This is a genomic window from Kordia jejudonensis (assembly GCF_001005315.1).
Classification (GTDB): Bacteria; Bacteroidota; Bacteroidia; order Flavobacteriales; family Flavobacteriaceae; genus Kordia; species Kordia jejudonensis.
The window spans coordinates 1-57,671 of sequence record NZ_LBMG01000005.1 but is presented as its reverse complement, the minus strand read 5'-3'; the positions used below and the strand labels follow the sequence as shown (position 1 = coordinate 57,671).

The 57,671-nt window shown below is 33.4% G+C and carries 60 protein-coding genes and 1 pseudogene (1 of these 61 running past the window's edge); 24 read left to right on the top strand and 37 right to left on the bottom strand.

Annotated features, from left to right (window positions below):
- From AA089_RS03885 to AA089_RS03805, 18 genes are all read right to left on the bottom strand, one after another.
- On the bottom strand, positions 1-535 hold the 5' portion of the coding sequence (locus tag AA089_RS03885) for a WbqC family protein (protein WP_046755609.1). It extends 158 nt beyond the left edge of the window; the window shows 535 of its 693 coding nt (coding positions 1-535); it begins with the start codon at positions 533-535; its stop codon lies off the left edge, out of view.
- Between the two features lie 21 nt (positions 536-556).
- Positions 557-2,059 (bottom strand): HTTM domain-containing protein, encoded by a 1,503-nt coding sequence (locus tag AA089_RS03880; protein WP_046755608.1) that lies wholly within the window; start codon positions 2,057-2,059, stop codon positions 557-559.
- 3 nt (positions 2,060-2,062) lie between these two features.
- Positions 2,063-3,067: an N-acetylneuraminate synthase family protein gene (locus AA089_RS03875; protein WP_046755607.1), complete on the bottom strand. Its 1,005-nt coding sequence runs from the start codon at positions 3,065-3,067 to the stop codon at positions 2,063-2,065.
- 182 nt (positions 3,068-3,249) lie between these two features.
- Positions 3,250-4,458, bottom strand: coding sequence for a glycosyltransferase (locus AA089_RS03870; RefSeq protein ID WP_046755606.1), 1,209 nt, complete (start codon positions 4,456-4,458; stop codon positions 3,250-3,252).
- Positions 4,458-5,057 carry an HAD-IB family hydrolase gene (locus AA089_RS03865; protein ID WP_046755605.1) on the bottom strand — a complete coding sequence of 200 codons (600 nt, stop codon included), beginning with the start codon at positions 5,055-5,057 and terminating at the stop codon, positions 4,458-4,460. The genes AA089_RS03870 and AA089_RS03865 overlap by 1 nt, the downstream gene beginning before the upstream one ends.
- The gene (locus AA089_RS03860) at positions 5,050-6,651 is read right to left on the bottom strand and encodes a hypothetical protein (protein ID WP_046755604.1); all 1,602 of its coding nucleotides are present in this window, start codon (positions 6,649-6,651) and stop codon (positions 5,050-5,052) included. Before AA089_RS03860 ends, AA089_RS03865 begins: the two co-directional genes overlap by 8 nt.
- A 2-nt stretch (positions 6,652-6,653) precedes the next feature.
- The gene (locus AA089_RS03855) at positions 6,654-7,295 is read right to left on the bottom strand and encodes a class I SAM-dependent methyltransferase (RefSeq protein ID WP_046755603.1); all 642 of its coding nucleotides are present in this window, start codon (positions 7,293-7,295) and stop codon (positions 6,654-6,656) included.
- Positions 7,295-8,155: a UbiA prenyltransferase family protein gene (locus AA089_RS03850; protein ID WP_046755602.1), complete on the bottom strand. Its 861-nt coding sequence runs from the start codon at positions 8,153-8,155 to the stop codon at positions 7,295-7,297. Before AA089_RS03850 ends, AA089_RS03855 begins: the two co-directional genes overlap by 1 nt.
- A 31-nt stretch (positions 8,156-8,186) precedes the next feature.
- On the bottom strand, positions 8,187-9,341 hold the full coding sequence (locus AA089_RS03845; protein WP_046755601.1) for a glycosyltransferase: 1,155 nt from the start codon (positions 9,339-9,341) through the stop codon (positions 8,187-8,189).
- A gap of 58 nt (positions 9,342-9,399) precedes the next feature.
- Entirely contained in the window at positions 9,400-10,353 is a 954-nt protein-coding gene (locus AA089_RS03840) for a class I SAM-dependent methyltransferase (protein ID WP_053002184.1), read from the bottom strand.
- Positions 10,341-11,597 carry an ABC transporter ATP-binding protein gene (locus AA089_RS03835; RefSeq protein WP_046755600.1) on the bottom strand — a complete coding sequence of 419 codons (1,257 nt, stop codon included), beginning with the start codon at positions 11,595-11,597 and terminating at the stop codon, positions 10,341-10,343. Before AA089_RS03835 ends, AA089_RS03840 begins: the two co-directional genes overlap by 13 nt.
- Positions 11,597-12,487 (bottom strand): ABC transporter permease, encoded by an 891-nt coding sequence (locus tag AA089_RS03830; protein WP_156168892.1) that lies wholly within the window; start codon positions 12,485-12,487, stop codon positions 11,597-11,599. Before AA089_RS03830 ends, AA089_RS03835 begins: the two co-directional genes overlap by 1 nt.
- 19 nt (positions 12,488-12,506) lie before the next feature.
- A complete protein-coding gene (locus AA089_RS03825; protein WP_046755598.1) occupies positions 12,507-12,866 on the bottom strand; it encodes a hypothetical protein in 360 nt (119 codons plus the stop codon).
- 1 nt (position 12,867) lies between these two features.
- A complete protein-coding gene (locus AA089_RS25425; RefSeq protein ID WP_173427043.1) occupies positions 12,868-13,017 on the bottom strand; it encodes a DUF5989 family protein in 150 nt (49 codons plus the stop codon).
- Positions 13,018-13,021: 4 nt separating this feature from the next.
- Positions 13,022-14,131, bottom strand: a complete 1,110-nt coding sequence (locus AA089_RS03820) for an SGNH/GDSL hydrolase family protein (protein WP_156168891.1) — start codon at positions 14,129-14,131, stop codon at positions 13,022-13,024.
- 38 nt (positions 14,132-14,169) lie between these two features.
- Positions 14,170-16,029, bottom strand: coding sequence for a carbamoyltransferase family protein (locus tag AA089_RS03815; protein ID WP_046755596.1), 1,860 nt, complete (start codon positions 16,027-16,029; stop codon positions 14,170-14,172).
- A gap of 48 nt (positions 16,030-16,077) precedes the next feature.
- Positions 16,078-18,543, bottom strand: coding sequence for an exopolysaccharide transport family protein (locus tag AA089_RS03810; protein WP_046755595.1), 2,466 nt, complete (start codon positions 18,541-18,543; stop codon positions 16,078-16,080).
- Positions 18,544-18,549: 6 nt separating this feature from the next.
- The gene (locus AA089_RS03805; RefSeq protein WP_316936942.1) at positions 18,550-19,278 is read right to left on the bottom strand and encodes a polysaccharide biosynthesis/export family protein; all 729 of its coding nucleotides are present in this window, start codon (positions 19,276-19,278) and stop codon (positions 18,550-18,552) included.
- Positions 19,279-19,460: 182 nt separating this feature from the next.
- Between AA089_RS03805 and AA089_RS03800 the strand changes: the two are divergent.
- The 6 genes and pseudogenes from AA089_RS03800 (at position 19,461) to secA (ending at position 27,748) form a co-directional block, all read left to right on the top strand.
- Positions 19,461-21,326: pseudogene (locus AA089_RS03800) on the top strand (ABC-F family ATP-binding cassette domain-containing protein).
- 2 nt (positions 21,327-21,328) lie between these two features.
- On the top strand, positions 21,329-22,093 hold the full coding sequence (locus AA089_RS03795) for an O-methyltransferase (RefSeq protein ID WP_046755593.1): 765 nt from the start codon (positions 21,329-21,331) through the stop codon (positions 22,091-22,093).
- Between the two features lie 206 nt (positions 22,094-22,299).
- Positions 22,300-23,112 (top strand): class I SAM-dependent methyltransferase, encoded by an 813-nt coding sequence (locus tag AA089_RS03790; protein WP_046755592.1) that lies wholly within the window; start codon positions 22,300-22,302, stop codon positions 23,110-23,112.
- Positions 23,113-23,382: 270 nt separating this feature from the next.
- Complete coding sequence (locus AA089_RS03785; protein ID WP_046755591.1) at positions 23,383-23,958, top strand: cob(I)yrinic acid a,c-diamide adenosyltransferase; 576 nt, start codon at positions 23,383-23,385, stop codon at positions 23,956-23,958.
- A gap of 128 nt (positions 23,959-24,086) precedes the next feature.
- On the top strand, positions 24,087-24,308 hold the full coding sequence (locus AA089_RS03780; protein WP_046755590.1) for a DUF2795 domain-containing protein: 222 nt from the start codon (positions 24,087-24,089) through the stop codon (positions 24,306-24,308).
- Positions 24,309-24,379: 71 nt separating this feature from the next.
- The gene (secA, locus tag AA089_RS03775; RefSeq protein WP_046755589.1) at positions 24,380-27,748 is read left to right on the top strand and encodes a preprotein translocase subunit SecA; all 3,369 of its coding nucleotides are present in this window, start codon (positions 24,380-24,382) and stop codon (positions 27,746-27,748) included.
- A gap of 118 nt (positions 27,749-27,866) precedes the next feature.
- Here the strand turns inward: secA and AA089_RS03770 are convergent, their stop codons facing one another.
- Together AA089_RS03770 and AA089_RS03765 are read right to left on the bottom strand one after the other, a co-directional pair.
- The gene (locus tag AA089_RS03770) at positions 27,867-28,259 is read right to left on the bottom strand and encodes a hypothetical protein (RefSeq protein ID WP_046755588.1); all 393 of its coding nucleotides are present in this window, start codon (positions 28,257-28,259) and stop codon (positions 27,867-27,869) included.
- Entirely contained in the window at positions 28,243-28,827 is a 585-nt protein-coding gene (locus tag AA089_RS03765; protein WP_046755587.1) for an RNA polymerase sigma factor, read from the bottom strand. Before AA089_RS03765 ends, AA089_RS03770 begins: the two co-directional genes overlap by 17 nt.
- A gap of 386 nt (positions 28,828-29,213) precedes the next feature.
- Between AA089_RS03765 and AA089_RS03760 the strand changes: the two genes are divergently transcribed.
- The 11 genes from AA089_RS03760 to AA089_RS03705 all read left to right on the top strand — a co-directional run bounded on the left by AA089_RS03760 (position 29,214) and on the right by AA089_RS03705 (position 37,726).
- Positions 29,214-29,564, top strand: coding sequence for a DUF6249 domain-containing protein (locus tag AA089_RS03760; protein WP_046755700.1), 351 nt, complete (start codon positions 29,214-29,216; stop codon positions 29,562-29,564).
- A gap of 223 nt (positions 29,565-29,787) precedes the next feature.
- Positions 29,788-30,450, top strand: a complete 663-nt coding sequence (gene msrA / locus AA089_RS03755) for a peptide-methionine (S)-S-oxide reductase MsrA (RefSeq protein ID WP_046755586.1) — start codon at positions 29,788-29,790, stop codon at positions 30,448-30,450.
- Positions 30,451-30,619: 169 nt separating this feature from the next.
- Positions 30,620-31,651 carry a grasp-with-spasm system SPASM domain peptide maturase gene (gene gwsS, locus AA089_RS03750; RefSeq protein ID WP_046755585.1) on the top strand — a complete coding sequence of 344 codons (1,032 nt, stop codon included), beginning with the start codon at positions 30,620-30,622 and terminating at the stop codon, positions 31,649-31,651.
- Positions 31,652-31,724: 73 nt separating this feature from the next.
- Positions 31,725-31,940 (top strand): hypothetical protein, encoded by a 216-nt coding sequence (locus AA089_RS03745; protein ID WP_046755584.1) that lies wholly within the window; start codon positions 31,725-31,727, stop codon positions 31,938-31,940.
- Between the two features lie 38 nt (positions 31,941-31,978).
- A complete protein-coding gene (locus AA089_RS03740) occupies positions 31,979-32,194 on the top strand; it encodes a hypothetical protein (protein WP_046755583.1) in 216 nt (71 codons plus the stop codon).
- A gap of 61 nt (positions 32,195-32,255) precedes the next feature.
- Positions 32,256-33,278, top strand: a complete 1,023-nt coding sequence (gene gwsG, locus AA089_RS23445; RefSeq protein WP_053002183.1) for a grasp-with-spasm system ATP-grasp peptide maturase — start codon at positions 32,256-32,258, stop codon at positions 33,276-33,278.
- Position 33,279: 1 nt separating this feature from the next.
- Entirely contained in the window at positions 33,280-33,483 is a 204-nt protein-coding gene (locus tag AA089_RS03730) for a hypothetical protein (RefSeq protein ID WP_046755582.1), read from the top strand.
- Positions 33,484-33,750: 267 nt separating this feature from the next.
- Positions 33,751-34,680 carry a hypothetical protein gene (locus tag AA089_RS03725; RefSeq protein WP_082113192.1) on the top strand — a complete coding sequence of 310 codons (930 nt, stop codon included), beginning with the start codon at positions 33,751-33,753 and terminating at the stop codon, positions 34,678-34,680.
- A 216-nt stretch (positions 34,681-34,896) separates the two neighbouring features.
- Positions 34,897-35,604, top strand: coding sequence for a hypothetical protein (locus tag AA089_RS03720; RefSeq protein ID WP_046755580.1), 708 nt, complete (start codon positions 34,897-34,899; stop codon positions 35,602-35,604).
- 658 nt (positions 35,605-36,262) lie between these two features.
- Positions 36,263-37,030, top strand: a complete 768-nt coding sequence (locus AA089_RS03710) for a sensor histidine kinase (protein ID WP_046755578.1) — start codon at positions 36,263-36,265, stop codon at positions 37,028-37,030.
- Between the two features lie 54 nt (positions 37,031-37,084).
- Positions 37,085-37,726 carry a response regulator transcription factor gene (locus tag AA089_RS03705; protein ID WP_046755577.1) on the top strand — a complete coding sequence of 214 codons (642 nt, stop codon included), beginning with the start codon at positions 37,085-37,087 and terminating at the stop codon, positions 37,724-37,726.
- Positions 37,727-37,809: 83 nt separating this feature from the next.
- Here AA089_RS03705 and AA089_RS03700 read toward each other — a convergent pair whose 3' ends face one another.
- Genes AA089_RS03700 through AA089_RS03690 form a run of 3 tightly spaced genes read right to left on the bottom strand, consistent with a single transcriptional unit; the run spans position 37,810 to position 40,424 of the window.
- A complete protein-coding gene (locus tag AA089_RS03700) occupies positions 37,810-39,309 on the bottom strand; it encodes a hypothetical protein (RefSeq protein WP_046755576.1) in 1,500 nt (499 codons plus the stop codon).
- The gene (locus tag AA089_RS03695; protein ID WP_046755575.1) at positions 39,302-39,895 is read right to left on the bottom strand and encodes a hypothetical protein; all 594 of its coding nucleotides are present in this window, start codon (positions 39,893-39,895) and stop codon (positions 39,302-39,304) included. The genes AA089_RS03700 and AA089_RS03695 overlap by 8 nt, the downstream gene beginning before the upstream one ends.
- Entirely contained in the window at positions 39,879-40,424 is a 546-nt protein-coding gene (locus tag AA089_RS03690) for an RNA polymerase sigma factor (protein WP_046755574.1), read from the bottom strand. The genes AA089_RS03695 and AA089_RS03690 overlap by 17 nt, the downstream gene beginning before the upstream one ends.
- Before the next feature lie 287 nt (positions 40,425-40,711).
- On the opposite strand from AA089_RS03690, the gene AA089_RS03685 reads away from it, so the two are divergent.
- Positions 40,712-40,900: a hypothetical protein gene (locus AA089_RS03685; protein WP_046755573.1), complete on the top strand. Its 189-nt coding sequence runs from the start codon at positions 40,712-40,714 to the stop codon at positions 40,898-40,900.
- A gap of 97 nt (positions 40,901-40,997) precedes the next feature.
- A complete protein-coding gene (locus tag AA089_RS24540) occupies positions 40,998-41,150 on the top strand; it encodes a hypothetical protein (protein WP_156168890.1) in 153 nt (50 codons plus the stop codon).
- Positions 41,151-41,345: 195 nt separating this feature from the next.
- Here AA089_RS24540 and AA089_RS03680 read toward each other — a convergent pair whose 3' ends face one another.
- The 4 genes from AA089_RS03680 to AA089_RS03665 are packed head-to-tail and all read right to left on the bottom strand — an operon-like array spanning position 41,346 to position 44,766.
- Positions 41,346-42,536: a redoxin domain-containing protein gene (locus AA089_RS03680; RefSeq protein ID WP_082113188.1), complete on the bottom strand. Its 1,191-nt coding sequence runs from the start codon at positions 42,534-42,536 to the stop codon at positions 41,346-41,348.
- Positions 42,537-42,552: 16 nt separating this feature from the next.
- Complete coding sequence (locus AA089_RS03675; protein WP_046755571.1) at positions 42,553-43,716, bottom strand: hypothetical protein; 1,164 nt, start codon at positions 43,714-43,716, stop codon at positions 42,553-42,555.
- Positions 43,697-44,218, bottom strand: a complete 522-nt coding sequence (locus AA089_RS03670; RefSeq protein ID WP_046755570.1) for a hypothetical protein — start codon at positions 44,216-44,218, stop codon at positions 43,697-43,699. Before AA089_RS03670 ends, AA089_RS03675 begins: the two co-directional genes overlap by 20 nt.
- Positions 44,219-44,223: 5 nt before the next feature.
- The gene (locus AA089_RS03665) at positions 44,224-44,766 is read right to left on the bottom strand and encodes an RNA polymerase sigma factor (RefSeq protein ID WP_046755569.1); all 543 of its coding nucleotides are present in this window, start codon (positions 44,764-44,766) and stop codon (positions 44,224-44,226) included.
- A gap of 269 nt (positions 44,767-45,035) precedes the next feature.
- Between AA089_RS03665 and meaB the strand changes: the two genes are divergently transcribed.
- On the top strand, positions 45,036-46,121 hold the full coding sequence (gene meaB, locus AA089_RS03660) for a methylmalonyl Co-A mutase-associated GTPase MeaB (protein ID WP_046755568.1): 1,086 nt from the start codon (positions 45,036-45,038) through the stop codon (positions 46,119-46,121).
- A gap of 2 nt (positions 46,122-46,123) precedes the next feature.
- On the opposite strand, the gene AA089_RS03655 is transcribed toward meaB, so the two are convergent.
- The 6 genes from AA089_RS03655 to AA089_RS03635 all read right to left on the bottom strand — a co-directional run bounded on the left by AA089_RS03655 (position 46,124) and on the right by AA089_RS03635 (position 50,123).
- Positions 46,124-46,546, bottom strand: a complete 423-nt coding sequence (locus AA089_RS03655; RefSeq protein WP_046755567.1) for a hypothetical protein — start codon at positions 46,544-46,546, stop codon at positions 46,124-46,126.
- A 146-nt stretch (positions 46,547-46,692) separates the two neighbouring features.
- Positions 46,693-46,869: a hypothetical protein gene (locus AA089_RS24535; RefSeq protein ID WP_156168889.1), complete on the bottom strand. Its 177-nt coding sequence runs from the start codon at positions 46,867-46,869 to the stop codon at positions 46,693-46,695.
- 97 nt (positions 46,870-46,966) lie between these two features.
- A complete protein-coding gene (locus AA089_RS03650; protein ID WP_046755566.1) occupies positions 46,967-47,536 on the bottom strand; it encodes a phosphatase PAP2 family protein in 570 nt (189 codons plus the stop codon).
- An 84-nt stretch (positions 47,537-47,620) separates the two neighbouring features.
- Positions 47,621-48,490 (bottom strand): hypothetical protein, encoded by an 870-nt coding sequence (locus AA089_RS03645; RefSeq protein WP_162200406.1) that lies wholly within the window; start codon positions 48,488-48,490, stop codon positions 47,621-47,623.
- Positions 48,459-48,686 (bottom strand): hypothetical protein, encoded by a 228-nt coding sequence (locus AA089_RS03640; RefSeq protein ID WP_046755564.1) that lies wholly within the window; start codon positions 48,684-48,686, stop codon positions 48,459-48,461. Before AA089_RS03640 ends, AA089_RS03645 begins: the two co-directional genes overlap by 32 nt.
- 12 nt (positions 48,687-48,698) lie before the next feature.
- Positions 48,699-50,123, bottom strand: coding sequence for an MATE family efflux transporter (locus tag AA089_RS03635; protein WP_046755698.1), 1,425 nt, complete (start codon positions 50,121-50,123; stop codon positions 48,699-48,701).
- Between the two features lie 157 nt (positions 50,124-50,280).
- Between AA089_RS03635 and AA089_RS03630 the strand changes: the two genes are divergently transcribed.
- The 3 genes from AA089_RS03630 (at position 50,281) to AA089_RS03620 (ending at position 51,299) form a co-directional block, all read left to right on the top strand.
- Positions 50,281-50,526 (top strand): hypothetical protein, encoded by a 246-nt coding sequence (locus AA089_RS03630; RefSeq protein ID WP_046755563.1) that lies wholly within the window; start codon positions 50,281-50,283, stop codon positions 50,524-50,526.
- Positions 50,527-50,644: 118 nt separating this feature from the next.
- Complete coding sequence (locus AA089_RS03625) at positions 50,645-50,857, top strand: hypothetical protein (protein ID WP_046755562.1); 213 nt, start codon at positions 50,645-50,647, stop codon at positions 50,855-50,857.
- Positions 50,858-51,107: 250 nt separating this feature from the next.
- Positions 51,108-51,299, top strand: a complete 192-nt coding sequence (locus AA089_RS03620) for a hypothetical protein (RefSeq protein WP_046755561.1) — start codon at positions 51,108-51,110, stop codon at positions 51,297-51,299.
- An 84-nt stretch (positions 51,300-51,383) separates the two neighbouring features.
- Here the strand turns inward: AA089_RS03620 and AA089_RS03615 are convergent, their stop codons facing one another.
- Together AA089_RS03615 and AA089_RS03610 are read right to left on the bottom strand one after the other, a co-directional pair.
- Complete coding sequence (locus tag AA089_RS03615; RefSeq protein ID WP_046755560.1) at positions 51,384-51,593, bottom strand: hypothetical protein; 210 nt, start codon at positions 51,591-51,593, stop codon at positions 51,384-51,386.
- 93 nt (positions 51,594-51,686) lie between these two features.
- Positions 51,687-53,348 (bottom strand): helix-turn-helix domain-containing protein, encoded by a 1,662-nt coding sequence (locus tag AA089_RS03610; RefSeq protein ID WP_046755559.1) that lies wholly within the window; start codon positions 53,346-53,348, stop codon positions 51,687-51,689.
- A 174-nt stretch (positions 53,349-53,522) separates the two neighbouring features.
- Here AA089_RS03610 and AA089_RS03605 point away from each other — a divergent pair, with 174 nt between their 5' ends.
- Positions 53,523-56,147: a zinc-dependent metalloprotease gene (locus tag AA089_RS03605; protein ID WP_046755558.1), complete on the top strand. Its 2,625-nt coding sequence runs from the start codon at positions 53,523-53,525 to the stop codon at positions 56,145-56,147.
- 101 nt (positions 56,148-56,248) lie between these two features.
- Here the strand turns inward: AA089_RS03605 and AA089_RS24530 are convergent, their stop codons facing one another.
- Entirely contained in the window at positions 56,249-56,404 is a 156-nt protein-coding gene (locus AA089_RS24530) for a hypothetical protein (RefSeq protein ID WP_156168888.1), read from the bottom strand.
- Between the two features lie 118 nt (positions 56,405-56,522).
- Entirely contained in the window at positions 56,523-57,476 is a 954-nt protein-coding gene (locus AA089_RS03600) for a phosphoribosylaminoimidazolesuccinocarboxamide synthase (RefSeq protein ID WP_046755557.1), read from the bottom strand.
- Between the last annotated feature and the right edge of the window lie 195 nt (positions 57,477-57,671).

Below are 57,671 nucleotides of genomic sequence, written 5' to 3'. Positions count from 1 at the left end.
CAATTTCCATGTAGTTTTTAGCTTTAGGACCCGAAATATAGGTTGTTGCGTTTAATTTTTGACAAATTTCGATAAGTCGCTCATTTCGATTTCCTGAAAATTCCAGTTCACTACTTTTGATCAACTGTGTCTTGATACCTAGAATTGTATTAATCGCTTTGATAAAGGCACAATTGATGTTTGACAAATTTGTTTCTGAACTGTGTAAATATAAGTTTTCAAAGATGTCTTTATATGTTTCAAAGTAGGGCGTTTTGTTGTAATTCTGTACAATGGTTTTCCAATGTTTTTTTCGCCAAATAGTATTGGAGACTTCGGTTTCGTTGATTTTTTGACCAAATTTTCCGCTCATTTTCACAGGAATGGTCAACCATTGCGTTCCCGTTTGCGTTTTGATGATATTTCTATTACGCCAATCATTTTTTGTGTATTGCATTTCATCGTACATCACGAATATATCTGCACGATTAATCATGTCAAAATAGCCTTTCCAGGGAATGTAGTTTGATTGTATGATGGTGAGTTTTTTCGACATTACGCTTTGTAGATTCAGCTATTATAAAGATTCAACGTTTACGATGTTTGCTTCAAATTTTTTCGATTTCCAAATTACTTCGCCAGCGTCAATCCAAGGTTTTTTCTGTTGTTTGTGTAAAAAGTCTTTTTTCCATTCTCTTGGAGTTTCAACTTTTTTCACTTTTACTGTAAATCTGGCATCGTTTAAATCAACATTATTTTTATGTGCCCAAAAAGCGGTAAAATCTTTGATGCCATCGGTTAAATAATAGTTATTTACATTTGTTCCAACAACTCGAAACGTCCATTTTACCCAATTAGCGCCATATATGTAACTTTCGGGCATTCCATCTTCGTTTACAATTGGCAACCAAATTTCAGTACCATCTTTGGCAATGTATTGTACCGAAACAATGTGATTGTAATCATCAAAATGTGCGTCCATAAATACGCCGTGTTTTGTGATTCCAAAGGCAATTCTGGTTGCTACACCAGCTTTATCGGAAACTTTTCCAATAAAATTTCCAACAGTTGTTTGTTCAAAACCTGATTTTTCTGTGAATTGCTTTATCAACGGCGAACGATAGGTTGCATTGCATTGCATTAAACAAAGCGCTAACAATCCGTAAGAAATGTATTTTATCGTTTGTTTTTCATTCACTTCCGGAGTAACAACTTGATTTTCAACTACTTTTTTTCCTATTTTTTGTTCGAGATATTTCCAAAACGATACTGGAACAAGCAAGAGATAGATAGCAATGATTCCCAGTCCGAACCAAGGAATTGGAAATTCAATCAAGATTCCAAGATGCAACATAAATCCTATGATAAACATCGGAAGTCGCCATTTTTTTCTCCAAAATAAGAAGATGAATATGAATTCGAATAGTACGGTAAAATATCCTAAAAATAGGGCAAGCCATTTAATATTCATTAAAAAACTGTTGTCAGCGTGCGATATCATAGGCAAACTTGCTGGCAACCACATTCCGAGTCCATTCATCCAATTGTAAGAGGTGAGTTTGAAGAAAATAGAATCAAAATAGACAAAACCGACTCCAACCAATAAAGGTACGATGTAATGCAATTGACTTACTGTTTGATTTGGTTGATACGGTTCTCCTGTTTTTTGAGCAGCTCGTTTTTTTAAATAGTTATGTAAGGAATATTTGCGTTCCAACGGCATAAACATCATTAAAAATGTAATTCCCAAATAGGCATAAAACATGTGATATTCAAACGTATGGATTGTGCCCAAAAACACCAAGGTTAGTACATAGTTGAGAATACTTGCAATTTTAGTTTGGTAACCAATTATCATAAAAACCAATACTGCCATCCAAACGAGTAACCCCAATCCAAAGTTGATTTCGGCAACATGAATAAACGGTACCGCGTCAAATATGAGGTGTCGGAAGTAGAATAACTGGATAATTTCTCCCAACATGGTGAGTGAAAATAAAATTCGAAATAGTGATACTCCAGCGGCATCAATTTTTTTTGTGTAGCTTTTTGCTATTTTGCGTTGTAGGTATGCAAACATGAGTTAGGCAATATCATTTTTAGTTAAAAAATCCCATTGTTTCATTTCTTTTGTCAGCTTTTTTCCAATAACTGATTGAAATTCAGATGCAACAATTCCGTAGTTTTTTGGCTTTTTAGCTTCCAAGTCATTAAATGTTAACACGTGTCCTTTTGGCAAGTTTTTGTTAACTGCCAACGATTTTTCAAAGATTTGTTTTAAAGTCGCGAATGCTGAATTGTCATTTTTATCAATTGGATGCTGTAAGGCTTCATCAATGTTTCTGACAGCTTTGACCAATTGTGTTGTTTCTGGAAATGTCAGTGATGATTTTGCATCTGGACCAAACATTTCTTTGTCAAACACAACATGAAATTCCAAGATTTCGGCACCAAGTGTGGCAGCGGCAATTCCGGCTTCTATTGTTGATGAATGATCTGAGAATCCAACAGTAACCTGATATCTATCTTTTAGTTCTTGAATTACATTTAAGCCAAATTGTTTGGGTTTTGTGGGATACGACGTTGTGCATTGTAAGATGGAAAATTCACAGTTTTTTTCTTTGAGAAATGCTACGGTTGCGTCCAATTCGGCAAACGAACTCATTCCTGAAGATATGATGATGGGTTTTCCCGTGTTGGCAATTTTTTCAAGCAATAGAAAGTTATTGACTTCTCCTGAACCAACTTTGTAATGGGAAACACCAACTTCTTCTAACAAATCTACGGCCGCATTGCTGAACGGAGATGATATAAAATCTAACCCAACTTCATCACAATGTACTTTGATTTCTTTCCATTGTGTTAGTGAAAATTCCATGCGTTGCCAGTATTCGTAGCGTGTGGCATCTTGCTTGGAAAATTTAACTCTAAATGGTTCATGAATGCTACTTTCTGCGGCAGCGATATGTGTTTGAAACTTTATTGCATCAGCGCCCGTTTTTGCTACAGCATCAATGTACGCATGCGCCATTCCGAGACTTCCGTCGTGTGCTTGTGCAATTTCAGCTATGATGTAGGTTTGTTTCATGTTTTTGGGTTTGGGTTTTGGGTTTTGGTGTTGGGTTTTGGGTGTTTGGTTTTTTGTTTCGTCAGTTGAGTGAATTTGCCTAAGCAAATTTGTATCGAGAACTATTGTGCAAACAAAGCAAACAATCTCGACGGCGTTCATCGTGACATTATTTCAACATTTACCATCTGACATTTTAAATTCTATATCTCATTTAGAAACAATTTCAGTTTTTCGATCTGCGTGTTCGTTGTAAAATTTTCCAAGAACGTTTTTCGCGCATTATCGCCTGTAAATATCCGCTTTTCTGCATTGTTATACAAATCAATTATTTGTGTGGTCATGTGTTGCAAATCGTTACTTAAAATACAGTTTTCATCATGCATCAATTCTGGATAACAACTTGCCGCCGCTTTGGTACTCACCAATACTTGCGCATGATTGAAAACCAGCGGAATTCGCGTGCGTGTTCCCGTATTGTATTCCCATGGAATGATGTGAATATCGTAAGCTTTTAGTTCAGGTGCTAAGTTTTTCACAAAGCCCAAGCAATTAATTTGTGGATCTTCCAAACGCCGTTGCAACGAATCAGAAGCGTATTTTAAACTTCCAATAACGTTGAGTTTTACATGGGGAATTTGTTGTTTTATGGTTTCCCAACAAACTTCAAGAAAACGTTCCAAACCAATACGATTTGCCGTTGTTCCCATACCGCCCACGTGTACAATTGTGGGAACTTTTGCATCATTTTCTGTAATATCCGTTTTGGAATATGTTAATGGAATATACATCGATTTTGTAGCGCCAAATGCTTTTAATTCTTCCGTTTCTGTGAACGAACCCGAAACGCAGGCTTCAACTTTTTGTATGACGTCCATCTCTACACGCTTTTTTTGATAGAGATGAAATTTATATTTGAGTCCTTTTTGCTGTTTTCGTAGTTTCCCAAGTTTGTATTCCCAATCATGATGTGCATAAATTTTAGGAATATCAATTGATGTGTATGCCGCCAACAGTACTGACCATCGCCATTCTGCCCACATTAGATCAATTTGCTTTTGAGCACAATAGTTTTGTAGCAACACTTCATTTTGAGCGTTGATAAAGTGATATTCAAATTTTTCAGGATGAATTACCGCATTGAGAAGATGATTCATAGAAAGTTTTGGAACTTCATAAGCGACATGTAAAACTGCTGCCGAATTGTAAAATTCAGAGATTTCATCTACAAAATCTTGGTTGATGTTTTCCGAAATAACAGCTTTCGTATTGTCGTGATTCCAGTCCAGAAATAAAAGATGCACCGTAAATCCTGCTTTGTGTAACAACTCTAAATGACTGAAATATACAGACGCTCCGCCATTTGCGTTGGGGGAAATTTTAGTGTTATTTACAAGAAATAGTATGTTCATTATTTTTTTCTGAATGGTTTGTAATGCGATTCTGTTGCGATGGCTAACATTTCTTTGTCGCCTTCGCTGTTTCCAAAAGCGATAATTTCATCATAGTCCGCAAGATGTATTTCCTGTGTGATACGCTTCACTTTTTCAGCACCTTTACAGTTTTTACCCAAAAATTGCCCTGTAAATGTACCATTTTCATAGGCAAGTTGTGTTGCAATGAGTTTCATGTGCAATTCATCTGCAAATGTTTGCAACCAGAAGTCAATGGAAGCAGAAACCAAATACATCGTGGCGCCTTCTTTTCGTATACGATATAAATATTCCAATGCTTTTGGGCGAATGGTTCTGTATAAATATTCTTTGGTATATGCTTTTCCCAATGTGTCAATTTCCACTTTGGTTTTCCCCTTCAAAAATATGGAAATCAACGTTTCTTTGAGTTTTCCTTTATCGCGATCAGCTAAAATCGTTTTTAGAATAAGTAAACTATTTGACAGTAATAACCAACTTACTTTTCGAAAACCGTACATTTTCAAAAAGAAGTCTTTGAACGAATCTTTGTGCGTCAACGTTCCGTCATAATCAAATAAGTATAGCTTTTTACTCATGGAATTTTAGTTCGGTATTTTCAATAATGACAATGTTATTTATTTTCAACGGATTTTTAAATGTTTCCGCCTTTGCTTCTTCAAACTTAATTCCGTATTCTTTAAATAACACCTTGTTTCCCAAATAGTTATCAAAATCAACTTTGATAGGTTGCTGTTGTTTCGCTAATTGGTGTAAGGTGTTTTTTAGTTCATTTCCGTCTTTATATTTCAATCCGATACTAATTAGTACTGTAAACAACGTATTTACCAAAACCAATCCGAAAAGCACTTTTAGAAATGTTGCATGCGTTTTGTATCGCTTTAACGAAAAATATAGTAAAATTGGTGCAAGCCAAAAATACGGTGTATATCGCAGCCACCAACCTGCTTTGTTGAGTACCATTAAAAGTATGATGATTCCAAGCAACGCTTCATATTTTGAGAGCTTGAAGTTTCTTCCTATTCTCACTACACAAAACGCATAATAGAGTATTGAAATAAGCAAGATACCGCTCCACCAAACGCCGAAACTTCCTGTTCGTGGTGCGCCGTTTCGTGTTTTTTGCAATTCGTTTTGTGTAAATGTAAACGGAATTTTCACATACGAATCGCCTTTGTTTCCAATAGAAGCCAAATTGCTCAACACCAATTGATGTACGCGATTTTTACCTTGTACCAAAGCAGGTTCGTAGTCTTGAATGAAATTAATTTTATTTTTTCCCATTACAGGATATAAAGGATGTCCATTTTGCGAAAAATTTACCATGTACGGTCCTACTAAAAATGGAATTGCCAAGACGGATACTAGCAATGTTTGTTTTATGTGTGTTTGAAATGTTTCTTTCCGAAAGTAGATTCCGTCTACCAAAAAAATTCCGTACAAAAAACCTGCAAAAATGATACCTGTAAATTTGATATTGATCAACAGCATTAATCCTATAAACACTTCCCAACGATAGGTTTTTTGTTCTTTGCTCATGACGTAGGCAAAAAAAGTAATGATCGTTGTCGCATATAGAAATCCATCGATTAAATTGGTCATCAATTGTGTTAAAACTACTGGATTTAAAGCAATAATAGCTGAAATAAGAATTGTTTTTTGCAGCGATTCTTTGTTTCGAAAATAGTTAAAAACGTATAGAAAACTTAGTATTAAAAATAGACTATTGATAGCTTTGATGAATGTAATGTTGTGAAAAACACTGTACAAAACGGCTCCAATACTTTCGTAGGCTTTTGGATAATGTTGTACCCAAACATAGAGCGGATTTTCTTTGGAAAGTTGTTCATATATCGGATTCCAACCATTCGCCATTTGTATGGACATTTCCTGATGATACGATTGTCCGTCATAGGTTAAATCTAAATATAAGCTAGCGGTTCCAAATAGAAATAGCCAAAAAAGTACAAATATTCCGTTGAGTAAAATTGATTTTTTCGTCCAACCAATACAGCTATTCGCACTTGCCCAAGCTGCCAACAATATAAAAATACTTGCGTATATATTTAATGAAACTCCAAATAGAAAAATCATTGTGATGAATAGAAAAATGCTTCCTATAAAGAGGAAATTCAATCGTGCAAAATTTGATATGAATTGTTGTAAATTCATTGCTATTTTCTACAAATAATAGTATAATGCGGATATACAGCAATGGTTTTCTTTTCCACACTAAGAATGGTGAAACCGATTTTTTCCAAAATTTCTTTTGCTGCTTTACAGGAAAGTTCGCGTCCAATTTCCTGTGAAAATATCAAATCGTGCACTTTGTTGAAATATACCAACGGACTTGCCGCATCAATATCTTTTAACACAAAAGTAGTTCCGTCGGCAATACTGTCGTAAATATTTTCTAAAAACTGCGTTTGTACTTTTGGTGGCACGTGATGCAATACATCGTTTAGAAATACTTTGTTGTAATTTTTAATCGTTTCAGGAAACTGAACTCCGTCATATTTTACAAAGTTGTAGGTCGCGGTTGGCGCATGTTTTTCGAATAATGTGTTGGCATTTTTAACCAATTCGTCTTTGATTTCTATTCCACTAATGTTTTTCACATTTCTAAAATGATGAACCAAGAGCGCAAATTGTCCTGAGCCGCAACCAATATCAAAAAAGGCATCGTTTTCATCAAAATGACGTAATAATGATTCCATTGGGAAGATTAGCGGTCGAAATTTAATTTTCAATCGATCTACAAAAGATTCATCCTTTGCTTTGTCACTCAAATATGTTAAGTATTTATTCGATCCCATTAGAAATAAATTAAGAAGTAAAACGAACTTAGCCACATCAAAATAATGATCAAAATTAAATGATCTTTTAGGATGTATTTTACAGGCGATTCCGTGTTGTTATGTACAAATGTTTGTTGCAAATGGCGCAACATTGCCAATACGACAAAAATGGTCGTAATGTATATTTCATCAGTATCAAATCGTGATATGACGTCTTCATCAATCGTGTACATAATGTAGGTTACGATGCTAACGCCAAGCACTAAAATCATCGCACTGCTTAAGTATTGTTCGCTGTAATAAGCCAATACATTCCGTGTTTTGTTGGCGGTACTGTGCAATAATTCGCCTCTTCGTTTTGCAATGATAACATATAATGCCATGAAAAAAGTCAGCATGATAATCCATTTGGAAGCAACTACAGAAACGGCCAATCCTCCAATGATGATTCTGAACACAAAACCCAATGAAATGATAAATAATTCAATGATTGCAATGTGTTTTAGCCAAAAGGTGTATAAAATGTTTAGAATAAAGTACGCTAATGTTACATAAAAAACTTGCAACGGAACATATATGGAAGCAATTCCCAACGCAATGAGTAAGAATCCAATTAATACGTATGCTTGTGTTTTGGAAACTGCGCCACTTGCCAACGGACGATTTTTCTTTTCAGGATGAAGTTTGTCTTTTTCTACATCTTTCAAATCGTTGATAATGTATATCAAACTTGCTGTAAATGAAAAATATAGAAACACAAACGCTAATATTTTTAGGTTTGACATTTCTAATAAAACGCCGCCAAAGAAAGCCGTAAAAAAGATCAAAATGTTCTTTATCCAGTGCTTTATTCGTAAAAGATGTAGTAGCTGCATCATGGCGTTAAAGTTAGTAAAATATAGTTTGTAGCTATGCGTTTTTTAGGTTTTGTTCAATGATTGTGTACGCTTCCAATACTTTTTGTTGAATTTGCGCGTAGCTTAAGATCTTACGATATTTTTTGTTCGCTTCAAATGCTTCGGCAAGTAAACTTTCGTTTGTCAATGCGTTTGTGACAGCTTCGGTAATTTCTTGGCTGTTTTCTGCATCTTCTATCAACCAACCATTTTTTTTGTGTGAAATGTATTCTTCAGAAGCGTTTCCAGGATTTGTCTGTATCGGAAATGCGCCGTAAATCATCGCTTCCAACATGGTATTTGGAATGCCGTCAGTAACACTAATGCCGATGGCAATTTTGGCTTGACCAAATTTACGCAACAACGCATCATGCGATTCTTCAATACCGCGTGCGGTGTATGAAATGTGCAAATTGTATTCTTTTTGCAAACGAGTTATTTCGGCAATTACCGTTGGATGCGCCGCGTACACATGAATTTGATACTTTTGTACAAGTTCCAAATTGTTTTCCAATGCTTTTAATGCATGCAGAGCGCGTCCAGCCCAATGATGATAGCCTTTTACAAGAATTAGATTTCTATTTTCTAACGGTTCAATGTAATTTTCTTTGACCAAAAATCCGCCGCCGCCAGGAAAACTTCCCATTGCTTTCCCTTTGAAACCGTGTTGTGTAGCCAATGAAATATCACGAATGTTGTCTGTAAATAGAAAATCGGCATTTTTCAATACGTTTTGAATGCGTTTTAGATGAAAAGCTTCTTTTGAAAAATGATAGATATCGCTTCCCCATGTGGAACAAATCCAGTTGAAATTTATTTTTTCTCGAACTTGAATCAGCGGATAACTTTCCGATTGCAATTCCATTGAATGCACAACATCTGGCTGAATTTCTAAAATGAGTTCGTGTAATTTTTCTGCTGCGGTAATTTTTAAAAATGATTGTATTTTTTCGCTCAGCGAAGGAAAATGTTTTTTGATAAATGTTTCTCCTTTTATGAGTTTTATTTTACGTTTGCTCCAATTGGTCGTGTAGTTTGTCCATTGTAAATCTTCATGAATTGGACTATCGAGACAATCGAACATATAAATTTCATGTTCAGTATCTTTTAACTGATTGATCCATCTTGCGGAATGTATGTATTGCATTGCAACAAAAAGGATTTTCATGTGTTCGTAATTTATAGTTTTTTAAAAGTCGCACAGAGATTTTACACAACTCGCCGTGTTATTTTTTACGTAAGACTAAGATAACTGATTCGCCATAAACCAAGTCTTTCTTGGCAATATTCTTATGAAGACCGAGTTTTGCCACAAGTTTTCGCACCAATGTATCAACTTTTGACGCAATTGTATCATTGACCAAAATATGCTTTTTAGGACTGAATGTGTTTAAAATACGCTCAGTTATTGTGTTGGTTTTTAGATTTTTATATAATTTTTCTGTTACAGGTTCATGGTGAATTTCCACAACTTCAACATCAAATATTTGTTCAAAATTATGACACGTATCGTTGTACCAACGTGTAATGTGATGTGGCGGAAAATTGAGCACATGATTTTTATTATTCGTCAAAATTGAATTTGCAGCCGGAACTCCAATAATAAGCAAACCACCTTTTTTTAAGGCAGCCAAACTTGCGTTGATAAATGCATTCGGATTCGGCACATGTTCCAACACTTGAAAATTGCAAACTACGTCAAATTCTTCGGGATGCGTTGTTGCAAAATCTTCAATACTTTGATTGATCAATGTTACATTGCGCGTTGCGGCATCTTCAATAGCTTTGTTATTATATTCTAAACCAACATAGCTTGACACATTTAAAAGATTGGCAAAGTAACCACTTCCCGCGCCTATTTCAAGTACACTATCTGTATTTTTGATATGATTTTTTGCAAAGAAGAATTCATATCGATTTGCATTGTAATAAAATCCTTGTTTTTCTTGCAATAACTCGTAAAAGTCAGCACTTCCGTTACAAATTGGCGTAAAGAAATGAAGATTGCACGAGGTACATTTTACATAATCAATCGTGTTGTTTTCTTTAAATTCGTCAGAAATAGCAACGCCAAGTCGATTTTTATACAGCGCAGCAATAGCGTCGGTTTTCAGTTGCTGAACCGTTTCTACTGTTTCTTTGTTACACAGAATGCAAGCTGTATTTTTTAGTATTCCCATAGTGTTATTCCGAATGTTGAACCCCATTTTTTTGCGGGCGGTAATATGTGTTCGTGTTCCCAAAATACAGGAAACGTGATGGCATCTTCTATAATATCAATGTCAAATTTTCCATTCCCTACAAATAATGATAAGGAATACGACGCTGGCGCTAATGGCAGATTTTTAATGACAATAGCAATCGCATTTTTTCCACTTTTAGGATACAATTTTGTGCCGTATTGCATTGTATTAGAAGCCATTAACACTTGTCCTTTTTCGTTTTTGAATAAGTAGCCAATTGAAAATTCTTCGAGTGAAGTCAGATTGAGTTCCACATTTATTTTTAAATCTTGTCCAGAGATTACTTTGGAACTTCCGTCGCCAATAGTCACTTTCTGCATGATTTCTTGTCTGCCTTTTTTACGATTTTCGTGTGCTTTCAAGCTTTTTACATAGGTTTCTTCCGAACCTTGCAAATAGCGTTTGATGACTTCTTCCGTTTCACCATGCATAACCATCATTCCATTTTCCAACAGAATTGATTTTGTACAAAGATTTTGAATATTTGTCATATCGTGACTTACAAATAAAACCGTTCTGCCTTCGCCTTTGGCAATGTCTTGCATTTTTCCGATCGCTTTTTTCTGAAATTCTGCATCACCAACTGCCAACACTTCATCAACTACCAATATTTCAGGTTCTAAATGTGCGGCTACCGCAAATGCCAAACGAACTTTCATTCCTGACGAATAGCGTTTTACGGGCGTATTTACATAACGTTGCACACCTGCAAATTCGACAATTTCATCAAATTTTGTTTTTATTTCAGCTTTCGTCATTCCTAAAATGGCACCATTTAAGAAGATATTTTCTTTTCCTGTTAATTCTGGATGAAATCCTGTTCCGACTTCCAATAAAGAAGCTATTCTACCTCTTGAACGAATTGTTCCTGTTGTTGGTGTCGTTACTTTTGAAAGTAATTTTAATAAAGTAGATTTTCCTGCGCCGTTTTTACCAATGATGCCAAGGACTTCCCCTTTTTCCACGTTGAATGAAACTTCTTTTAACGCCCAAACGTACTTAGAATTTCCAACTGTAGTACGTGCATTTTTTTCGCCAATTTTCAGATACGGATCTTCTTTTCCACGAATTTTGTGCCACCAACGATTTAAGTCATGACTTATAGTTCCTGTACCGACAACACCCAAACGGTATTGCTTGGATAAATCTTTTATTTGTAAGATGATTTCTTTTTCCGCCATTATACAGTATCTATAAAATTACGCTCGGTTCTGTTGAATATAATGAGTCCGAAAAGAAATACGATGAACGAAATTCCCAACATTAGTAAAATGTTTAGGATAGAAAAGTCGTTTGTTGGATTTTCCATATATGCGCCTGAAAATACCATGTAGCGAAAGGATTCTATCACATGCGCTAATGGATTATATTCAACAATCCACGAAACATAACTTGGTAATTTTTCTTGTACAATTGCTATCGGATACATTACCGCAGAAACGTACATGAATAGTTGAATACCAAATTGTACTAAAAAGGTTAAATCGCGGTATTTGGTTACCATGGAGGAAATAATCATTCCTAAACCTAAGCCTAATAATCCCATGATAAAAATGATGACAGGCGTCCATAAAATGTACATAGAAACGGAACCAGCTTTGTCACTTAACGAAAAATAGACGTAAAACGCGATGAATATACAGATTTGTATACCGAGTTTTAAAAGATTTGAAACCGTAATTGATAACGGCATTATGACACGTGGAAAGTATACTTTTCCGAAAATGTTTTCATTTTTCTTAAACGTGTCGGATGTTGCTTTTAAGCATTCTGCAAAGTAATTCCAAATGGTAATTCCTGCCAAGTTGAACAAAAAAGCATTCACGGTTCCTGTGCTGATATCGGCAATTCCGTTGAACACAAGTGTAAAAATAACCGACGTTAACAAAGGTTGAATTAAATACCATAAAGGACCTAAAACCGTTTGTTTGTACAAGGTTACCACATCACGACGGACGAAAAGTAAGAGCAAATCACGGTAGCGCCAAATTTCTTTGAATTTAAAATCAAATAGACTGCTTTTGGGTGATATCTCAAATAACCATGTATTATTTTCTTGGGGCTTGTTCACGTTTATTGAGGTTTTCTGATTACCAAATGTTTTCTAAGTCTTTCTTGGAATAAGTATGATTTCGTTCTACAAATGTGGTATTGGAATCGTTTTTTAGTTGTAAGCTGTTTTTTGAAAATATTCGCGATAAAATTCCGAATGGCGTCAAAAAGATAAAAAATACAACTGATAAGATGATTTTCGTATTGATCCAACCTAACACCATAGCGATTTTCTCCCAAATCCAAACAATTAATCGTTCTAATGGTGGAAAAAATGACGCTACGCCAACGCCAACAGCAACATAGCGCAATTGGACACCGATAGTGGTAAAGATGTATGACAGGACTAAAAATCCTGTAACCATAACTAAGATTACCTTTGAATTACTTTCTTTCATTTTAAAATAATGTATAAATGAATGGTGCAATTGCCGATCCGCCACCTAATACTAAGATAACTCCGAGCAATAATAATACAATGATCATTGGCAAAAGCCAGAATTTTTTTCGTTCTTTTAAGAAGTTGAATATATCTTTCAAGAATTCCATATAATTATTTTTTTGTGTCTTTTATAAATTTCGCTAATTCGTCTCCCATTTTTTTACTTCCCGCAGGATTAAAATGGCAATCATCATACAAATAGGTACTTGTTTTTGGAATGATTGAATCCGTTTTAAAAACTGGAATGTTGAACTTTTCGCCTTCATTCACGGTAATCATATTGATGCTATCTACTTTTTGTTGCAGTTTTACTGCGTTGTATCGAACACCACCGCGAGACGTCATCCAATGCCAATTTTTCAAGACTTCTTCTTGCGTATCCCAAGTTACTACTTGCGTCGCAAATATAAGCTTTATATCATTAGTCTGACAAATACCAATAAGTGATTTTAGTTTATTTGCATAGTTGCCATAATCAACCGTAGGCAACTGATTTTCAATTGGTCGCGATTTCGTTTTGGCAACTTTTTTTGCATATTTTGATTGTATTTCGATGGTTTCCAAAGCTTCATCTTCACTTTTAAACGCATAATACAAACGTCGTGGAATTTGAAATTCATATAGAAAAACGCCCAACATGTTTGCAAAGCTGACTGGTTTTTCTTTTTCCTTGGTGACGTTAAATTTCAGCGGATTTTTGTCTAATAGTAAACGCGTCACATCATTAATTCCGCAAAAAACAATGACTTCATCAGGTTGTAAATGCACAATTCTATGCACCAACATTGAAACATGATCTTGAATGTTGTCGCCCGATTTTCCTGCATTGTACACTTTTACAATCTTATCTTGATAGTTTTCACGATTTAGATTTTCTTCCAAAACTTTCGTCCAAACATCCTCATCATCAATGTATAAACTTTCTGTGGAGCTTCCGCCAATGGCAAAAATTCGGTATTCTCCGTTTGGTTTCGGCATTTTTAAATCTGCTCCACGAAAACCGTAATTATTGATGGTAAAATCGGTTGTTTCTTTGTAGTTTTCAAATCCTAACAAACCATCTTCTGTTGAAAATTGCAATTGCATATCGCGGTCAAATTGCGATTCGATATACATGTTTCCAATGGTTGGAAAAAACATGTTTTTCTTGGCATTTTCATACGGATCTGGCACAGGAAAAAACCACAATATCCCTTCTACTATTACTAAAAGTACTAGCAAAATGATCAAATTATATTTTATTGTTTTCCACACAATAGTTAGTCTAATAAAAATTCTTCTTTCCAATCGTCCGGATCATTCCAACTTGGTTGTGCTGACTTTTTGTACACGTAGTTTCCGATGACTAAATAGTCCATTTCCGTTCGCATAAAACAACGATATGCATCATCTGGCGTGCATACAATCGGTTCGCCACGAACATTAAAACTCGTATTTACAACGACACCAACATTTGTGATTTTTTTGAATTCATTGATCAATTCCCAATATTCAGCATTGGTTTCTTTGTGTACTGTTTGAATTCGTCCTGAGAAATCAATATGCGTAATGGCTGGCAATGACGAACGTTCTACGTATAGTTTTTCACGAATTGGCAAATCATGATAATTGACAGGAACTTCATATGTTATTTTTGGATGAATTTTGTGCACCAATAACATATATGGTGAAATTCCTTCGTAGTCAAAAAACTCATTGACATCTTCCGCTAAGACAGAAGGTGCAAATGGTCGGAACGATTCTCTGTATTTTATTTTTAGATTTAATTTTTTCTGCATTTCAGGATTTCGTGCGTCTCCCAAAATACTTCTTCTTCCCAACGCGCGCGGTCCAAATTCCATACGACCTTGCATCCAACCAATGGCGTTTCCTTCGGAGATGTATTTGGCAACTTCTTTGGTTAATTCATCAAAATTGTCAAAATATGTTGCTTTTGCGTTGTATTTTCTATTGATGTTTTCAATGTCTAAATCTGAAAATTCAGGTCCTAAATACGAACCTTGCATGGCATCATTTGGCATTACTTCGCGTTCTTGTTCAAAGTAGAGATAGTTTGCCGTTAATGCAGCTCCTAAAGCGCCTCCAGCGTCTCCTGCGGCAGGTTGTATGAATATTTCTTTGAAGATGTTTTCGTTTTGAAGCTTTCCGTTCGCAACACAATTTAGTGCAACTCCGCCAGCCATGCACAAGTATTCTGCTCCTGTGATTTCTTTTGCATGTTTTGCCAGTTTGATGATAATTTCTTCGGTTACATCTTGAATTGCCAAGCCTAAATCGGAATGATGTTGTTCGTATTCTGACTCAGAGGTTCTTCTCGGGAAACCAAATAATTTCTCCCATTTATCATCGTACACCATGCGCAATCCTACGGCATAGTTAAAGTATTTTTGATCTAACCAAATGGAACCATCATCGTGTATTTTGATGAGTTTGGTTTTGATGATTTCTTTAAATTTTTGTACACGTTCCGAATTCGGATTTCCATACGGCGCCAATCCCATAAGTTTGTATTCTCCTGAGTTTACTTTGAATCCTAAGAAATAGGTAAATGCTGAATATAACAATCCGACAGAATGTGGAAATTGCAATTCTTTCAACATGGTGATGTTTTTTCCATCGCCAATACTGATGGAAGCAGTTGCCCACTCGCCTACACCATCTAATGTTAAGATAGCCGCTTTTTCATATGGAGAAGGATAAAAGGCACTTGACGCGTGTGATAAGTGATGTTCTGGAAATAGTAATTTTAGTTTTTTCTTATCAAATTTTTGAATTTCTTTTAATTCGTCTTTGATGAGTTTTTTTAGGAACATTTTTTCCTTTAACCAAACAGGAATTGCTGTAATGAACGATGCAACACCTTTTGGCGAAAAACCGTAATAGGTTTCCAATAATCGTTCAAACTTTAGTAATGGCTTGTCATAAAACACCACAGCGTCAAGTTCGTCAATACTTTTCCCTACATATTCCAAACAGTACTTTACAGCATTTGTTGGAAACGCAGGATCGTGTTTTTTTCGGGTAAAACGTTCTTCTTGCGCAGCAGCTACAATTTTTCCATCTTGGACAATTGCTGCGGCAGAATCGTGGTAAAATGCGGATATTCCTAATATCGTCATAATCGCTTTATATTGAAACACGACGAGCGCATTTCATTTTTGGGGATGTTAATTTTTATTTTTTCTAAAAAGATTTTTAAATCTTGATAGCATTGATGTGTTTTCGTCTTCATGGTAGCCATTTCCATAGTTTCCGTAACCGTAGCCATAACTGTAGCCATATCCATAGCCGTAACCATAACCGTATTTGTTTTTTTGGCGATAGGCGTTGAACACGAAACTGATATTTTTTACTTCTCCTTTTTTGTATTTATCGTTGATTACATTCAACATGGCTTTTTTAGAATAATCTTGTCGTACCATGTATATTGTTGCATCTGTATGATGAATTAAATCCAGCGCATCAGAAACCAATCCTAATGGTGGCGTATCTAAAATGATATAATCGTATCGCGTTTTTAATTCTGCGATAAATTCGTCCAATTGTTCACTTATTAAAAGCTCGGAAGGATTTGGCGGCACAGGTCCAGACGTTATAATATCTAAATTTTCATAGTTAGTCGTTTGAATAACTTCATCTAGATTTTTTTGTCCAATTAAATAGTTGACAACTCCTATTTCATTACTGATTCCGAAGTCTCCAAATATTTTCGGCTTTCGCAAATCCAAACCGACTAAGATGGTTTTTTTTCCTGTTAGTGAAAATACCGAAGCGATGTTAATAGAACAAAACGTTTTTCCTTCTCCACTGACCGAAGAAGTTATCATGACGGTTTTGGTTTTCTCTTTGTCTAAGTTTTTATAAATGTATTGCAAACTCGATCGAATGCCTCTGAATGATTCAGCAATAGCTGATTTAGGACTTTCAAAAACAACCAAGTCTGACTTGAGTTTATTTTTACTCACAATACCCAAAATAGGAATTTTAGACAAGTTTTTGATGTCTTCTGGCGTGCTGATATTATTGTCTAATAGTGTTACTAGAAACACAAATCCTAGCGGAAGTAACAAGCCAATAAATAGTGCAATGGTGTAATTTCTCCTTGTGTTTGGTAAAATTGGCGCCTGACCTAAATCTTTCGCACTATCAATTACCTTAACATCTGAAACGTTTGCAGCTTTTACGATGCCAGCTTCGTTTTTCTTTTCTAATAACATCGTATAAGAAGCTTCACTAATTTTGTAACTTCTTTCAATATTGAAAAGTTGTTGTTCTTCTTCAGGAAGTTTTCTGAATTCTGCGTTTGCTCTGGCAATTCTATTTTGCACATTTGAAATATCAATCGCAGTTGACGATCGTGCCGTTTTTACATTTTCAAGTAATACGCGTTTGGTAGCATCAATATCTTGATCAATTTCTTTGAAGAAGATTTCACTTTTAACGGTTTCACTCAATTTTGCACGACGAATTGACAAAGCGACAATTTTTGAAACATTGTTTACAATATTCGGATCGTCAATTCCTGAAGATGCTGGCGCTGGCAATGCTCTGAAATCTGTACTATTTCTTAGATAATCTTCCAGCAATTTGTAATATTCCAGCTTTAGCATGTAGCCGTTTTTTTCAATACTGTATTGATTGAGTTTTGTAAAAACTTCTTCTCCTTTTAGTGACGGATCAAATACTTTGTTGTCTTGCTTGTATTTTTTAAGTTTTTGTTCATCTTTTCGTAATGAATCTTCCACTCCAATGATCATTTTATCAATGAAATTCAGTGTATTGGTGGCAAATTGATTTTTTTCTTCCAGTTGCTTTTCGCGTAAAATTTCAGAAGTTACATTGAGGTAATCTGCCAAAATTGCTCTGTTTGGTCCTTGTAAACTCAACACCAACATGGAAGCGCCACGTACTTTTAAATTGACTCCAATAGAACGATATTTAGCTATTTCCGAATTTAAACTTGTAAGGTATATGTAGTATTCTTTGCCAATTTCAATTTGTGTATTGCTTCGTGGTGTAAGTGCAAATTTGAAGTAATTGGTTGTAGCTTCTTCATTTAACACAAAATTTTTGGAAAAAGTTTCTCCAGAAGGCGAAATATTGGCCGTTTTATTCAATTTGTAATTCAGTCCCACAAAATTTTCCGCGTTTGTAAAATCGATACTTGCGGTATATTGATCTGCGCTACTAAAAACAATTTTTATAGGCGTATTGATTATTTGATAGAAGTTTTCATCCAAGCTCGCAATAAAAGGTGCATTGGTATGAATGTCTTCCAAACGATATTCGCCTTGATCTTTATAATGAATGTACGATTGCAACACACGGACCACATTTTCGTTGTGCGCTCTAGATTTTAACGTTGTTTTGATGGTTTCCACCTTATCACTTGCGCCGCCCCAATTGAACGTAAGATTCATACTTGCAGAGAAAAACGGATTTTGTTCTTCTTTGATAGAAATTAGGCTTTCTACGCTGTAAATTCGTTCCAATCGTTTGTTATAAAAGTAGGTTGCTACAAGAGCAATTCCGATCGTAATCACAAACAAATACCAATAATTTAGCGCTCGGAATGCAAGTGCTTTGATATCAAAAGAATTTTGCGATTTTAATTCTTCAAATTCATCTTCCATAAGCTCTTATAAGTTTCTAGACAATACAATTACGCTGGTCACTAACGATAATACGGTCACAACTGCGGTAACAGATTGTATTAATGTGGTTCCAGTTCCTAACGATTTTTGTTTTAGCGGTTTAACATAAATCATATCGTTTGGCTGAATGTAATAATAGGGAGAATTAAATGCATCTACATTTGTTAAATCAATATGATGAATTTTTTGTCCTTGTGGATATTGGCGAATCACCAACACGTCTCGTCTGTTTCCTACATCACTAATATCTCCTGCACTTGCCAACGCTTCTATAATATTTACGCGTTCTTGGTACAATCTGTAAATTCCTGTACTACTGACTTCTCCTGTGACGGTAAATCGCAAACCTGCTAATTTGACTACAATAAAAATATCTGCGGCGGTTTTAAAATATTCTCCTAATAATTTTTCTTTGATGGTATCCTGAATTTCTTCAACGGCATAGCCCAACACATTGACTTCCCCAAGAATCGGAATTTCTATATTTCCATGCTTGCTCACTGTAAATCCGCTATAATACAAACCTTGCTCCGATTGTGTTACGGTACCATCTTCACTAGCAACCGGTTGAAACATGGCAACTAATTTCTGATCTGTAGATTTTATACTAATCGATAATAAGTCGCCAATTTGAACTCGGTATGGCTTATTATTGAGTTTTATAGATTGGTCAATAAGTGCTTCTTCGCTTCCTTTTTCACCAAAGTAGGTCATATCTTTGGTGGAAACGCAAGAAGTTAACAAAAGGAATACGGTTAGAATAGATATTGAGGCTTTCAAATTCATTAATAAACGCTGTTGTTTAATAGGCAAATATAAGTTTTACGCAGTAATAATAAAATTCTATGCAACATATCTGATCTTTTTATTTTTAATTTGTACAAAATATATATCTAGTGAATTACTTATCTGTTGAAAATATTACCAAGTCATTTGGAGAACGCGTCTTGTTTGATGATATTTCGTTCGGTATCAATAAAGATCAAAAAGTGGCTTTTATTGCCAAAAATGGTACTGGAAAAACGTCTTTGCTAAACATCATTACAGGAAATGCCGAAGCCGATAGCGGGCAAATTGTCATGCGAAAAGGCATTCACATGGCGTTTTTATCTCAAAATGAAAACTTAGATCCGAATTTGACGGTAGAAGAAACCATTTTTGCGTCAGATAATCCAATGTTAGCTATTATCCATGACTATGAAAAAGCACTCTTACATCCTGATGATACCGAAGCCTACCAAAAAGCCTTTGAAAAAATGGACGCGCACAATGCTTGGGATTTTGAAACACAATACACACAAATTTTGTACAAATTAAAGCTTGAAAATCTTGATCAGAAAGTAAGCAATTTGTCTGGTGGACAGAAAAAACGTCTTGGTTTGGCAACCGTATTGATCAACAGACCTGATTTGTTAATTTTGGATGAACCAACAAACCATTTGGATTTAGAAATGATTGAATGGTTGGAAGATTATTTCAAAAAGGAAAGTATTACACTTTTTATGGTCACACACGATCGGTACTTTTTGGAACGAGTTTGCAATGAAATTGTGGAGCTTGAAAATGGACAACTGTACAATTACAAAGGAAGTTATTCGTATTACTTAGAAAAGAAAGAAGCACGAATTTTGTCGGAGCAAGCTTCTGTTGAAAAAGCAAAAAATTTATACAAAAAAGAACTCGATTGGATGCGTCGTCAGCCCAAAGCACGCACGACCAAATCGAAATCGCGTATTGATGATTTTTACGATATTAAAGAACGTGCGCACAAACGTCGTAATGAGCACGAAATTCAGCTAGAAATCAATATGGAACGTATGGGAAGCAAAATTTTGGAGTTGCACAATATTTCCAAATCGTTTCAAGATAAAGTATTGCTGGATAAATTTGAATACGTTTTCAAAAAAGGCGAACGCATTGGTATTATTGGAAAAAACGGAACGGGAAAGTCTACATTTCTCAATATGATTACTGGAAATTTGAAACCTGATGCGGGAAAAGTAATTGTTGGTGAAACCATCAAATTTGGCTATTACACACAAAGTGGCATCAATCCGAAAGAAGGACAAAAAGTAATTGATATTATTAAAGAATATGGCGAATACATTCCACTGAAAAAAGGGCGTTTAATTTCTGCCGCGCAATTGCTAGAACGGTTTTTGTTTGACAGAAAACGACAATATGATTTTGTAGAGAAACTCTCTGGTGGCGAATTGAAACGCTTGTATTTATGTACTGTATTGATTCAAAATCCTAATTTCTTAATTCTCGATGAACCTACAAACGATCTGGATATTGTGACGCTCAATGTGTTGGAAAGTTTCCTGCTCGATTTCCCTGGTTGTTTATTAGTCGTTTCCCATGATCGGTATTTTATGGATAAAATTGTAGATCATTTGTTCATCTTTAGAGGAAATGGTGTTATTGAAGATTTTCCAGGAAACTACACCGATTTTAGAGTGTATGAAGATAGTGTGGTACCTGAATCTAAAAGTTCTTCTGAAAAGAAAGAAAAGAAATCGTGGCGACAAGATGATACCAATCAGAAATTGACGCACAACGAACAAAAGGAATACAAGCGACTTGAAAAGGACATTCAACGTTTGGAAGAAGCCAAATAATCCATAGAACAAGAATTTATTTCGGGAGCATTGTCGCAAGAGGAAATTCAAGAAAAATCATTGGAATTACAGAAAATCATCAACGAATCGGAAGAAAAAACAGAACGTTGGTTTGAGTTAGCGGCTAAAATGGAAGCATAACTATGTGGTATCAAATTGTTGCATATTTTAAATTCTTAGCAAAATCGACCAATGAACATGGCGTACATTCTCCGTTTGTGTATGATTTAGTTACGAAATGCTTTTACGATAAAAAACCGAAAGAAATTTATCAAACCCTTGCAAAATACAGAGCTGAATTGCTTCAAAACAACGAAGCCATTGAAGTAAAAGACTTTGGCGCGGGAAGCAGAGTATTTTCATCCAACAAAAGAAAAGTTGCTGCCATTGCTAAAAATGCGGGAATTACACCAAAAAGAGCCAAATTACTAGCGCGATTGGTCACCTATTTCGATGTAAAAAATGCGTTAGAACTTGGAACTTCACTAGGAATGGCAACGATTGCTATGAAAGAAGTAAATGATGTTTTTACTTTAGAAGGTTGTCCTGAAACGGCAGCGATTGCACAAAAACAGCTTAAAAAGTTTAACGCAGATCATGTAAAATTGTATGTGGATGAATTTTCAACTTCGATTCCTACACTAACCAAGCAACAATTTGATCTTGTTTATATTGACGGAAATCATCAAAAAGAAGCAACTATACTGTATTTTGAACAATTATTGGCAACTGCGCACAACGATTCGGTGTTTATATTTGACGATATTCATTGGAGTCAACAAATGACGGAAGCATGGGAATTTATTAAAAATCATCCTGAAGTTACGGTCACAATTGATACCTTTTTTTGGGGATTTGTTTTCTTTCGAAAAGAACAAGCAAAAGAACACTTTGTAATTAGAGTGTAAGTTTTAAAGTTATTTGGAATTTGTGAATTCGTTATTTTATGGATTTATCTAGTTTCATAATTCCTTCGATTCAAAACGAAACATCTACTCACATACCAAACTACCAACCTACTCACAAACGAACTACCTGTAAAAAATAGCAAATAAGGTATTAAAATCGTAATTTTATATTTACTTTGCAATTTCCCAATAAAAAACCCGAAAACGTGAGCAATCCACAATTAAACGAAGTTTTACAAACCAACAAAAAGCAGAAGGAATTTTACAATGTAAAAAAGAAAAATGCTGCTACAAAAGTTTGGTCTTTTATGCGGAACAAACTGCTGTCTGATTTCAGAAAAGAACTGGAAATCAGCGAGCAAGTGTATGAAAAACACAGAACTTGGTTGGGCGATTTGTCGGATAAAAAAGTGCTCGATTTGGGTTGCTATGCAGGAAATCACTTGAGTTTATATTTGGCAGAACACTCGAAAAGTTATTTGGGAATTGATTTAAGCGACAAAGCCATTGCACAATTAAACGAGCGTTTAAAAGATTTTCCAAATGCCAAAGCGGAAGCTGTTGATTTTTTATCGCCTGAATTTACGGAAACTGATTTCGATATTATTTACGCGTATGGTGTGTTGCATCACTTTGAAAGTTTGGATTTACTATTTGGCAAACTCAAAGAAAAACTTGCTCCGAATGGAAAAATAATCTCTTATGATCCGTTAAAAACAAGTTTACCACTGCGCATTATTCGTGGTATGTACCGACCTTTTCAGTCTGATGCCGATTGGGAATGGCCATTTTCAAAACAAACGGTACAACGTTTTCACGACGAATTTAATGTGGTGGAACGCAGAGCAATTTTAGGAAGTTCCAAATGGGCATTTTTCTTAAATCTCATTCCGATGAGCGCAGAAAAAAAATTGAACTATATTAAAAAATTGCATCAAAAAGATTGGGAACAATCGCAAACCAATGATCGTCAATTATATACATGTATGCATTTGACCATGCATATGCAAAAAAAATAATCGTACTATGTTACTTTGGACTTTTATAATCGTAATTGTAGTGTTTCCGTTGTTATTAATCAATAACAAACGAAACAAGAATAAGCTATACAATCGTAAAGGAAGAAATTTCAAAGAGAACTATTACGAAAAGAAAAAAGAAAGAAAAAATGATTAGCATTAAACTTCTTGTAGCGCTTAGTATTGGAGGTATTTTTGTATATCTGTCTAATAAAAAAACCAAAAAGCGATTGCAATATCATTTTGAAAAAAAGCTAGAAAAAGAAAACGATGAAAGTATATACTAAAACTGGAGATAAAGGAACTACTGCCCTATTTGGCGGTACGCGTGTTCCAAAACATCACATCCGAATTGACAGTTATGGAACGGTTGACGAGCTCAACTCATACATAGGCTTAATACGAGATCAAGAAATTAATCCGCATTATCAAAATGTCTTGATGGATATTCAAGACTTATTGTTTACGGTTGGTGCTGTGTTGGCAACTGATCCTGAAAAGGCAACTTTGAAAAACGGAAAAGATCGACTAAACATTCCTAGAATATCGGAAGATAATGTTCTAGCGTTGGAACGTGAAATGGATACCATGGATGCGGCGTTGCCACCAATGACACATTTTGTGTTACCTGGCGGACATCAAACTGTGTCATTCTGTCACATTGCCCGTTGTGTATGTCGTAGAGCAGAACGTTTAGCGTCAGCACTTTACGAATTAGAGCCTTTTGACGAACATACGTTAAAATACTTAAACCGACTTTCTGACTACCTTTTTGTGTTGGCACGAAAGTTGTCCCATGACTTACAAGCGAATGAAATAAAATGGATTCCGAAAAAGAATTCCTAACTACTTCATAATTAAGGAGATATACAATCCTTGAAAAACGTTCTTAAAAATAATGTGTAAATAATGATTTTTTTACTTGACTTTTTCATTTAAAAATTTATTTTTGCAAAAAATTAATATCTAAAAATATGTATTGGACATTAGAACTAGCGTCTCATTTAAGTGATGCACCTTGGCCCGCTACAAAAGATGAGTTGATTGACTATGCAATTAGAACAGGAGCTCCTTTAGAGGTTGTTGAAAACCTACAATCAATTGAAGATGAGGGAGATTCTTATGAATCTATCGAAGAAATTTGGCCAGACTACCCTACAGATGACGATTATCTGTGGAATGAAGATGAATATTAAAACAAGTTAAACAAGGAAAAAGTCTCAATTTCGAGGCTTTTTTTTGGTTTAATATAAAACCAAAATAAACCATGAGTTTTTTAAATTCAGTGTTGAAAATTTTTGTTGGAGACAAATCCAAGAAAGATATAAAAGGCTTACAGCCTATAATTGACAAAATAAAATCGTACGAACAACAACTTTCACAGTTGTCTATCGACGAACTTAGAGCGCGTACTATACACTTTAAATCGCAAATTGCGGAAGCGTGTAAAGAAAATAACGCCAAAATTGTTGCTTTACAACAAGAAGCTGAGTCTAACTCAGATATTGAACGTAAAGAAGATATCTATCAAGAAATAGATAAACTAAGAGACGAAGAGTACGAAATAACAGAAGGTATATTATTAGAAATATTACCAGAAGCGTTTGCCGTGGTGAAAGAAACCGCAAAACGTTTTACACACAATACAGAACTTACAGTTACGGCAACTCCGTATGACAGAGAACTTTCTGGACTTCATGATTATGTAACACTTGACGGCGATAAAGCAATTTGGCAAAATTCTTGGGATGCCGCTGGAAAACAAGTCACTTGGGACATGATTCACTATGACGTACAGTTAATTGGTGGAATTACAATGCATCAAGGTAAAATTGCCGAAATGCAAACGGGAGAAGGAAAAACATTGGTAGCAACACTTCCTGTATACTTAAATGCCTTAACTGGCAAAGGTGTACACTTGGTTACAGTGAATGATTATTTAGCAAAACGTGATAGCGCTTGGATGGCACCTATCTTCCAATTTCACGGCTTTACGATTGACTGTATAGATTATCATCAGCCAAACTCAGAAGCACGAAGAAAAGCATATGCTGCCGATATTACGTACGGAACAAATAATGAATTTGGTTTCGATTACTTACGTGATAACATGTCGCACTCACCAAACGATTTGGTACAACGTCCACACAACTACGCTATTGTAGATGAGGTCGATTCTGTATTAGTTGATGATGCGCGTACACCATTAATTATTTCGGGACCAATTCCGCAAGGAGACTTACATGAGTTTAACGAATTGAAACCGAAAGTAGCCGAATTGGTAAAAACGCAACGCCAATACCTAACGGGCGTTTTGGCAGAAGCTAAAAAACTTATCAAAGAAGGAGAAACTAAAGAAGGTGGATTCTTATTACTACGAGTTTTTAGAGGTTTGCCAAAAAACAAAGCATTAATCAAGTTTTTAAGTGAAGAAGGCGTAAAACAATTGCTCCAAAAAACTGAGAACTTTTACATGCAAGACAACAATCGCGAAATGCACAAAGTAGATGCAGAATTGCTTTTTGTGATTGAAGAAAAAAACAATCAAATTGATCTTACAGATAAAGGTATTGAATATTTATCTTCTGGAAGTAATGATAAAGATTTCTTCGTTATGCCAGATATTGGTGGAGAAATTGCCAAAATTGAAGCACAAGAATTAGAGAAAGAAAAAGAAGTTTCACTAAAAGAAGAATTATTTAGAGAATTCGGTATTAAAAGTGAACGTATTCACACCATGAGCCAATTGCTAAAAGCCTATACCCTATTTGAAAAGGATGTAGAATATGTAGTAATGGACAACAAAGTGAAAATTGTTGATGAGCAAACAGGTCGTATCATGGACGGACGCCGTTATTCTGACGGACTTCATCAAGCAATTGAAGCAAAAGAAAATGTAAAAATTGAAGATGCTACACAAACGTTTGCAACCGTAACTTTACAGAACTACTTTAGAATGTACCGTAAACTATCAGGAATGACGGGTACGGCAATTACGGAAGCGGGCGAATTATGGGAAATCTACAAATTAGATGTTGTTGAAATTCCAACAAATAGACCAATTGCACGTAAAGATAAAGAAGATTTAATCTACAAAACAAAGCGTGAAAAATACAACGCCATTATTGATGAAGTAACGGAATTATCAAAACAAGGAAGACCAGTATTGATTGGTACTACTTCTGTTGAAATTTCTGAATTATTAGGAAGAATGCTTTCTATCAGAAAAATTCCGCACAATGTATTAAACGCAAAATTACACCAACGAGAAGCTGACATTGTTGCCGAAGCAGGAATTCCTGGACAAGTTACCATTGCTACAAACATGGCAGGTCGTGGAACGGATATTAAGCTAAGTGATGAAGTTAAAGCGGCTGGTGGATTAGCAATTATTGGTACAGAACGTCACGATTCACGTCGTGTAGACAGACAGTTGCGTGGTCGTTCGGGTCGTCAAGGAGATCCGGGAAGTTCACAATTCTACGTTTCCTTAGAAGACAACTTGATGCGTTTATTTGGTTCTGAAAAAGTTGCCAAAATGATGGACAGAATGGGATTAAAAGATGGTGAAGTAATTCAGCATTCCATGATGACAAAATCTATAGAACGCGCACAGAAAAAAGTTGAAGAAAATAACTTCGGAATTCGTAAACGTCTATTAGAATATGATGATGTAATGAACGCACAACGTGAAGTTGTATACAAACGTCGTCGTCACGCTTTGCACGGAGAACGTCTAAAGGTTGATATTTCAAATATGGTATATGATACTACGGAAATCATCACACAGACCAACAGAGCTGCTAATGACTTTAAAAACTTTGAATTTGAGTTAATTCGCTACTTCGCTATTCCAAGTCCTATCTCGGAAGAGCAATTCATGAAAATGACCGAAGAGGAAATCATCGGAAAAGTATACACTGCGGCTTTTAAAAGCTACAATGAGAAAATGGAGAAAAACGCAGAAGCTGTGTATCCTGTGATCAAACAAGTATACGAAGATCCTGAAAGTAAATATGAATACATAGTTGTTAAATTTACAGATGGAAATGAAGTTAAAAATGTTGTTAGTAATTTAAAAGAAGCGTACGAATCAGAAGGAAAGCAATTAGTGGCCGATTTTGAGAAAAATATTTCATTGGCTATTATTGACGACGCTTGGAAAACACATTTGCGCAAAATGGACGAATTGAAGCAGTCAGTTCAGTTGGCAGTTCATGAGCAAAAAGATCCCTTATTAATTTACAAATTTGAAGCTTTCAAACTATTCAAAGAAGTAATTGATAAGGTAAATCGTGAAATTCTTTCTTTCCTATTCAAAGGAGAATTGGCAGATAACAATCCTGATCGTGTTCGTGAAGCTCGTGAGCAAAAACGTAAGAAAGAAAACTATAAAACGTCAAAAGAAGAAGTTTTAAACAGTGATGAAAAAGCGGCTGCACAGCGTCAAGCAATGCAACAACCGCAAGGACAACGTCCGCAAATAACGGAAACTATCGTTCGTGATAAGCCAAAAATTGGTCGTAACGAGCGTGTTACTATCAAAAATATCATGACTGGAGAAAACAAGACGGTAAAATACAAACAAGCAGAACCTCTAATTTCGCAAGGAAAATGGGTTATTATTGAAGATTAATTTTTAGCTGCTTATAAAAATTGAAACTCTCATGGAAACATGGGAGTTTTTTTGTGATTTAGATATTGAAAAACTATTTATACACTTAATAATTAGAAATGAAATGATATTATTAGGATTAATTCTTTAAACTTCTATAAAAATACTTTTTAATAAAGTTTATTTGAATAATTACGAATACCAATAAAAAGAAAAAGCAATATGCGTACGTAATAGGAATGTCTACGTTCATCTCATATTTTTCTATCATCAAGCTAGATAAATCCCAATCGCCTAGAATAGAAAAACCAAGTGAAAAACGTGTCAATACAAAAGTAAATACGGCAAATAATGAAGCGATAATCATCCAGCCAACCTTTGTAATTAGTGGGTTTTGTGCTTTTACCAGCGATTCTTCTTTGGAAACTTCTGCCATCACATTCGCTAAAAAATCGACAGAAGGCGACGACAATCCAGCATCCTGAATGACTTCCTTTGTAAACTGATCTAACTTTTTATTTTCTGCTTCCATGACTCAAATATATTGGTTCTACAACATTTTTTAAAATATGATAGAGCTTTTTTCGGCTCCGATGCAATTTAATCTTCACATTTTCATATGATATATGTACAATTTCGGTAATTTCTTTTAAGGATAATTCTTCAAAATAAAACAATGTTAACAACACACGTTCTTCTTCTGGTAGCTGTAACAAAGCCCTCTCAATAGTTTCTTTCTTTTCTTGCGCTTCCAAATAGCTCATTGCATCTTGCATGGTTCCAATAGAAGCTTCATGAATTTCATCAATATGTTCAGATAAAATGACTCGTTTTTTCTTCTTGATGTAATCCAAGCTTGTATTGTACACAATTCTGTACAACCATGTAGAAAATTTGGAAGTTCCTTTAAACGTACTCAATGATGTATACGCCTTTACGAAAGTATCTTGCGCAATTTCTTCCGCATCTTCCCTATTTCCAACCATGCGCAATGCAAGTGTAAACATCATATCCTTGTATTTTGTAACAAGAATAGCGTACGCATTCACATTTCCAGAGCGAACCTCTAGAATATAATCTTGGTCAGTTTTTTGAGTCATTTGTTGTTAAGACGATCACTTTTGCGAAATGGTTACAGGTTTTGTTAAATAAATTGTTCTTTTTTTGTTGTCAAGTTGTTTGGTTGTTTATGTGTTTATGTGTTTATGTGTTTATGTGTTTATGTGTTTATGTGTTTATGTGTTTATGTGTTTATGTGTTTATGTGAAATTAAATTTTATATATGCATTTTCAAATCAAAGAATCAACGAATCAACAAATTCAAGAATTGACGAATTGACGAATTGACGAATCATCAAATTATCAAATTCATACATCCACAAATTCACAATATGTAAAAAAAATTAAAAAATCTGTAACCAAAACAAAAAACCGTTCGTCATAATGGGCAAATACAAAAAAACTAAATTCAAAAACAATATTTATGATGGGATCAGAAGTAATAATAATGCCAGCTTTTTTAGGAGTCATTTTCGGAATCTACTATTTATACATTTCTACACGAAACAAAGAGCGTTTGGCTTTGATAGAAAAAGGTGCAGATGCATCTATCTTTTTCGACTCAAAAAAATCATTAACACCAATATGGAAAGTGTTGGTATTAAATGTTGCTGTACTAATGATGGGAATTGGCTTAGGTATTTTCATTGGAAATATGATGCATGCTGTGTTTCACTTACCTGAAGAAGTTGCGTATCCAGGAACAATCTTTTTAGTTGGAGGACTTTCATTATTTACAGGTTTCTTTGTGACAAAAAAATTAGTTCGTCAGGAATAAATCATTGTTGAAATCAAAAAACACAGTTAGTTAATTTTACAAAACGATTGTTAATTCATCAATTAGCAATCGTTTTGTAGTTTCTATACTTTTTAAACTTTTCTTAAGAAAAAAGCCATTTTTCAATTCGTATCTTTACATAAAAATTGAATTCTTGGTCAAAATAGAGTTTTTCATACGTAAGTTTTCCAATTCTACACGACTGAGCTAAAAAATATTTTAAATGAAATCGATCACATTCAGCGTAATTGCATTATTATTTTTCACATTAAGTTGCAATTCAAACACGGCAAACAATCAACATACTACAACTCCTGAAAAAATAAGTCAACAAGATTTATCAAAATACGAAACGGCATATTTTGCAAGTGGTTGTTTTTGGTGTGTGGAAGCCATTTTTGAAAGTGTAAAAGGTGTCAAAGAAGTGGTTTCTGGGTATGCTGGTGGAAAGGCTGAAACTGCTAATTATCAATTGGTAAGCGCTGGACGAACCGATCATGCAGAAGCGGTAAAAGTGTATTACGATGCAAAAGTAGTGTCGTATGAAACGTTGGTTAAAGTCTTTTTTGGTTCACACGATCCGACAACGTTAAACAGGCAAGGTCCTGATGCTGGAAGACAATACCGTTCGGCAATATTTTATAAAAATGCTAAAGAAAAACAAATAGTAGACAACTACATCAAAAAATTGATTGCTGAGAATGTTTTTAACGGAACAATTACTACTGAAATAACAAAATATACCGCTTTCTATGATGCGGAAGATTATCATCAAGATTACGAAGCCAACAATCCGAATAATCCGTATATCAAAGGTGTTTCCATTCCTAGATTAAAACGTTTTCAAAAGAAATTCCCTGAGTTGTTGAAGAAAGAAGTTCATTAATTCTGAATTCAAAATTCTGAATTCTGAATTATTCTGCTACGTTTACAAAAAATAGACAACGTTTATAAAAAACCTTCTCTTTCTAAAAATACTTTTCTTACTTTTATATTCTAATTATATACAAAATGTATTTTCAATTATAAAATAATAAATTTCAAAACTTCCATTAATGAATATTGATGATGATTATTTTTTACTTTTTCCAACTTGTATCCCTGTAAAAGGTGCTTCTTCAAGTATTATTCTAGACTTAGACAGAGCGGCTTATATTGAAATACCTAATCTTCTTTTTAATATTCTTTCAGAAGATTTAAAAAATTTAAATATAAAGGAAGTCAAAAAATTATATGACAATAAGTACAATGATGGAATTGATGAATACTTTAATTTTTTAACTGAAAAGCAACTAGGTTTTTTTACAAAAAATACCAAACCATTTAGAGAGCCTGAAGATATTTTTTATTCACCTTATAAAATAATTTCGTCCATTATAGAAGTAAATAATAACAATTTAGATACTTTACAAAGTATTATTAAACAACTAGATGAACTTTCATGTCAAATATTACAAGTAAGATGTTATGATCTTATTGATTTAAAAAACTTACTCTATCACCTTCAAATAATAGAAAATACTACTATACGTTTTGTAGAAATCTATGTGAAATATGATGATTTCTACAATGAAAAAGAAATTATACGTTTAGGAAACAAGCTTTCCAGAGCATTGATAATAATGCATTCCTCAAATTCCAATAAAAAAATTAAACTTTCTGATGATTCCGTTCGTGAAATATACTTTACAACTGAAAGCCTGACTAAAAAAACAACTGAAAAAATTTCTAAAAAATTATTCACAATAACTCATAAAATGTTTTATGAGTCTAGGCATTTTAATTCAGGCTTAAACAGGAAAGTATGTGTTGATGAGGAAGGTAATTTAAAGAACTATTTGTCTCACAAAAAAGTATTTGGAAATATTAAAACTCATAAAATTAAAGACATAATAGGATTAGAAAATTTCCAATCAATATATCATATAAGTAATGATAAGATTGAAAAATGTAAAGATTGCCAATTTAGATATTCATGTATTAATAACTCAGATATTAATAAAAAAAATGGATTATATTATAAAATTGACTCATGCAATTTTGATCCATACATAAATAAATGGGAAGAATCAGATAAATCTGAATGATATTTTTTTATTATTTACAATATTAAAAGCAATGTTTCCATTTTATATAAATTTAATTTTTAAACATTTAATTATGAAAAAACAAAAAAGTTTAGATGCTCTTCAAAAGAGTCTGGCGAAAAACAAAAAAATGGTTGGTGTAGATTCATCAGGAAAAACTATACAATACTGGTGTGGCTTATCTGTTATTGGAGGTGATCTTGGTGAATTAAGTTCAGGTTCAAGTATGGCTGAATATATTCATTACTATGATTGGTCAGATCGACCAAAACCGCCTACTGTTGATTAACATATCCAATTAATAATTCAATTTTAAAACATTTAATTATGAAAAAACAAAAAAGTTTAGACGCTCTTCAAAAGAGTTTGATGAAAAATAAAAAAATAGTTGGCGTAGATTCAGCAGGTAATACAATACAATATTGGTGTGGTTTGTCTGTTATTGGAGGTGATTTTGGTCAGGCAAGTACTGGCTCGAGTATGGATGAACTAATTAGTATTTGGGATTGGTCAGACAGACCAAAATCATCAACTGTTAATTAATATAATATTAATTTAATAAAGCTGCTCATTTTTAAGAATGAGCAGCTAAGCGCATATTATTATGAATTTCATTTTTTCTGAAGAAACAGACTTTTCTACAAATAGAGTTATAGATTGGTTGTATTATTATAATTCTAAATATGAAAAGTTTATTGGATATGGAGAGTCAAAAGATCTTTATACATTTAATGATAAAAAATATTCAATAACATTTGGAGGGAAAAATAATATAGAATCAAACTCCATCTTTACAAATAATGAAAATGTAAATATTAATTCTACATGGTTTAGAAGACCATATAAATACGCTGACCATTTTAGCTCAGATTTTGATTACGAAGAAAATGCCTATCCTGCAGGAAAGCTACATAATGCTATAAATAGTAGATTTAAAGTATTTTGGGACTTTATTGGTTATAAACTTGAGGAATATCATCATTTAGGTTCATTTCAAACTAATAGTTTAAACAAACCAATAGTATTACATGAAGCCCAAAAACTAGGGCTTATTATTCCTAAGACTATTGTTACAAATTCATTAGATGATCTTCACTCCTTTTTTATAGATTGTAATAAAAAAATAATTACAAAATCTATACATGAAGTAATAATTGATCATAGACATGAAATAAAGAAAGATGAGTTTATATTTTTATATCAAATGACTAAACTTATTACAGAATTAGACGATGATGTTCCTAAAATATTTGCTCCTTCATTATTTCAAGAATATATAGATAAAGAATATGAAATAAGAACTATTTATATTAATGGAGAGTGTTATTCTGCAGCTATTTTTAGCCAATTAAATGAACAGACGGAGATAGATATGCGCAACAGAGATGCTAATCGTCCCTCAAGATATATTCCATATAAATTAGATGATAGTATAGAAAATAAACTCCATAAATTAATGATCAAGTTAGGGTTAAAATTCGGAGCAATTGATTTAATAAAATCCAAAGACGGGGAATATTACTTTCTTGAAATTAATCCTGTGGGACAATATGGAGACGTGTCAATGATATGTAATTATTATTTACATAAAAAAATAGCAGAATATTTAGTAAACACAGCTAATTAAAATGAAAGACGAAACAGAAAAATATAAAGATTTACTTAAAATACCTGAACACAACAATGTAAGTTTTGACTTACATCATATTTCTATATCCTATCAAGGAAAGAAAGTTACCTCAGATAAAGTTAAGTACATGCAAAAATATAGAGGCAAAGGTTTTATACTAGACTTCTACAAACCAAATTCAAATATTCTCTTTATAAAATAGGTGATTTTATGAAGAGAATATCCGTTCTATTTTTCATATACAATTCTCAAATTTGACAATTACACATAAAAAATTGACAGTCATACAACTTCTCTAAAGAAACATCACTTTTTTTCTACTTTTGAAATCGTAATTACATTTCTAAGTCACGACTTAATAAAACTCACTAATGAAAAGCCCACAAAGGTAAATTTATTAGTGTACGTTGAATTAATTCCGTTACAAAGCGGAATCGCTATCAAATATATTATCGTAAAAACTATTACCATGAAGAAAAAAATGTTGTCATTTGTTTCTTTAGGATTGGTGTGCGTTACATTTTTCCTGAGTTGCATGACAAAAAATCCAGATGAAGTGGAACAATTGGACAAAATCCTTGAAGTTCCAGAAAAAATTATTTCCAACCACAAAGCGACACTTCTTTTTAAAAATGATCACAGCACAAGACTCACAAAAATTGGTGCTGAAAAAATTGGTTTTGAAGACAAGGCTATTCATTTCAAATTAGAAACAATTACCAACTACATTACACATTTAGAACATAGCGCTATTGCTAAGAATATTCCCATCACTGGAATCAGTTTTGTATTTGGAGCAAAAACCAATGGAAAAAGAACCATATTTCTAATGCCGACTACCCGAAATGCTGCATTGGATTATCAAGAATCATTTACCGTGGAGAACGGGCAATTTTTAACCTTTAAACGTATTGACCAAGTATTATCTCCAAAACAACTATCACGAAATGATGAAAACTTGATACTTGCTACCAATGGATATGTATCGTTTAATGAAGCTGTTGAGTTATTTAATCGCTATGAAAATCAATACATTAAACCTTTTGCTGCAAAAGTTGCCAAAGAATATTACACAAAGGCGGTTTGGTATTCTTTAAAAGAAATGAAAGCGTATTGTACCTATTTGCAGAAGAAATCATCAGATCACAACTTAGCCATTTCAGGTATTGATGTCTTTTTCGGAGTATACAATACTGATCCAAATTTGGAGTTAAAATCAAACGCACAAACAATCTTTTTGACAGCAAGTAGTCAAAAAACATCTATTATTGATATTGAAGGAAATAAATTTAAAACAGTCGTACAAAATGATTTCTATCAAAAAATTGATACAGATAGTACTGACGAAAGTTTAGCTTTCAATATGGGACAATTGAGTCCACCACCTCCTAAAAAGTAAGATGGTATTCCTCCAAGCCTACATTTATTAGTTACAATTCATACTTACTTATCCTATTATCAACATACTTTACTAAAAAAGTAGTCTTTTTCTTTATTGATTTTGATTTATCACTTTTTACAAAAAGGGAAAAACACCCAATTTTGTAGTTTTAATTTTTATTCAGAAAAGTTTGGCTAATTTTAACCAAACAAAAAATACAAAAACTACAACCTTATGGAAAATTTACCACTCTTAATTATTACCCTAATTATCGGTATTGCAATCGGCTATTTCATTTGTAAAAAACTAAGCAGTCAAAATCCACCATCTACAAATCCGGACGATGTAACCAATCCTGATGGAAAAATCTCGGTAAGTGAATCAATTGCATTGCATAAAAATTATAAAAACACACGTTACAATGTAATCAATGAAGTTATCGGAAACAGCGTAAATAATACTGATTTTAAGGATACTCAATTTGTATGGTTTTCATATGATAAAATTAAAAGTTATATGAAATATCTAGATACAATTGAGCGCAAAAACCCTAGTAATCATCCTATATCTGGAATTCGTATTTACTTTGGTGCCTATGATGCCAACGGAAATGATAAAGGTGAGTTTAAACACCAACAAACAATTTTCTTTACTCCTACGATACATATGGAAATTTCAGATGACCATCACAATATGCGAAACTTACCTTTTTCTATAATTCCTGATAATTCAAGTGAACCATTGGTTGGACGCTATGAAATTATTAGAGAATTGTTACTAGAAGAACATAAACCAGGTAGTCGTTTTGAAGCTGCAATGCTGTCATTAAATTCCAATAAAAAGTATGTAAGTAGAAGTCAAGAATCAACAGAAAATGATGATGGTACTAGTGCTTCATTTAATATGGGGCAATTAAGTCCTCCTCCATCAAAAAAACAATAATTTAATGATATTCGATGAACAGCCTATTTGATACATTTTCTTTTTCAACCAAAGATTTAACTTTATACATGGAAATTATTACTGCCGTGATTGGTAGTATATACTTTTACAAATATAAAAACTCATATTTGAAATATTTTTTATTCTTTTTATGGTATATAGTAATTATTGAAATTTATGGAAAATATATTATTGATGTATTAAAAGGTAATAATTCATACATATATAATACATATATAGTTATAAACTTTATCTTTTTATTGTCCATTTATTGGAATAGACTTGTAAAAAAGAAACATAAAAGATTAATAGTAATTTTTGCTTTAACATTTTTAATAGTTTATATATCAAATTTTACTATTAAAGAATATAAAGGTAATATGTTCACTTTATCCTTTATTATAGGGTCAGCATCATTAATTTTTGCTGTGATTTTATATTTTATTGAAATTTTAAACTCAGAAAAAATCTTATATATGACGAGAGATTTATTATTTTGGATAAGTTTTGGAATTTTAATCTATAATGTTGGAGCAATACCATGTATAGTGTCGAAGGCATATTATTATGAATCATATGAAAAAAACTTCACTACACTAAATACATTATATCTTAGTTTAATTTTTATTTTGAATATCTGTTATATAATAGGTTTTATATGGTGTCACAAAATGGAGGACAAGAAGTTTCAGCAATAATAGCAACTTTTGTTTTCATCCTTTTAATTGTAGTTATTATTATACTTTTCTTGGTATTTATCAAGCGAAAGAATAAGCTCTTGACCGAAAAACAACAAGCCAAACGAGAGTTTGAAAACGCTATTGCGGAAACTCAAATAGAAATCAGAGAACAAACACTCAGAAATATTAGTTGGGAGTTGCACGACAATATCGGGCAACTCCTTACACTTGCTAAAATTCAACTGCATCAATTGGATAATACGAACGAAAATGTCGCCGAAGTCAGTGATACGATTTCTAAAAGTCTCACAGAATTGCGCGCCCTTTCAAAGTTGATTAATCCTGATGCGTTGAAAAATATCATGCTTCCCGAAGCCTTAAGTTTAGAAATTGCACGTTTTAATCGACTCAATTTTATTGAAGCAACCTTAACGATCAACGGAGATGAAGAAATAATTGATGACAAAGCCGAAATTATTTTGTTTCGAATTTTACAAGAATTCTTTTCAAATACCATCAAACATGCCAAAGCTTCCAAACTTGATGTAAGTTTGAATTACGAAAATAATCTCCTTACCATCATCGCAAAAGACAATGGAAAAGGTTTTGACAAATCTGAATATAGACTAAATAAAGGTATTGGCTTGCAAAACATGAAAAGTAGAGGAAAACTTATCGGAGCTGAAATTGAACTTGAATCTGAGTTGGAAAAAGGAACAAAACTAACGATTATTCATTACCTTTAGTTCGTAAATTATTAATTCATAATTCTGAATTCAGAATTAAAAAATCATAACATTTTGAAAACATATTCCGTTGCCATCGTAGAAGATCACGTTTTATTATCACAAGCCATTGGTGGTTTGGTAGATTCTTTTGATCGTTTCAAGGTAAGTTATTTGTGTAAAAATGGTAAAGAACTCATAACACGCTTAGAAGAAAATACAAATACTCCTGATATAGTATTAATGGACATCAATATGCCTTTGATGAATGGTATTGAAACCACAACTTGGGTAACTGAGCATTTTCCAAACATTGATGTTATAGGACTTTCTATTGAAGAAGACGAACGTACCATTATTCAAATGTTGCGCGCTGGCGCTAAAGGATATTTAATGAAAGATGTGGAAAAAAGTGTCCTAGAAATGGCGCTGAATGAAGTGGTTACAAACGGATTTTACCATTCTAAACATGTCACAAATATTCTAATTGGTTCGTTAAATGGAAAAGGAAGTTCTGGTACAAAATTGAAAGAAAATGAAATCGCTTTCATGAAGTTGGTGTGTACAGAAATGACGTATAAGCAAATTGCAGATCAAATGTGTTTGAGTCCTAAAACGATTGATGGTTACCGCGATGCTTTGTTTGAAAAGTTAGATGTAAAAAACAGAATCGGACTCGTTATTTATGCCATAAAAAATAAAATCTACTTGCCGTAGTTTTTGTGATTTTGCGTTTTAGTACGCTTTGCTGTTATTGTGTCTGATGAAAGATGTTGCTATTTTACAACTCATAAACCAATTTACGATTTCTCATTCAACAACACTTCACTGTATTTTGCATTGATGTTAATCTCTTTGTTCGTAGTATTTTTAGTTTGATAACCACGAACAATCGTAGTAAACTGAGTTTTATTTTCTGTTCCTACCACAGATTCCGGATACGAAATACCAGAATTTGAGCCAACGTAATACAGCTTAAACGCCGAAGTTGGCAATTGAATTCGGGCATCTGTATTTTCTAAAATTATATCTAAAGTTTCGAATGAATCGCTGATATTATGAATCAATAATTTTCCTATAGTTCCACTAATAATTCCCTTCTGCCCTAGCGTTCCAATATTTATCTTTGACGAATTCGCCATCAAATTAATACTGTTTACCAATTGCAAATCTACGTTTTCAACAAAATTTACTTTCAATGAACCTTGATTCCATTTTGTAACATGAATGGGCGCATACGACGATTCTATCATCGTATTTGCACCATTAATACTTGTAGCATACAAAGCTGCGTGAGACAGCTTTGCATGTATATTTTCACTCGCCGCAGCAATCGTTACTTCTCCATGACGTACATTGAGTTTTAACTTTGCTTTTTTAGGCATTTTAATTTTAATCGTCTTTTTTATTTTCAAACGTTTGTTTCCATCTGAAAAGAAATACACATTTTCGCCTTGCGGAATCATGTCAAAGTCAATTTTCCCTTGCAAATTAATTGGAAAACCATTTAGTTGATTTTCTTGAATTAGATCAAATAATTTTTCCTTTTCTTTTAAAAGTTCCGCTACTTTGTACGTCTTCTTATTTTCCGCAGCTTTTGCCAATTCTTTCACTTTTGCTAGTTGCAACTCCAATTGCGCTTTTTGTTCATCAGTCATTTGAACTTTATATTTTTCTGAAAGAACTTTTCCGTTGAGTACAGTCATTTCTTCTTGTTGCTTCATAAATTCTTCTTTCCACTTCTCCATTTCTTCCTTGAATTTCTTACCGTCAAAATTAGTTTTCCACTGCTTTTGCCATTCTTTCATATATGCTTCTCCATCTTTCTCAAAAGCTTCATAGTCAAATTTGATATCGCCTAATGATTCCAATACATCAATTGGCAATTCTGGAACCGCTTGGATGCGTGGCAAATTTTCAATGATTGGCGTTTCAATTTCTTCAATAACTACAGGATTTGCCAACACAAATTGTCCTGCTTGTCCAAATAATGAATAACCACCTTTTGATGTTACAGTTACTTTGTCACTATTGCCAATAGCTTTAAAGTTCCACTTTTTCATATATGCTTCGATTTCTTCATCTGTAGCGTCTTCTATTTCAATAGTGGCTTCAATTTCTATTTTATTTTTGTTCCAAGTATCAAATTCTACATCGGCGTGTGAAGTGTTAATTTCTAAGGTTACGTCTTTATTTACGGTAAAAACTTCCTTCTTTGTTCGTTTTTTTGATTGTGAATGTCCAACCGTAAAGACAAGTAACGCGAGCAATACAGTTGTAATTTTTATTGATTTATACATCGTTTTCTGATTTTTTTAATTCGTTTAATTTTTCCTTTAATTGGTATAGCAATTTCAGTCTAAATTGTAAATTGTCAATCATAGCATTAATGGTTTCCTCATTAGGACCAATATCTGTTAATTCTTGTTGTAAAACCTTGTGTTCGTTGTTTAATATTGTAAGCTTATCCATGTAACTTTTGAACAATTGCTTGCCAATCTCAGAAACTTCAACCTGCGTCAATTCGTAATTGATGCTAGCCATATAGTAATCTTCAATCTTTTTCAAGTCAGGAGAAACATCGCCCAAACTTTTCAAATTTGGTGTTTCAGTGGCTTCAACTTCGGTATTTACAATTCCTTCTCCAGTTTCAACAATATCTTTTCCTAATTGTTGATAAATCAGTCCAGCTAAACTTAGAATTAAAATGACGGCAGCAGCAATTTTATAAATTGAGAATGAAGATTGTTTCGTTTCTTCTTTAACTGCTGTTTGTGGCAATGCTTCCTCCAATCGATCTAAAAAACGAGCTTCATGTCCGTCTGGTAATCCTTTTTGAATGTGTAATGGTTCATTTTTCAACAAATCTTTAATATCCTGTCCCATGATGTTTCTTTTCTAATGCTTGTTGTAACTTCTTTTTTCCTCGTGATAGTTGTGTTCGTGACGCGCTAGAAGAAATGTTTAGTATTTCTGAAATTTCTTCATGATCATATCCTTCTAATAAAAATAGAATCACCACAATTCTATATTTTTCAGGCAGCTTTTCAATTTCATTTTTTACTTCTTCTACGGTTGTCGCATCATGAGTTTCCCAACTATTTTCGTCAGCAACAACTTCAAGTTGCGTTTCATCTATGGCAATGTAATTGTGCTGTTTCGCTCGTAATTTGTCTAAACTTTTATGAATGACAATCTTTTTTAACCATGCGCCAAAACTTACTTGAGCCGTATATTGATCAATTTTTTGAAATGCATTGATGAATGCTTCTTGCATGGCATCTTCTGCATCTTGTGTATGTTTCAAGAATCGGTTGGCAACAATAAACATTCCTTCACAATACTGCCTGTACAGATGCAGTTGTGCTTTCCTGTCGTTATTCTTACACTGTTCGATGAGCTCGGTTTGAGACATACTACTAGTTAGCTTTTTTGGTTTTGGTTATTGCTATACATTTCTAAATACGTATGAACTATTGCAATGTGACAAAAAAGTAAAAAAAATGTAACAATTTGATACATCTTCTTGCTTTTATTTTCTATATCTTTTTGATGATGCCTGTAATTACTTGGGTTTATAGATTAAAATCGTTTTTATAAAAAATACAATCAAAATCATTCATTCATTAAATCGTATGGTAATACCGTAAATAATTCCGTAATAATTTTCCTAAATTTAGTTGAATTAAAAAATAGAATATCATGAAAAAGAAAGATTTAAAAAGTAAATTAACCATCAGTAAAAAAACAGTTAGTACCCTTGAAAGCAACGCCACAAAAGGTGGAACGGGAAATACTTTTCGTGACTGCGGTCCATCAAATAATGCCATGTGTACATTTGGCGATTGTTTTAGTCAAGGTCCAGGCTGTAGCAGATGGCAAGTTTGTTAAATTTACTGTCAATTGTGAGTAATACTTTATCGGGCTTTACTTTTAATTAAAATTAATTTAATTATTTTGATTCACTATCAACTTTAAAAGCTAAAGTATGAAGAATCGACAATTGAATAGTTTAAAGTTAAACAAAAAGAAAATTTCCGTTTTCTATATCAGGTCAGGAAAACCAGAATATTTGCCTGAATTAACTATTATTAGTTATGAAGAAGAATGTCTTGCCTCGGATGCAGATTGTGAAGTATAATTTTTAAACGTTAATTCGAGTGATTTTGAGATACGAACACTAGTAGTTAGAACTAATACCAAATCTACGTATACACAATCGTAAAAATCACTCGAATTAATAAATTTAGGCATCAAATGCACAATAGCTTTCTATATTGTAACTTCATTTATAGAAAATAAAGTTAACCTTTTATAAAAGCTTATGAGCAGAAATCTACTCATAAATAACCAATAGTTCTACTTCGCGTTCGGCTTTGGAAAGTTTTAATCCAAGTTTGGCGAGTTCTTCTTTGAAAGAACCTTTTTGCTGCGGATCGAATATAAAATCAATGTCTAGCAACTCGGTACAATTGGTTTCATCAACAACAGGAACTGGCGCTTCATTTTCTATATATTTTACGAATTCTTTGATCGGAATTCTTTTTCCATGAAATTCATAACCTCTGTACTCAAAAGTACGTTCTTGCGTTGTCGTTATTAACTTCTTCAATTTTGTTTCATCTAATACTTGTAACACATATACGGGAATGTTTCGTGTTACCAACTTTGCTTTTACAGGAAAGGTTTCTGCCAATTTCGAAATTCCTTTCGCATACATACTTTCGTCAGCTTTTTCAGTTATAACATCCAAACAATATTTATTTTTAGGATTTTTATAGCTGTATTTTTCTTCATCAATTTCAAAAATAGTTCTGTTATACGAAATTTGATACAGATTTCTATACATACTCGGAATGGTCTGATTGATGATCGTTACACGTCTTCCGTTATACGTTTTATCATGTAAATATCCTTTTGAAAAAGATGACACGCCTTCTATTCCACCTTTTAACAATACACGTTCTTGACTTGTATCTTTTGGTGGAAATGGATCTGCTTCATAGTCAAACTTGATGTTTTCTTGCTTGAAAGGTAATGAAATCTGCTTTCCGTCTTTTATCCGATGAATAACTTCTTTGGTAATATTGTCCGTAGACGTAATGGCAACAATTGTTCCTTCAGGATTAATCACGATGGAATGTGACAATATTCGATACGGAAATAAGGCTTTTAGTTGTGCTGTTTGCAAACCAAACCAAACATTGGATGTTGTATTGTCTATAAAACGTTGCAAACGTTCTGGTTTGTCTTCTGCAATTCCAATTACTTGAAGATCATTCGGAAATTCGTTTTGCAATTGTATTAAATTTTTCATTGCAGGAATACACGGTCCGCACCAAGTTGCCCAAAAATCTAGAATGATTATTTTTCCTTGCAAGTCGGTTGAAGACGCCGTTGTAGCTTTTGAATTCAACAAGTCAGTGAATGCAAGTGTCGGAATTTGATCTCCTATCTTTAGTGCAGATTGCGCATGCGTTAAGCTGGTCAATGCGAGAAGCATCAACAATAGTGTTCGTTTTTTCATCTTGTCGTTTGTGAGTTTATTTGTTGTAGAGTAAGGTTACAAAACCGTGAATTAAATCAATTCTGAATAAATTTTTTCGAGTTTCAGCATCATCTTTTCCGCGGGTAAACATTTTGAACTTTTCTCCATCTCTGTTTGGTTGCATGATGATTTTTGTACCATCATCATTTAAAACTGCATTGTTTCCGACGGCTTCCATGAAGTATTTTTGTGTTTTATCAACATACATTTTAATGTCTGAATATTCACAATTCATTTGAATGGACTCAAATGCATCGCCAACATTATAGATAAAGAAATCGCTCTTAAAATCTGACACTGCTACATTTTTAGTAATTTTTCCAATAGTGATTTTTGAAAATTCAGTTTGCAACCGAACATCTTCCATTTCGCCAATGAGACTTTTGGTTACATTTCTAAACATGTAGCCGCCACCAATTATTTTATTAATTTTCACACTTCCGTCAACACAGGAAATTGAATTTTTTTCATTGCGTAATTCCGTTGCGCGCAAATCACTTTCTTGGAAAGAACCTACAATAACGTTTTCAAATGTTCCATCTAAAAATACTTTTGCACGACTTGCTTGCAATTCGACCATCATGTACGAAGGAATGTAAATTTCATACGAAGAACGAATGCTTTGTATTTCTTTGCGGCTACTTGTATCGATGTCTTTTAAAGGAACTTTTTCATCTTCAAAAACGACATAACCATCCAAATCGTAAAAACCTTTCGATCCTGCTTCAATTTCTTCATTGATATCAGCAACGGTTTTGTAACGCGCTTCTTTTTCTTTGTTAAAAAACAAGTTTTCAATGCGAATTTCGCCTTTTAAAACTCTGTAAGAAAGCTTGCCAATAGTAGTTGGAGACGAATTTTGTATTTGTAAATAACTCGATTCTCCCATGGTATTTTGCATCGTTGCTGCCACAATAATTCCGTTAGAAATTGCTTTGATTTCTTCCTCAGAATAGTTTTTAAAATTTACGGTAAAATCAACTTTTACTTCGTCTTTATTCCACGTTTTAAAAGTTACATCAATGTTTTGTGTATCAAATCGTAGAATGGTGTTTTTGGTAACCGAAAAGGTTTTTTGATACTTTTTTTGCGATTGCGCTTGGAGTCCAAACGAACCTGCAAAAAGTAAAATTACGAGACTATATATTGTTTTGTTCATCTTCTAAACGTTTTAAATGTTGTTGAATTTCCTGCAAAAGAGATAAACGCATTTGCAAGTTTTGAATCATTTTTTCAAGTGTTGTCAAACTGTTTTTTTGTACTAAAAACTCTTGTTTTAATTCTTGGTACGACGCGTCTAAGTTCCCCAAGCGTTCTTTGTACTTTTTGACTAAGTGTGCATCATTTGCGGTCAATTGAAATGCTTCCCATTCGTTGGCAATGTTTTGCAAATACTGATCTTCAATGGATTTCATTTCGACAAATAATGAGGATTGCTCCGTTTCTTCTTTTCCAAAATTACTGTAGATAAAAGCGCCAATTCCTAGTAGTAATACACATGCTGCAGCAATGCTTTTCCAGTAGAAAAATGGTGTTTTTTCAGCAGCAATTTCTTCAGAAGCTGATAATTTATTTAAAAACTCTGCACGATGTCCTTTTGGTAACGTTGGTGTTTCCATAGTATCATCATTTTCGTTGAGTATATTTTTTATATTGTTCATGATATTTAATGTTTTAAAAGATCATTTAAGCTATTTTTCAATTTTGTTTTTCCGCGCATTAACTGCGTTCGTGAGGTTCGTATCGGAATTTCAAGTATTTCCGAAATTTCTTGATGATCGTATCCTTCTATCAAATACAATTGCAATACGTATTTATATTTATTGGGTAAATTTTCAATAGCGTTTACAATTTGTTTCTTAGTAACTGCTGCATCAATATTCCAAGAAGTATCATCTTCAATAATCGTTAAGGTCTGATCGTTTATTTCTTCATACATCAACGAACGTTTTTTTAACGTATCAATACATTGATTGATGACAATTCGTTTTAACCAAGCGCCAAAAGCAACTTCTCCTTTGTATTGTGATAATCGTGTGAATGCTTTTAAAAAGGCTTCTTGCATCACATCTTTTGCGTCTTCTCTATTCGAAATGTAACGACAGGTAACGATATACATCGCAGCTGCATATAAATCGTAGAGCTTTAGTTGTGCTTTCCGATTTCCTCGCATACATTTTTTTAAGATTCCTAAATGCTGTTGGCTCATTAGTTTTGTTTGTGTTCTATTGTAAAGACGACATTATTTTTTTAGCGTTTCATTTTTATTCGCTTTGCTCAATTAAAAGATTTAAAAATTCAATGATTTTAAGATCCAATTTGCATACAAGAAAGATTCTTAAAAAAACAGATCGCTTCATCATACTTCCTCGTAAGGACATTCCGAAAGACTTGTACATTTAAAATTTAGCATTTTACATTTAACATTTAGCATTATAAAACGTAATTTCGTTTAAATCTATTAAATAGTATAAAAACTTGAGTTCAAAACCAAAACATACGTCTGCTTTACATGAAAAAGATGGAGTTTCACAACCCAATTTTATCAGTAAAACTTCGGTGGCTTCTATTCAAAGGAATCGACGAAAACAGCCATCTGTAGACGAATTGGTTGCAGGAATTTTGAATCATGATAAAGTCGCACTCAGTAGAGCCATTACGTTAGTAGAGAGTAAAAATACTTCCCATTTGGCAAAAGCTACTGAGATTATTGAACAGTGTTTGCCGCATGCCAATAATTCTATTCGTATCGGAATTACAGGTGTTCCAGGTGTTGGAAAAAGTACGTTTATTGAAGCGTTTGGAAAACATTTGACAGGTTTGGGCAAAAAAGTTGCCGTATTAGCTGTGGATCCGAGTAGCTCTATTTCTAGTGGAAGTATTTTGGGCGATAAAACTCGGATGGAAGATTTGGTAAAGGATGACAATGCATATATTCGTCCGTCCGCTTCTGGAGATTCGCTTGGTGGCGTTGCTAGGAAAACACGGGAAACTATTATTTTATGTGAAGCTTGTGGTTTTGACACCATTATTATTGAAACCGTTGGTGTTGGACAAAGTGAAACCGCTGTGCATAGTATGGTTGATTTCTTTTTGTTGCTAAAATTAGCTGGCGCTGGAGACGAATTGCAAGGTATTAAACGAGGAATCATTGAAATGGCAGATGCCATTGTGATTAATAAAGCCGATGGCGACAACGTAAAGCGTGCGCAAATGGCGCGAACCGAATTTAAACGTGCATTACACTTGTATCCGCAAAAAGCTTCGGAATGGCTTCCTAAAGTTGTAACTGCTTCTGCTTTGCAACAGCAAGGAATTGATGCTGTTTGGCAGATGATTGAAGAATTTCGCGAAAGTACGAAGGCAAACCAGTATTTTGAAACGCATAGAAAACAACAGAATCGTTTTTGGTTGCTACAAACGATTGAAGAACGCTTGAAGCACAATTTTTACACCAATGAGAACGTCAAAAATGTGTTGGATGAGTTTTTAAATGCTACGGAAAACAGTACGATTTCTCCTTTTCATGCAGCGCAACAGTTGTTGGCGTTGTTGAATTCTTAAATTTATAACGCGTAAATTTTAGCATATTTTTCGCTACAACCTTCAATACAAGGATAATGTATGATAAGATTATCTTCGTCGGTAATTTCAAAATTAATTGATAAAGGCGAAGCATTTGGACAGTCTGGAACATCAATAGTTCCCGAAGTTACAGAAAATGTCCCACTACTTGTTTGCGGTTGAGTAATGACATCCATATTGCACAATGAATAGTTTGAACTCACTTCTCCATTTACTACATCAAAAAATAGCGTTTTATCACTATCAATTGAGACATATGCACCGCTTCCATCTCCTGGATCGACCAAATACTCTATCAATTTCCAATTACCAGAAATAAAATTTTCTTCTGGAAAGGAATCATCATTACTTTTACAAGAAATAAGGAGTATTGCAGTAACGAGTAGTACAAAAATTTTTTTCATAGTCAGTGAGTTGTTAAGGTAATCTACTGTGTAGATACAAGATATTCAATTTGGTTGCGTCATCATCAAAAAAAAGTTGTGCACGAAGGTACACAACTTTTAATTTTTCTATTGTATTATTTTAAAAACACAGATAGTACATTATGTTACAACTCACAATCCCAAACGGTATGGCATTCTGTGTCTGTACAACCTCCTGTTTCACATTGACAAACAGAATAATCTGTCCACCAAGTTCCAGTTCCGCCTTTTAGTTGATTTTCACGTAAGCTAGAGATTGATTTTTTGTTGAGTGCTAACGATTTTACATTTCTTTTTTTCATAATAAATAATTTAATTTTTGGTTATCTTATAAAGTTAGCGAAATGATTTTCAATACAGTACACTTTAGTACTTCCTTAACAGTATCAATACATGAATTTATGCGTATTTGTGGATTATAAATTGTCGCAGTTTAAAAATGATTCCTCCGTAGATTCCTCCGACAATCATTCCTGTAAAGACATCTCCAGGGAAATGTACGCCAATGTAAATTCGGCTATAGCCAACACATGCTGCCCAAAATAAAAGGATAAATATGATGTATTTGAAGTGTTTTTGTAAAACCAACCCTATAAATGTTGCCAATGCCATCGCGTTTGATGCATGTCCTGAGAAGTAACCAAAACTTCCGCCACAACCATCTTTTACCAATCGCATATGATCTACCAAATCCGCCGTATGGCAAGGTCTGAAACGTAAGAACAGTGTTTTTTTAAATAAGTTTGCTGTTTGATCTGTAATGGTAATTAAGATAGCAACAAATAGTAATGTAAATAAAATTTCTTTCGTTTTGTGTGTTTTTATGATCAGAAACAACAGAAACGCGTATAATGGTACAGCATAATATTTATTCGTAATAAACATCCAAAAACCGTCCCAAGTTGGCGTTCCGAGTCCATTTAAGAATAGAAATAATTCTTTATCATACTGAATTAATTGATCAATCATAATCACGTTTTCTTAGTGCTTCATAATCCTTAAAGAATAATGAATTTTCTTCATACATCAGTTATTTGAGTTATGCCGTTTTTGTTAGAACCCAAAAATGGAATCCATTACACGTGTGCGTTCTTCTAATAAATCTTCTTTTAGTTTTTTTGTAATAATTCGTGTATTTTCTGCTACGGTATCTGAGTACGTTCTGTATTCTATTTGGTCTGCATTGGAAGCAATCACAATCATTTGTTCGAGCTTTTCAAAGGTTTCCGCATCATAAGTGTATACGTGACTTACCACAAATCCGCTAGCATATCCTTCTTCATCAAAATCAATTACTGGTGGAATTAACAATACATCATCTACCAAAACTACATATTCTACAGCTTGTAATTTTTCTAAGTTTTCAGGAAACGAAGCTTGTACTCTATCCTTGATTTCTTGTGTAATGGAATCATTTTTTATGATCGGTTCGTAGTAACTTCCTACTTGTTTCCATAAAGTTAACAATTCGTCATGATTATGATCGTAATCTTTAAAGACTAGCTTGTATCCTTTTTCAAAAACAGTCGTGTCTTTTTGTGTAAAACTCTCCGTTGTGATGTTATTTTTACTTTGAAGAAACAACGTGTTTTTTTCTGTTAATTCTATAGGAACTGGCGATGTTATTTCTTCTATAGTAACTTCCATCAGCGCTCTAATAGCTGTTAATTCATCTTCTACACTTACAGGAACTACTTTTAGAGCATTGTCGAAATTTTTAAGTTCTTCAATGTTTAGTACACCATGCACTAATGAATCTACTTCTCCATTTGTGGATGCCGTAAGTTGTTTGTAAACGTTGGAAAGTGTATCTACTTTCTTCGTATTTGGTAATTCGCATGATGTGAAAGCGAATCCTAGAATCGCTATTGCACAGATAGTTTTAGTTAATTTAGTCGTCATATCTTGATAATTCTCGGTCATAAAAGTCGTTTGCAGCTTGTACTAAGTTTTCAGCTTCTGAAGCCAATTCTTTTTCATCTTCTTTGTCAAATTCTTCTAGCCATTCTACTTCATCATTTTCTAGATTGATAATAAATCGGGGAAATTCTGTGTGAACAATGAAGATTGCATCGGGATAATCGGTATTATCGCCTAATAAAAATTTTGGGAATTCCATATGTATGTAATGTTATGCTTGCTGTTGGATCAGTTTTTTTGATAAATAATTAAATCTAATATACAATAATATTGCAGAAACACTCAATCCGGCCAATAAACCAATCCATATTCCTGCACTTTCAAATTCAGTGTACAATCCTAAATAATACGATATCGGGAAACCAACAATCCAATACGCAATAAACGTAATGAGCGTTGGTATTTTCACATCTTGCAATCCACGCAAAACGCCCAAACCAACAACTTGAATTCCGTCAGATATTTGAAAGAATGCGGAAACCAGTAATAGTTTTGCTGCAATGGCAATTACTTCTTGATTGTCTACAAAGTTTTTTACATCAGTTTCATCTACGTATAAAGTTGGAAACCAATTATTAAATACCATAAACATGATTGCGAAGATTATATCGATAATGATTACTAAAAGAAATAGTGACAATGCTATTCGTCGCAATTCGGAAAAACGCTTTAAACCTTTTTGATTTCCAACACGAATAGTGGCGGCAACACTAAGTCCCATAGCTACCATAAATGTCATGGAAGAAAGGTTTAGTGCAATTTGATTTGCGGCTTGTGAATTTTTACCCAAAATACCTGATAACCAAATGGCTACCGTAAAAATAGCAACTTCAAAAAGCATTTGCAACGAAGAAGGAAATCCTAGATTTATAATCTTTTTTAGCACCGATTTTCTAATGTCTTTAAAATTAAAATTGGTTACATATGCTTTAAATTTTTTCTTGTAATGTAATAGCAACCAAATGAATAGCAACATTACAATTCGTGAAGCAAGTGTTCCAATTGCTGCACCAATAATTCCCCATTTAGGGAAAATCCAGATTCCAAATATTAAAAAGTAATTTATGACAACATTGACCACATTTGCCAATAAGGTTGCCCACATGGCGTATTTTGTTTGCGATAAACCATCAGCAAATTGCTTAAAAGCTTGAAAAATAATAAGTGGAATTAAAGAAGCGGCAACTAAATTTAGGTACGGCATTGCCAGTTCCACTACCTCTGCTGGCTGATCCATATGATACATTAAAGGCTTTGCTAGCAACACTCCAAAAAAGACCATAAATCCAATAAAAGTACATAACAATAAGCCGTGTTTTAGCGCACCTTTTACTTTTATAGTATCATTAGCTGCATCAGCTTCTGCTACTAATGTTGTAATTGCTGTAGAGAAACCAATTCCGATAGACATGGCAATGAATAGAAAGCTATTTCCTAGTGAAACTGCCGCCAGTTCTGCTGTTCCCAATTGTCCTACCATTGCATTGTCAACAAAACTCACAAAGGTATGTCCTAACATTCCCAAGATTATTGGAGAAGCAAGTTTTAAGTTGTAGCGGAATTCTTTGGTGTAGTTTTCTAAAATCACAATTGCTTTTTCAGTTGGCAAATATAGTCCACTTTTATGGCTTATCATGATACTTTTTGGCTTATTTATCATGTTCAGTTTATAAAATGAACAGTTCATTTTTTAAAACGGAAAGACAAGTCTTTTTTTCTTACCTGTTATGCTTATATATTTAATTTCTGAAATAGAGAACTTAAATAATTTTAACGATCAAAATAAATAAATCATGAAAAAAAAGAATCTAAAAAATTTAGCTTTAAACAGAAAAACAATTTCTAACCTTGATGCTTCAAACAGTAAAGGAGGAAATGCCGCTGCCACTTTTCAGTGTATTTTAACATTAGTGAATGCAAATGGAGTTAATATATGCTTGGAAAGTCGTGAATGTTATATAACAGAAAAAGGTTGCGCAAGTATATTGAATCCGTGTATTACACAAACAGAGTTTCCTACATGTAGAGATTGTAAGTAGCATATATCAAGTAACGAATTTTAGAATTTATTTTTAAAAGAATGATTTTTAGAAATCGTAATAAAGGTGTTTCCTGAAAAACCTATAAAAGAGTAAGGAAAATATTAAATTTTATATCATGAAAAAAAACATTTTAAACATTAAAGGAGCAACAGCAATTTCAAAAAGCGAACAAAGTGAAATTAATGGTGGTGCAGTTTGGAATCTTGGTGGAAGAGATTTATCATTATGCGGATGCGATTGTGCAGGACGTGTAACAGGTCCTTTTTACTGTCAATTCGAAATCGGATGCTTACAAGTGTATACGTGTGACGATGCACAAGCTTCTTAATATGTTTTGTAACTAATTTTAAAAGACTTCTGACACCAAATTGTTGGAGGTCTTTTGTTTTTAGTCCTTTTGAGAAGAAAATATACTGTTCAATTTATAAAATGAACAGGTTATTTTTTAAAATAGAAAGACAAGTCTTTTTTTCTTGTGCTTACACTTGCTAATTTTAGTATGATTTTAAAAGCAATTTTAAGTCGTTTACAAGAAACCAGAAATTTAATACTAATTTTTAACTTCAAATTATAATATCATGAAAAACAACATTTTAAACATTAAAGGAGCAACAGCAATTTCAAAAAACGAACAAAGCCAAATCAATGGAGGAATCGGTGGATACGATTTTAGTAAATGCGGATGTGATTGTGCAGGACGCGTTACAGGTCCAAAATATTGTGAGTGGTTTATTGCTTGCCCACAAGTATACACGTGTAATGATATTTAATCATTAAAAAAGAAAGGCTTCAGGGAAATTCCTGAAGCCTTTTTCTTTATAAATTCTTTAAACAAACAACTTGCGCTTGAAAAACTAGACAGTTGTTCCCGCACTTGCTGTAGTTGCTTCACAATCTATCGCATTTGTAAAGGTTTGTGTTTGATTCCCACTTGGCGTTCTCGACTTGAATTCTGCACATTCAAGTGATGAAAAAGGAATGTCATCTCCCGCTAAAATTTGAAATGAATTTATTTTTGCTATCTGTGTTTTTTGAAGTGCTAAAAGTTTTTGTTGCTTTTTCATGATGAGAGTATTTTATAATTTGAAACCAATATACACAACTACAGAATACTTAATGCAAAAAAGTCTTGCCATTTTATAAATTGAACAGCCTTTTTAACGAATCTTTTTTAAGTAAGTAGACGGGTTTTCGCCTGTTTTTGCTTTGAATGCTCTTGAAAACGATCCGTGACTTTTATATCCTACTTCTTTTGCCATTGCTTTGATGGTATACATTCTAAATTTTTTATCATTTTCCAAACGATGCAAGGTATAATCAATACGTAATGTATTAAGATATTCAGTAAAAGTCATCTTTTTATACGTATTCAAAATATTAGATAAGTATGTCGTATTGGTATCTATTTTTTTTGCTGTAGCATACAAGTTGTATTTTGGATTGAGGTAAAATTCTTGTGCTTCTAAGTTGGTTAGTTTTTGAAGAATTTCATCTACCGTTTTATCACTTTTAATGGCATTTTGCGAAGTCGTTTTATCTGGTTTGCTTTCTTCCGTAGTTTTTAAGGTTTTTCTTTTTTGTAATTGTTTAAATAATAAAAAACCAAAAGTTACAATGACCAAAATCGCAATACTTAAAAATGTATAAAATTTCTGTTCATCTTTTTGTTGTTGGGCTTCAAATTGATTCTTTATTTTTTCAATTTCGTATTGTGTAGCAGTTTGAATCATGGTTTCGTCCTTCGTATTCGCATTCATGCTATCTTGAAGCGTTTCCGATTTCTGACGATATTCCGATTCTTTTTTAAATTGTTTGGTATTTTTAAATATATCAGCTTTTAACAACAGTGTTTCGTGATAATCATCTACTAACACTTGTCCCTTTGTATACCGTGTTTCTAAGCTATTTAGAAGTTCTTGTGCTTTGACATACGCTCCTTGCTGCACATAATTATCTGCCAATAAAAATAACATTTTAGAGCGTTGTTTTTCATTTTTTAATGTTTCAAATAGTGCATTTCCTTTGGTTAAATTGTCATATGCCTCTTCAAAACGTTTTTGTGCGGTTTGTGTTCTTCCTTTTAGTTGGTATAAATACGCTTTTCCTTCAATATCTTTGTAAAAATCTGCGGCGAGTAAAGCTCTATCTATATACAACATTGACGAATCATGCTTTTCTTCTTCGTAATACGTCTTTGCCAAAAACATGTGATAATTGATATAATTTTCTATGTAGTTGGCTGGTTTTTTTTCGATTAAATTTTCTTCTTCAATAAAAGTGATTGCATCGCTAAAAATTTGTTTTGCTTCATTGTATTTCTTCAGTTCTAAATTTAAAATGCCCATGTTACCGCTAATATCAAGTAACTGACGAACATCATTATTGCGTTGTGCAATTTTGTACGTATACAACAAAATATCTGCGGCTTTGTGTTTGCTCCCAAGTTCAATTTCGGTAGTAGCAATGGCTATTTTTGTTTGAATATATCGTGCGCTGTCTTTATCGGCTGAAATGTGTTGCAACGCTTTGTCATATTCACGCATGGCTTCATCATAAATTCCTCTACTTTTATAGAAAGAACCCAAATAGAAATGCGATCGATACATATGTACGGAATCGTTGAAGGTCTTTGCTTTGTGGTAGTATTCCATACGAAGTTTCATCATAGAATCTGTTTCAATTCCTTGATGGTTTAAGATAGCATGTTCTGCCTGTGTTAAAATTTGCGTAATGTCTTTGTTGGTCAATCGTTGCTCATCATTTTTAGAACAAGAAAAAAGATTTACACATAATAAAGCTATATATACATAACGCTTCATATTGAATATTTAGATCGATAAAATGAAGATACTTTTTTTATGACGATTTTTCGAGTATCCGCCTAAAAAATGTTGAAATAATTAATCTTACAAGCTTTTAACATCTTTTTAAGATATAAAACACGGTAAAGAAGTAATTTTATTGCAATTAAAAACTATTCCAAAAAACAATATATGATTTTTACATCTCAATCAAAAAACAAGTTTTATTTTATGGTTGTTGTTTTACTGTTTGCATTTTTAGCTTCCCCTGATGCAACTGCACAACGAAAAAAGCGTAATAAGAAAAATAAAGGCGATACTGAACAAGTAGCGCCGTCAAAAAAGAAATCTACTCAAAAAAGTATTGAAGATTTAACCAAAAAAAGTAAAAAAATCGATGGTTTATTTACGATGTATCAAGATACGATTACGGGAAGTCTGCATATGCTTGTTTCCAAAGCTCAATTAGAAAAAGAATTTATCTATTTCAGTCAAATTAGTGATGGTGTGAGTGATGCTGGTCCAACCAGAGGAGATTACAATAATTCTAAAATATTTACGGTTAAAAAATACTTCAATAAGATAGAATTTATATATAAAAACCACTCGTTTTATTTTGATCCTGAAAGTCCTTTAGCTAAATCTGCCAACGCAAACATTAGTGAAGGTGTCATGGCAAGTATTAAAATTGATGCTTTTGATGAAGAGAAAGGATTGTATTTAATCAAAGTAGATGATTTATTTTTAAAAGAAACATTTACACAAATTAAATATCCTAGATATCCAGGACAATCGCCTTTTTCATTTACACTTGGAACTTTAAATAAAGGAAAAACAAAAATTAAAAAGATTAACAATTATCCAGAAAACACGGATTTAGTTATTGATTATGTATACTCAAAAACTTCCACTTTCAATGGTGGTTCGGAAGCTGTAACCGATGGAAGAAATGTAACGATTAGAGTACATCATAGTTTGATAGAAGTCCCTAAAAATACTTACACACCTAGATATGATGATCCAAGAGTTGGTTACTTTATCACACAAGTAAACGATATGACATCAGATTCTCAAACGCCTTATCGCGATTTAGTACACAGATGGCATTTAGAGAAGAAAGATCCAAATGCAGTTATTTCGGAGCCTGTTACACCAATTGTATGGTGGATTGAAAACACAACTCCTTTAGAAGTTCGCGAAATAGTAAAAGAAGGTGTTTTAAAATGGAATTTAGCTTTTGAAAAAGCTGGGTTTAAAAATGCTATCGTTGTAAAAATCCAACCTAAGGATGCAGATTGGGACGCTGGAGATATTCGCTATAATGTTCTACGTTGGGCTTCTTCTCCCGATCCTAGTTTTAGTGGATATGGACCAAGCTTTGTAAACCCGAAAACTGGTCAAATTTTAGGTGCAGATATCATGTTAGAATATTCTGCAATAAGTAGTTTGACATTTATTGATAAATTATATGTTACTTCCAATGCTAAAAAAGAAACCTATTTTGAAGATGAAGAAGACCATTTAACACAAGAAAACCATTTAAAATACTGCTCTTTGGGTAATTTAATGCACGAAAACAACATGTTTGGAAATACTGCTTTAAAATTGCACAATGCTTCTCCAGAAGCTACGGAGAATATGAAAAGAGAAAGTTTATTGAGCCTTGTAATGCATGAAGTAGGACATACATTAGGACTGAATCATAATATGAAATCGAGCCAATTATTTTCTCCTGCGCAATTAGCAAATAAGAATTTTATACAAGGAAAAGCCTTGACAGGTTCTATAATGGATTATGAAACTATTAATCTAACGAATGATCCTCTAAACCAAGGACACTACTATTCTCCTACGATTGGCGCATACGATTTTTGGGCAATTGAATTTGGATACAAGCCTGTGAAAACATACAAAGAATTAGACGATATTCTTAAAAGATCTACAGAACCTGAATTGATTTTCGGTAATGATGCTGATGACATGAGAAGTCCAGGAAAAGCAATAGATCCAAGAGTTATGACTGGCGATTTATCTAACGACCAAATTACATATTCTGTTGATAGAATAAACTTGATTAATTCGATGTTAAGAGATATCAAACCTAAATTCTCTACGGACAATAAATCGTATCAGGAAATGAGAAATGCTTTTTATTCCTTATACTACCAAAAAATTAGTGCTGCCAATGTTATTTCTCGCTTTATTGGTGGTGTTTATGTAGACAGAGCAATGCATGGTCAAGTTGGTGCCACACAACCATTCACGCCTGTAAGTTATGCTGATCAGAAAAGAGCAATGAAAGCTTTGGAAGACTATATTTTTTCTCCTAATACGCATAAAGATATTCCACAGGAAGTATATACGCACATGGCAAGACAGCGAAGAGGTTTTAACTTTTTTAATGGACCAGAAGATCCAAAAATACATTCTTTGATCATATATAATCAAGCAAGAGTATTGCAACATATATTGCATTATCGTACATTACAACGTATTGTAGACTCAGAATTATACGGAAATGAGTATAAAATTCAAGAGTATATGAGCGACTTGAACAAAGCTATTTTCAATAAAGACATCAATACTTCTGTGAATTCTGTTAGACAAAACTTACAGATTGAATATACAAATATGTTGATTGAAATGTTAACAGGGAAATCTAGTAGACGCTTTAATAATATAGCAAAATCAATGGCAGTGTACAATTTGAAAAACATTAGAAAATATGCCGCAAATGGTTTGGGCGATTTGGCAACAAAAGCACATAAAACGCACCTTAAAACCCTGATAGACAATGCAATGAAAGAGATTAAGTAAAAAGGGAAGCTTTATAAAATAAAAGTAAAAGCGGCATTTTCGTAATGAAAATGCCGCTTTTGTTTTTTACAAACTCTAAAACTAGTTTGCAAATAGTCTATTTATGAACAAGGATATCTTGTCGCTGTACCTTGACAACCTTGAACAGTAGAATGTGGTACAGGTTTGTCTTGTCTTCCTCCTACGACAGTCAAGTTTTTAAATTTTAAGATTGTTTTCTTGTTTAAAGTCAATGATTTTAGAGTTCTCTTTTTCATTATTTTTAGTTTAAATTAATAATCTATATAAGATAACCATAAAAAATACCGCTAAAAAATAATTTGTAACTTATTTTAAAACAGGAAGATACTGTCTAAATTCTAAATCAATTAAGGTTTACATATTTTCTAAAAAAGATACTACATTCTCCTCTATTCTATGTAAAATATCGGAAACATCTGCTTTTTCAAACGTTTCTCCTGTAATATTTTCATACAATTCTATATAACGATCGGAAACTGTATGGATATACTCATCACTCATAAACGGAACTTCTTGTCCTTCTTTTCCTTGAAAACCGTTGCTAATTAACCATTGGCGTACAAATTCTTTTGATAATTGCTTTTGTGGTTCTTGCTTTGCTTGCAATTCAGCGTACGTATCCGCATAGAAATAACGAGAAGAATCTGGCGTATGAATTTCGTCAATTAGTACAATTTTCCCATCTTTTGTTTTCCCGAATTCGTATTTCGTGTCAACCAGAATTAAACCGCGTTCTTTGGCAATTTTGGTTCCCTCTTCAAATAATAAACGTGTGTATTTTTCCAATTGAAGATAATCTTCCTCAGAAACAATTCCTTTGGCTAAAATAGCTTCACGTGAAATATCTTCATCGTGTTCGCCCATTTCGGCTTTGGTAGCTGGTGTAATAATTGGCGACGGAAATTTGTCATTTTCAATCATTCCATCTGGCATTTCAACACCGCATAATTCACGTTTTCCAGCTTTGTATTCACGTGCTGCATGTCCTGATAAATAGCCTCTAATGACCATTTCTACCTTAAACGGCTCACACATGTGACCAATAGCTACATTTGGATCCGGCGTGGCAATTAGCCAATTTGGCACCAAATGTTCCGTAGCTTTCATCATTTTAGTCGCAATCTGATTTAGTATTTGCCCTTTAAACGGAATTCCTTTCGGCATCACGACATCAAACGCAGATAATCTGTCCGTGGCAATCATAACCAATACATCATCACCAATTGTATATACTTCACGTACTTTTCCTGTGTATTTTGATGTTTGATTTGGGAAATTGAAATTCGTTGCGGTAATCGTATTACTCATTATTGTATAATTGTGTTGTTGTTCGTTGATTCGTTAATTCGTTGTTCAAGGTTCTAAGTTCAAGGTTAACTACTGAGTACTTTCGTAATTCGTTATTTGTTGTTTGTTGTTTGTTAATTCGAAAAATTCATTTAACATTTAAAATTCAGCATTTAACATTTTCAAATTGGGTTTTTGGGTCTTAGGTCTTGGGTT

Bases quoted from the DNA above. Each gene is read 5' to 3' on its own strand.
- AA089_RS03620 (WP_046755561.1), top strand. From the start codon at position 51,108: ATGAAAAACAACATTTTAAACATTAAAGGAGCAACAGCAATTTCAAAA.
- AA089_RS03865 (WP_046755605.1), bottom strand. From the start codon at position 5,057: ATGAGTAAAAAGCTATACTTATTTGATTATGACGGAACGTTGACGCAC.
- AA089_RS03880 (WP_046755608.1), bottom strand. From the start codon at position 2,059: ATGTTTGCATACCTACAACGCAAAATAGCAAAAAGCTACACAAAAAAA.
- AA089_RS03845 (WP_046755601.1), bottom strand. From the start codon at position 9,341: ATGAAAATCCTTTTTGTTGCAATGCAATACATACATTCCGCAAGATGG.
- AA089_RS03780 (WP_046755590.1), top strand. From the start codon at position 24,087: ATGTATTGGACATTAGAACTAGCGTCTCATTTAAGTGATGCACCTTGG.
- AA089_RS03695 (WP_046755575.1), bottom strand. From the start codon at position 39,895: ATGGGACAGGATATTAAAGATTTGTTGAAAAATGAACCATTACACATT.
- AA089_RS03625 (WP_046755562.1), top strand. From the start codon at position 50,645: ATGAAAAAAAACATTTTAAACATTAAAGGAGCAACAGCAATTTCAAAA.
- AA089_RS03730 (WP_046755582.1), top strand. From the start codon at position 33,280: ATGAAAGACGAAACAGAAAAATATAAAGATTTACTTAAAATACCTGAA.
- AA089_RS03765 (WP_046755587.1), bottom strand. From the start codon at position 28,827: ATGACTCAAAAAACTGACCAAGATTATATTCTAGAGGTTCGCTCTGGA.
- AA089_RS03700 (WP_046755576.1), bottom strand. From the start codon at position 39,309: ATGTATAAATCAATAAAAATTACAACTGTATTGCTCGCGTTACTTGTC.
- AA089_RS03810 (WP_046755595.1), bottom strand. From the start codon at position 18,543: ATGGAAGATGAATTTGAAGAATTAAAATCGCAAAATTCTTTTGATATC.
- AA089_RS03610 (WP_046755559.1), bottom strand. From the start codon at position 53,348: ATGAAGCGTTATGTATATATAGCTTTATTATGTGTAAATCTTTTTTCT.
- AA089_RS03600 (WP_046755557.1), bottom strand. From the start codon at position 57,476: ATGAGTAATACGATTACCGCAACGAATTTCAATTTCCCAAATCAAACA.
- AA089_RS03740 (WP_046755583.1), top strand. From the start codon at position 31,979: ATGAAAAAACAAAAAAGTTTAGACGCTCTTCAAAAGAGTTTGATGAAA.
- AA089_RS03805 (WP_316936942.1), bottom strand. From the start codon at position 19,278: ATGACCTACTTTGGTGAAAAAGGAAGCGAAGAAGCACTTATTGACCAA.
- AA089_RS03795 (WP_046755593.1), top strand. From the start codon at position 21,329: ATGTGGTATCAAATTGTTGCATATTTTAAATTCTTAGCAAAATCGACC.
- AA089_RS03870 (WP_046755606.1), bottom strand. From the start codon at position 4,458: ATGAACATACTATTTCTTGTAAATAACACTAAAATTTCCCCCAACGCA.
- AA089_RS03655 (WP_046755567.1), bottom strand. From the start codon at position 46,546: ATGAAAAAAATTTTTGTACTACTCGTTACTGCAATACTCCTTATTTCT.
- AA089_RS03840 (WP_053002184.1), bottom strand. From the start codon at position 10,353: ATGGGAATACTAAAAAATACAGCTTGCATTCTGTGTAACAAAGAAACA.
- AA089_RS03825 (WP_046755598.1), bottom strand. From the start codon at position 12,866: ATGAAAGAAAGTAATTCAAAGGTAATCTTAGTTATGGTTACAGGATTT.
- AA089_RS03760 (WP_046755700.1), top strand. From the start codon at position 29,214: ATGGGATCAGAAGTAATAATAATGCCAGCTTTTTTAGGAGTCATTTTC.
- secA (WP_046755589.1), top strand. From the start codon at position 24,380: ATGAGTTTTTTAAATTCAGTGTTGAAAATTTTTGTTGGAGACAAATCC.
- AA089_RS03630 (WP_046755563.1), top strand. From the start codon at position 50,281: ATGAAAAAAAAGAATCTAAAAAATTTAGCTTTAAACAGAAAAACAATT.
- AA089_RS03815 (WP_046755596.1), bottom strand. From the start codon at position 16,029: ATGACGATATTAGGAATATCCGCATTTTACCACGATTCTGCCGCAGCA.
- AA089_RS03835 (WP_046755600.1), bottom strand. From the start codon at position 11,597: ATGGCGGAAAAAGAAATCATCTTACAAATAAAAGATTTATCCAAGCAA.
- AA089_RS03850 (WP_046755602.1), bottom strand. From the start codon at position 8,155: ATGATGCAGCTACTACATCTTTTACGAATAAAGCACTGGATAAAGAAC.
- AA089_RS03615 (WP_046755560.1), bottom strand. From the start codon at position 51,593: ATGAAAAAGCAACAAAAACTTTTAGCACTTCAAAAAACACAGATAGCA.
- AA089_RS03860 (WP_046755604.1), bottom strand. From the start codon at position 6,651: ATGAATTTACAACAATTCATATCAAATTTTGCACGATTGAATTTCCTC.
- AA089_RS25425 (WP_173427043.1), bottom strand. From the start codon at position 13,017: ATGGAATTCTTGAAAGATATATTCAACTTCTTAAAAGAACGAAAAAAA.
- AA089_RS03675 (WP_046755571.1), bottom strand. From the start codon at position 43,716: ATGAACAAAACAATATATAGTCTCGTAATTTTACTTTTTGCAGGTTCG.
- AA089_RS03710 (WP_046755578.1), top strand. From the start codon at position 36,263: ATGGTGTCACAAAATGGAGGACAAGAAGTTTCAGCAATAATAGCAACT.
- AA089_RS03640 (WP_046755564.1), bottom strand. From the start codon at position 48,686: ATGGAATTCCCAAAATTTTTATTAGGCGATAATACCGATTATCCCGAT.
- AA089_RS24535 (WP_156168889.1), bottom strand. From the start codon at position 46,869: ATGAAAAAAAGAAATGTAAAATCGTTAGCACTCAACAAAAAATCAATC.
- AA089_RS03855 (WP_046755603.1), bottom strand. From the start codon at position 7,295: ATGGGATCGAATAAATACTTAACATATTTGAGTGACAAAGCAAAGGAT.
- AA089_RS03645 (WP_162200406.1), bottom strand. From the start codon at position 48,490: ATGACCGAGAATTATCAAGATATGACGACTAAATTAACTAAAACTATC.
- AA089_RS03745 (WP_046755584.1), top strand. From the start codon at position 31,725: ATGAAAAAACAAAAAAGTTTAGATGCTCTTCAAAAGAGTCTGGCGAAA.
- gwsS (WP_046755585.1), top strand. From the start codon at position 30,620: ATGAATATTGATGATGATTATTTTTTACTTTTTCCAACTTGTATCCCT.
- AA089_RS03685 (WP_046755573.1), top strand. From the start codon at position 40,712: ATGAAAAAGAAAGATTTAAAAAGTAAATTAACCATCAGTAAAAAAACA.
- AA089_RS03665 (WP_046755569.1), bottom strand. From the start codon at position 44,766: ATGAGCCAACAGCATTTAGGAATCTTAAAAAAATGTATGCGAGGAAAT.
- AA089_RS03680 (WP_082113188.1), bottom strand. From the start codon at position 42,536: ATGAAAAAACGAACACTATTGTTGATGCTTCTCGCATTGACCAGCTTA.
- AA089_RS24540 (WP_156168890.1), top strand. From the start codon at position 40,998: ATGAAGAATCGACAATTGAATAGTTTAAAGTTAAACAAAAAGAAAATT.
- AA089_RS03605 (WP_046755558.1), top strand. From the start codon at position 53,523: ATGATTTTTACATCTCAATCAAAAAACAAGTTTTATTTTATGGTTGTT.
- AA089_RS03650 (WP_046755566.1), bottom strand. From the start codon at position 47,536: ATGATTGATCAATTAATTCAGTATGATAAAGAATTATTTCTATTCTTA.
- AA089_RS03785 (WP_046755591.1), top strand. From the start codon at position 23,383: ATGAAAGTATATACTAAAACTGGAGATAAAGGAACTACTGCCCTATTT.
- AA089_RS03690 (WP_046755574.1), bottom strand. From the start codon at position 40,424: ATGTCTCAAACCGAGCTCATCGAACAGTGTAAGAATAACGACAGGAAA.
- AA089_RS03725 (WP_082113192.1), top strand. From the start codon at position 33,751: ATGAAGAAAAAAATGTTGTCATTTGTTTCTTTAGGATTGGTGTGCGTT.
- gwsG (WP_053002183.1), top strand. From the start codon at position 32,256: ATGAATTTCATTTTTTCTGAAGAAACAGACTTTTCTACAAATAGAGTT.
- AA089_RS03635 (WP_046755698.1), bottom strand. From the start codon at position 50,123: ATGATAAGCCATAAAAGTGGACTATATTTGCCAACTGAAAAAGCAATT.
- msrA (WP_046755586.1), top strand. From the start codon at position 29,788: ATGAAATCGATCACATTCAGCGTAATTGCATTATTATTTTTCACATTA.
- AA089_RS03770 (WP_046755588.1), bottom strand. From the start codon at position 28,259: ATGGAAGCAGAAAATAAAAAGTTAGATCAGTTTACAAAGGAAGTCATT.
- AA089_RS03875 (WP_046755607.1), bottom strand. From the start codon at position 3,067: ATGAAACAAACCTACATCATAGCTGAAATTGCACAAGCACACGACGGA.
- AA089_RS03670 (WP_046755570.1), bottom strand. From the start codon at position 44,218: ATGAACAATATAAAAAATATACTCAACGAAAATGATGATACTATGGAA.
- AA089_RS24530 (WP_156168888.1), bottom strand. From the start codon at position 56,404: ATGAAAAAGAGAACTCTAAAATCATTGACTTTAAACAAGAAAACAATC.
- AA089_RS03720 (WP_046755580.1), top strand. From the start codon at position 34,897: ATGGAAAATTTACCACTCTTAATTATTACCCTAATTATCGGTATTGCA.